The sequence below is a fragment of the Micromonospora sp. NPDC047620 genome (genome assembly GCF_043205005.1).
Taxonomy (GTDB): domain Bacteria; phylum Actinomycetota; class Actinomycetes; order Mycobacteriales; family Micromonosporaceae; genus Micromonospora.
Window position 1 is genome coordinate 1 of the sequence record NZ_JBIDDG010000004.1, and the last position, 56,776, is coordinate 56,776.

At 74.0% G+C, this 56,776-nt stretch carries 51 protein-coding genes, 1 tRNA gene and 1 pseudogene (1 of these 53 cut by a window edge); 34 read left to right on the forward strand and 19 right to left on the reverse strand.

The genetic code is table 11. The annotated features are described in order from the left end of the window. Positions 1–213 precede the first annotated feature (213 nt). Positions 214–1,200: a 4-hydroxy-3-methylbut-2-enyl diphosphate reductase gene (locus ACGF5C_RS05620; RefSeq protein WP_393297005.1), complete on the forward strand. Its 987-nt coding sequence runs from the start codon at positions 214–216 to the stop codon at positions 1,198–1,200. 44 nt (positions 1,201–1,244) lie between these two features. Next, positions 1,245–1,688 (forward strand): hypothetical protein, encoded by a 444-nt coding sequence (locus ACGF5C_RS05625; protein ID WP_393297007.1) that lies wholly within the window; start codon positions 1,245–1,247, stop codon positions 1,686–1,688. A gap of 601 nt (positions 1,689–2,289) precedes the next feature. On the opposite strand, the gene ACGF5C_RS05630 is transcribed toward ACGF5C_RS05625, so the two are convergent. Further along, complete coding sequence (locus tag ACGF5C_RS05630; RefSeq protein WP_393297009.1) at positions 2,290–5,559, reverse strand: S8 family serine peptidase; 3,270 nt, start codon at positions 5,557–5,559, stop codon at positions 2,290–2,292. Between the two features lie 162 nt (positions 5,560–5,721). Beyond that, positions 5,722–6,894: a DNA recombination protein RmuC gene (locus ACGF5C_RS05635; protein ID WP_393297011.1), complete on the reverse strand. Its 1,173-nt coding sequence runs from the start codon at positions 6,892–6,894 to the stop codon at positions 5,722–5,724. A gap of 53 nt (positions 6,895–6,947) precedes the next feature. Between ACGF5C_RS05635 and ACGF5C_RS05640 the strand changes: the two genes are divergently transcribed. After that, positions 6,948–7,715 carry a hypothetical protein gene (locus ACGF5C_RS05640; protein ID WP_393297013.1) on the forward strand — a complete coding sequence of 256 codons (768 nt, stop codon included), beginning with the start codon at positions 6,948–6,950 and terminating at the stop codon, positions 7,713–7,715. Positions 7,716–7,791: 76 nt separating this feature from the next. On the opposite strand, the gene ppc is transcribed toward ACGF5C_RS05640, so the two are convergent. Further along, positions 7,792–10,578: a phosphoenolpyruvate carboxylase gene (gene ppc / locus ACGF5C_RS05645; RefSeq protein WP_393297015.1), complete on the reverse strand. Its 2,787-nt coding sequence runs from the start codon at positions 10,576–10,578 to the stop codon at positions 7,792–7,794. 104 nt (positions 10,579–10,682) lie between these two features. Next, complete coding sequence (locus ACGF5C_RS05650) at positions 10,683–11,702, reverse strand: hypothetical protein (protein WP_393297017.1); 1,020 nt, start codon at positions 11,700–11,702, stop codon at positions 10,683–10,685. Between the two features lie 83 nt (positions 11,703–11,785). On the opposite strand from ACGF5C_RS05650, the gene ACGF5C_RS05655 reads away from it, so the two are divergent. Together ACGF5C_RS05655 and ACGF5C_RS05660 are read left to right on the forward strand one after the other, a co-directional pair. After that, entirely contained in the window at positions 11,786–12,826 is a 1,041-nt protein-coding gene (locus tag ACGF5C_RS05655) for a S66 peptidase family protein (protein WP_393297019.1), read from the forward strand. Next, on the forward strand, positions 12,826–13,401 hold the full coding sequence (locus ACGF5C_RS05660; RefSeq protein ID WP_393297021.1) for a hypothetical protein: 576 nt from the start codon (positions 12,826–12,828) through the stop codon (positions 13,399–13,401). Before ACGF5C_RS05655 ends, ACGF5C_RS05660 begins: the two co-directional genes overlap by 1 nt. Before the next feature lie 27 nt (positions 13,402–13,428). Here ACGF5C_RS05660 and ACGF5C_RS05665 read toward each other — a convergent pair whose 3' ends face one another. Next, complete coding sequence (locus tag ACGF5C_RS05665) at positions 13,429–14,370, reverse strand: cyclase family protein (protein WP_393297023.1); 942 nt, start codon at positions 14,368–14,370, stop codon at positions 13,429–13,431. 267 nt (positions 14,371–14,637) lie between these two features. On the opposite strand from ACGF5C_RS05665, the gene mfd reads away from it, so the two are divergent. The 4 genes from mfd (at position 14,638) to ACGF5C_RS05685 (ending at position 21,835) form a co-directional block, all read left to right on the forward strand. Beyond that, on the forward strand, positions 14,638–18,312 hold the full coding sequence (gene mfd, locus ACGF5C_RS05670; protein WP_393297025.1) for a transcription-repair coupling factor: 3,675 nt from the start codon (positions 14,638–14,640) through the stop codon (positions 18,310–18,312). A gap of 146 nt (positions 18,313–18,458) precedes the next feature. Beyond that, positions 18,459–19,232, forward strand: coding sequence for a hypothetical protein (locus ACGF5C_RS05675; RefSeq protein WP_393297027.1), 774 nt, complete (start codon positions 18,459–18,461; stop codon positions 19,230–19,232). Positions 19,233–19,234: 2 nt separating this feature from the next. Continuing rightward, positions 19,235–20,206 (forward strand): nucleoside triphosphate pyrophosphohydrolase, encoded by a 972-nt coding sequence (locus ACGF5C_RS05680; RefSeq protein WP_393297029.1) that lies wholly within the window; start codon positions 19,235–19,237, stop codon positions 20,204–20,206. 9 nt (positions 20,207–20,215) lie between these two features. Beyond that, positions 20,216–21,835 (forward strand): DUF885 domain-containing protein, encoded by a 1,620-nt coding sequence (locus ACGF5C_RS05685; RefSeq protein ID WP_393297031.1) that lies wholly within the window; start codon positions 20,216–20,218, stop codon positions 21,833–21,835. A 23-nt stretch (positions 21,836–21,858) separates the two neighbouring features. On the opposite strand, the gene ACGF5C_RS05690 is transcribed toward ACGF5C_RS05685, so the two are convergent. Both ACGF5C_RS05690 and ACGF5C_RS05695 read right to left on the reverse strand, forming a co-directional pair. Then, entirely contained in the window at positions 21,859–22,791 is a 933-nt protein-coding gene (locus tag ACGF5C_RS05690) for an NAD(+) diphosphatase (RefSeq protein ID WP_393297033.1), read from the reverse strand. Further along, positions 22,788–23,480 (reverse strand): hypothetical protein, encoded by a 693-nt coding sequence (locus tag ACGF5C_RS05695; protein ID WP_393297035.1) that lies wholly within the window; start codon positions 23,478–23,480, stop codon positions 22,788–22,790. Before ACGF5C_RS05695 ends, ACGF5C_RS05690 begins: the two co-directional genes overlap by 4 nt. A 234-nt stretch (positions 23,481–23,714) precedes the next feature. Here ACGF5C_RS05695 and eno point away from each other — a divergent pair, with 234 nt between their 5' ends. The 4 genes from eno to ACGF5C_RS05715 are packed head-to-tail and all read left to right on the forward strand — an operon-like array spanning position 23,715 to position 26,797. Next, entirely contained in the window at positions 23,715–24,998 is a 1,284-nt protein-coding gene (gene eno, locus ACGF5C_RS05700; protein WP_393297037.1) for a phosphopyruvate hydratase, read from the forward strand. 32 nt (positions 24,999–25,030) lie between these two features. Next, positions 25,031–25,672: a septum formation initiator family protein gene (locus tag ACGF5C_RS05705; protein WP_350703371.1), complete on the forward strand. Its 642-nt coding sequence runs from the start codon at positions 25,031–25,033 to the stop codon at positions 25,670–25,672. A gap of 34 nt (positions 25,673–25,706) precedes the next feature. Beyond that, positions 25,707–26,264, forward strand: coding sequence for a DUF501 domain-containing protein (locus tag ACGF5C_RS05710; RefSeq protein WP_393297039.1), 558 nt, complete (start codon positions 25,707–25,709; stop codon positions 26,262–26,264). Positions 26,265–26,266: 2 nt separating this feature from the next. After that, positions 26,267–26,797: an amino-acid N-acetyltransferase gene (locus ACGF5C_RS05715; RefSeq protein WP_393297041.1), complete on the forward strand. Its 531-nt coding sequence runs from the start codon at positions 26,267–26,269 to the stop codon at positions 26,795–26,797. A gap of 10 nt (positions 26,798–26,807) precedes the next feature. On the opposite strand, the gene ACGF5C_RS05720 is transcribed toward ACGF5C_RS05715, so the two are convergent. Next, on the reverse strand, positions 26,808–27,710 hold the full coding sequence (locus tag ACGF5C_RS05720; RefSeq protein ID WP_393297043.1) for an alpha/beta hydrolase family esterase: 903 nt from the start codon (positions 27,708–27,710) through the stop codon (positions 26,808–26,810). A gap of 100 nt (positions 27,711–27,810) precedes the next feature. Between ACGF5C_RS05720 and ACGF5C_RS05725 the strand changes: the two genes are divergently transcribed. The 3 genes from ACGF5C_RS05725 (at position 27,811) to ACGF5C_RS05735 (ending at position 30,398) form a co-directional block, all read left to right on the forward strand. Continuing rightward, a complete protein-coding gene (locus tag ACGF5C_RS05725; RefSeq protein ID WP_393297045.1) occupies positions 27,811–28,809 on the forward strand; it encodes an ArsR/SmtB family transcription factor in 999 nt (332 codons plus the stop codon). A 22-nt stretch (positions 28,810–28,831) separates the two neighbouring features. Beyond that, complete coding sequence (locus ACGF5C_RS05730) at positions 28,832–29,761, forward strand: exopolyphosphatase (RefSeq protein WP_393297616.1); 930 nt, start codon at positions 28,832–28,834, stop codon at positions 29,759–29,761. A 103-nt stretch (positions 29,762–29,864) separates the two neighbouring features. Further along, positions 29,865–30,398 carry a hypothetical protein gene (locus ACGF5C_RS05735; protein WP_393297047.1) on the forward strand — a complete coding sequence of 178 codons (534 nt, stop codon included), beginning with the start codon at positions 29,865–29,867 and terminating at the stop codon, positions 30,396–30,398. A gap of 20 nt (positions 30,399–30,418) precedes the next feature. Here the strand turns inward: ACGF5C_RS05735 and ACGF5C_RS05740 are convergent, their stop codons facing one another. Together ACGF5C_RS05740 and ACGF5C_RS05745 are read right to left on the reverse strand one after the other, a co-directional pair. After that, positions 30,419–30,622 carry a DUF397 domain-containing protein gene (locus ACGF5C_RS05740; RefSeq protein ID WP_393258640.1) on the reverse strand — a complete coding sequence of 68 codons (204 nt, stop codon included), beginning with the start codon at positions 30,620–30,622 and terminating at the stop codon, positions 30,419–30,421. Further along, entirely contained in the window at positions 30,613–31,422 is an 810-nt protein-coding gene (locus ACGF5C_RS05745) for a Scr1 family TA system antitoxin-like transcriptional regulator (RefSeq protein WP_393297049.1), read from the reverse strand. The genes ACGF5C_RS05740 and ACGF5C_RS05745 overlap by 10 nt, the downstream gene beginning before the upstream one ends. A gap of 152 nt (positions 31,423–31,574) precedes the next feature. Here ACGF5C_RS05745 and ACGF5C_RS05750 point away from each other — a divergent pair, with 152 nt between their 5' ends. From ACGF5C_RS05750 to ACGF5C_RS05805, 12 genes are all read left to right on the forward strand, one after another. Continuing rightward, positions 31,575–31,874, forward strand: a complete 300-nt coding sequence (locus ACGF5C_RS05750; protein ID WP_393297051.1) for a hypothetical protein — start codon at positions 31,575–31,577, stop codon at positions 31,872–31,874. 58 nt (positions 31,875–31,932) lie between these two features. Next, positions 31,933–32,265, forward strand: coding sequence for a PadR family transcriptional regulator (locus tag ACGF5C_RS05755; protein ID WP_350686966.1), 333 nt, complete (start codon positions 31,933–31,935; stop codon positions 32,263–32,265). Further along, a complete protein-coding gene (locus tag ACGF5C_RS05760) occupies positions 32,262–33,299 on the forward strand; it encodes an HAAS signaling domain-containing protein (RefSeq protein WP_393297053.1) in 1,038 nt (345 codons plus the stop codon). The genes ACGF5C_RS05755 and ACGF5C_RS05760 overlap by 4 nt, the downstream gene beginning before the upstream one ends. A 119-nt stretch (positions 33,300–33,418) precedes the next feature. Next, positions 33,419–33,898 (forward strand): hypothetical protein, encoded by a 480-nt coding sequence (locus ACGF5C_RS05765; protein ID WP_393297055.1) that lies wholly within the window; start codon positions 33,419–33,421, stop codon positions 33,896–33,898. Positions 33,899–34,106: 208 nt separating this feature from the next. Next, positions 34,107–34,793: a dienelactone hydrolase family protein gene (locus ACGF5C_RS05770; RefSeq protein ID WP_393297057.1), complete on the forward strand. Its 687-nt coding sequence runs from the start codon at positions 34,107–34,109 to the stop codon at positions 34,791–34,793. Positions 34,794–34,812: 19 nt separating this feature from the next. Beyond that, a complete protein-coding gene (locus ACGF5C_RS05775) occupies positions 34,813–35,526 on the forward strand; it encodes a uracil-DNA glycosylase (RefSeq protein WP_393297619.1) in 714 nt (237 codons plus the stop codon). Positions 35,527–35,606: 80 nt separating this feature from the next. Beyond that, the gene (locus ACGF5C_RS05780; RefSeq protein ID WP_393297059.1) at positions 35,607–36,350 is read left to right on the forward strand and encodes a DUF4129 domain-containing protein; all 744 of its coding nucleotides are present in this window, start codon (positions 35,607–35,609) and stop codon (positions 36,348–36,350) included. Positions 36,351–36,393: 43 nt separating this feature from the next. Then, positions 36,394–36,978 carry a hypothetical protein gene (locus ACGF5C_RS05785; protein WP_393297061.1) on the forward strand — a complete coding sequence of 195 codons (585 nt, stop codon included), beginning with the start codon at positions 36,394–36,396 and terminating at the stop codon, positions 36,976–36,978. After that, on the forward strand, positions 36,975–37,982 hold the full coding sequence (locus tag ACGF5C_RS05790) for a MoxR family ATPase (protein WP_350703340.1): 1,008 nt from the start codon (positions 36,975–36,977) through the stop codon (positions 37,980–37,982). The genes ACGF5C_RS05785 and ACGF5C_RS05790 overlap by 4 nt, the downstream gene beginning before the upstream one ends. Before the next feature lie 14 nt (positions 37,983–37,996). Then, positions 37,997–39,397: a DUF58 domain-containing protein gene (locus ACGF5C_RS05795; RefSeq protein ID WP_393297622.1), complete on the forward strand. Its 1,401-nt coding sequence runs from the start codon at positions 37,997–37,999 to the stop codon at positions 39,395–39,397. Next, positions 39,394–39,954, forward strand: a complete 561-nt coding sequence (locus tag ACGF5C_RS05800) for a hypothetical protein (RefSeq protein WP_393297063.1) — start codon at positions 39,394–39,396, stop codon at positions 39,952–39,954. The genes ACGF5C_RS05795 and ACGF5C_RS05800 overlap by 4 nt, the downstream gene beginning before the upstream one ends. 102 nt (positions 39,955–40,056) lie before the next feature. Next, positions 40,057–41,388 carry an NAD(P)/FAD-dependent oxidoreductase gene (locus ACGF5C_RS05805; RefSeq protein WP_393297065.1) on the forward strand — a complete coding sequence of 444 codons (1,332 nt, stop codon included), beginning with the start codon at positions 40,057–40,059 and terminating at the stop codon, positions 41,386–41,388. 90 nt (positions 41,389–41,478) lie between these two features. On the opposite strand, the gene ACGF5C_RS05810 is transcribed toward ACGF5C_RS05805, so the two are convergent. Beyond that, positions 41,479–43,317 carry a hypothetical protein gene (locus tag ACGF5C_RS05810; protein ID WP_393297067.1) on the reverse strand — a complete coding sequence of 613 codons (1,839 nt, stop codon included), beginning with the start codon at positions 43,315–43,317 and terminating at the stop codon, positions 41,479–41,481. A gap of 102 nt (positions 43,318–43,419) precedes the next feature. Here ACGF5C_RS05810 and ACGF5C_RS05815 point away from each other — a divergent pair. From ACGF5C_RS05815 to ACGF5C_RS05830, 4 genes are all read left to right on the forward strand, one after another. Continuing rightward, positions 43,420–43,500 (forward strand) — tRNA-Leu (locus tag ACGF5C_RS05815). 111 nt (positions 43,501–43,611) lie between these two features. Then, positions 43,612–44,427, forward strand: coding sequence for a Bax inhibitor-1/YccA family protein (locus ACGF5C_RS05820; RefSeq protein ID WP_357692296.1), 816 nt, complete (start codon positions 43,612–43,614; stop codon positions 44,425–44,427). 150 nt (positions 44,428–44,577) lie between these two features. Then, entirely contained in the window at positions 44,578–45,336 is a 759-nt protein-coding gene (locus ACGF5C_RS05825) for a Bax inhibitor-1/YccA family protein (RefSeq protein WP_393297069.1), read from the forward strand. A gap of 56 nt (positions 45,337–45,392) precedes the next feature. Next, the gene (locus tag ACGF5C_RS05830; protein ID WP_393297071.1) at positions 45,393–45,713 is read left to right on the forward strand and encodes a hypothetical protein; all 321 of its coding nucleotides are present in this window, start codon (positions 45,393–45,395) and stop codon (positions 45,711–45,713) included. Positions 45,714–45,821: 108 nt separating this feature from the next. Here the strand turns inward: ACGF5C_RS05830 and ACGF5C_RS05835 are convergent, their stop codons facing one another. The 3 genes and pseudogenes from ACGF5C_RS05835 to ACGF5C_RS05845 form a co-directional block, all read right to left on the reverse strand. After that, positions 45,822–47,084, reverse strand: coding sequence for an acetyl-CoA C-acetyltransferase (locus ACGF5C_RS05835; protein ID WP_393297073.1), 1,263 nt, complete (start codon positions 47,082–47,084; stop codon positions 45,822–45,824). A gap of 147 nt (positions 47,085–47,231) precedes the next feature. Further along, the gene (locus tag ACGF5C_RS05840; RefSeq protein WP_393297624.1) at positions 47,232–48,035 is read right to left on the reverse strand and encodes an SGNH/GDSL hydrolase family protein; all 804 of its coding nucleotides are present in this window, start codon (positions 48,033–48,035) and stop codon (positions 47,232–47,234) included. After that, positions 48,024–49,084: pseudogene (locus tag ACGF5C_RS05845) on the reverse strand (SGNH/GDSL hydrolase family protein); the annotation flags it as partial. The gene ACGF5C_RS05840 and the pseudogene ACGF5C_RS05845, both read right to left, overlap by 12 nt. A 148-nt stretch (positions 49,085–49,232) precedes the next feature. Between ACGF5C_RS05845 and ACGF5C_RS05850 the strand changes: the two are divergent. Then, on the forward strand, positions 49,233–49,589 hold the full coding sequence (locus ACGF5C_RS05850) for a YkvA family protein (RefSeq protein WP_393297075.1): 357 nt from the start codon (positions 49,233–49,235) through the stop codon (positions 49,587–49,589). Positions 49,590–49,667: 78 nt separating this feature from the next. Continuing rightward, positions 49,668–51,038: a cystathionine beta-synthase gene (locus ACGF5C_RS05855; RefSeq protein WP_393297077.1), complete on the forward strand. Its 1,371-nt coding sequence runs from the start codon at positions 49,668–49,670 to the stop codon at positions 51,036–51,038. 80 nt (positions 51,039–51,118) lie between these two features. On the opposite strand, the gene ACGF5C_RS05860 is transcribed toward ACGF5C_RS05855, so the two are convergent. From ACGF5C_RS05860 to ACGF5C_RS05880, 5 genes are all read right to left on the reverse strand, one after another. Further along, positions 51,119–51,628, reverse strand: coding sequence for a GNAT family N-acetyltransferase (locus tag ACGF5C_RS05860; RefSeq protein ID WP_357462535.1), 510 nt, complete (start codon positions 51,626–51,628; stop codon positions 51,119–51,121). Next, the gene (locus tag ACGF5C_RS05865; protein ID WP_393297079.1) at positions 51,625–52,554 is read right to left on the reverse strand and encodes a ribonuclease Z; all 930 of its coding nucleotides are present in this window, start codon (positions 52,552–52,554) and stop codon (positions 51,625–51,627) included. The genes ACGF5C_RS05860 and ACGF5C_RS05865 overlap by 4 nt, the downstream gene beginning before the upstream one ends. Before the next feature lie 337 nt (positions 52,555–52,891). Beyond that, complete coding sequence (locus ACGF5C_RS05870) at positions 52,892–54,076, reverse strand: osmoprotectant NAGGN system M42 family peptidase (RefSeq protein WP_393297081.1); 1,185 nt, start codon at positions 54,074–54,076, stop codon at positions 52,892–52,894. Continuing rightward, on the reverse strand, positions 54,073–55,884 hold the full coding sequence (gene ngg, locus ACGF5C_RS05875) for an N-acetylglutaminylglutamine synthetase (protein ID WP_393297084.1): 1,812 nt from the start codon (positions 55,882–55,884) through the stop codon (positions 54,073–54,075). Before ngg ends, ACGF5C_RS05870 begins: the two co-directional genes overlap by 4 nt. Before the next feature lie 2 nt (positions 55,885–55,886). Further along, positions 55,887–56,776, reverse strand: the 3' portion of a protein-coding gene (locus ACGF5C_RS05880; protein ID WP_393297086.1) for an N-acetylglutaminylglutamine amidotransferase. It continues 895 nt past the right edge of the window; only the last 890 of its 1,785 coding nucleotides appear in the window; its start codon lies beyond the right edge, outside the window; the stop codon is at positions 55,887–55,889.

Genomic DNA, 56,776 nt, shown 5'->3' on the forward strand with positions numbered 1-56,776 from the left:
ACACCTGACGATGCCCAAACGTCAACACACCCGGCGCGGCCACCAACACCCCCCAGCACAACCAAGATCAGTTGCACTGAACCCTAGAAACCGCCGGCGTGTCGTGGGCAATAACCTCATGATCAACGAGGTGGGTCGGGTGCGGGCGCGGGCTGCCCCTGTGGCGGCGGTCGCAGTCGATGTCGCCGTCCGAGCGGCACGTACGATGGGCGGGTGACTCAGGCTGAAGCGACGTCCCGGACCGGCAAGCGCGTGCTCCTGGCCAAGCCCCGCGGTTACTGCGCGGGGGTGGACCGCGCGGTGCAGACCGTGGAGGAGGCGCTCAAGCTCTACGGCGCCCCGATCTACGTACGCAAGCAGATCGTGCACAACAAGCACGTCGTGCAGACCCTGGAGGCCATGGGCGCGATCTTCGTCGAGGAGAACGAGGAGGTGCCGGAGGGCGCCACCGTCATCTTCTCCGCGCACGGGGTGGCGCCGGAGGTCTACGAGCAGGCCCGCACGCGCTCGCTCAAGGCGATCGACGCGACCTGCCCGCTGGTCACCAAGGTGCACCAGGAGGCGAAGCGGTTCGCCGCCGAGGACTACGACATCCTGCTGATCGGCCACGAGGGGCACGAGGAGGTCATCGGCACCTCCGGCGAGGCCCCGGAGCACATCCAGCTCGTGGACGGCCCGGAGGACGCCGACAAGATCACCGTCCGCGACCCGAACAAGGTCGTCTGGCTCTCCCAGACCACCCTCTCGGTCGACGAGACGCTGGAGACGGTGGCCCGGCTCAAGAAGCGGCTGCCGATGCTCCAGTCGCCCCCCAGCGACGACATCTGCTACGCCACCTCCAACCGTCAGCACGTGGTCAAGGAGATCGCGCCCGAGTGCGACGTGGTGATCGTCGTCGGCTCGCGCAACTCCTCCAACTCCGTACGCCTCGTCGAGGTCGCCCTGGACGCCGGCGCGCGGGCCGGTCACCTCGTCGACTTCGCGCACGAGATCGACGACGCCTGGCTGGAGGGGGCGCGCACGGTCGGGCTGACCTCGGGCGCCAGCGTTCCGGACGAGCTGGTGCAGGAGGTGCTCGCCCACCTCGCCGCACACGGGTTCACCGACGTGGACGAGGTGGTGACGGCCAACGAGCGGCTGACCTTCTCGCTGCCGCAGGAGCTCAAGCGGGACATGAAGGCCGCCGCGGCTCGCGGCTGACCCGGCAGGGAACGGCGCCGGGCTTCGCTGCGTCCGATACGGGTATGAGGACCTTTCGGCTCGCCGTCTCCGCGCTGGCCGTCTGCGTGGCGCTGAGCGCCTGCGGCGGTCAGGACGGTGGCGGCGGCATTCCCACCCCCAGCCCGACGGGAGCCCCAGTGACCACGCCGTCCAGCCCGGATCCGACCATTCCCGGCGCGCCGCCGACCAGCGACGACGCGAGCGGTCCCGTCCTGCCCCCGCCCACGAAGCGCCCGGGCCAGCCGACCTCGTCGCCGCCTGCGGGCGGCACCACGCTGACCGGGACGGTCACCCCCGGGGTCGAGCCCAACTGCCTGCTGCTCGGCAACTACCTGCTGATCGGCGGCCCGCGCGACGTGCTGAAGCCCGGCGCGAAGGTGACCGTCACCGGTCGGGTCCAGCCCGACCTGCTCACCACCTGCCAGCAGGGCACGCCCTTCCAGGTCGACACCGCCCGCCGCGGCTGAGCCGCCACCCGCGCGCACGCGGCGGGCCGGGTCCTCATCGCGGCGGGCGTCGTCGCGGGCGGGCAGCGGTGCCGCCGGGATTGCCGGCGGGCTTCGGCACGGGCGGGGTTGCCGGCGGGCTTGGCGTGGGCCGGGTTGCTGGCGGGCTTGGCGTGGGCCGGTCGTCGGCGGGCTCGGCGTGGGCCGGGTTGCCGGCGGGCTTGGCGTGGGCCGGTCGTCGGCGGGCTCGGCGTGGGGTGCCGGTGGTCGGCCACCTGCGCAGACCTGTGCCGCCGCGTGCCCTGTCGGGCTGCCCCACGGACAGGGGCAGGGCCGGCGGTGTCCGGCCCGTCGGTCCGCCGCCTCGAACCGTCTCATGGACGGGGCAGCTCGACAGCGTGGCGTGGACAATGCCCCGACGCCCGACGCCCGACGCCCGACGCCCGACGCCCGACGCCCGACGCCCGACGCCCGACGCCCGACGCCCGACCGCCCGACGCCCGACCGCCCGACGCACTTCCGCCTGCACGCCTGCCGACGCCGATTGGCCGTGGTCGGAGCCACGAACGGGCGGAGCCCGCCCCGGGTGGGGGCGGGCTCCGGTGTTTCGGTGCGGGACGGGTCAGCTCACGGTGCCGATGGAGACGGCGCCGCGGCCGACGACCGCGCCCTCGGTGGTCACCACGGACAGCTCACCGAAGAGCGCCCGGCCGGCGGCCGGGGTCGCCTGGGCGGTCACCGCACCGGTCAGGGTGGCGGTGGCGCCGTTGGCGAGGGTGAGCGGGGTGGCCGACGCCGAGAGGTTGCCCAGCGCCGCGGCGGAGAACGAGTCACGGTAGTCGTAGGCGGTGCTGCCACCGGCCCCGTCGACCGCGTAGCCGTCGACGACCACCCGGTAGGTGCCCGCCACGGGGTTGTTGATGGTCACGGCCTCCTCCGAGTCACCGTCGGCGGCCCGACCGACCTCCGTGGCGCCACGGAAGACGAAGAGGTCGAGGTCGGCCGCGGCGCTGGCCGGGTTGCCGATCCGGGCGGTGAAGCGGGTCGCCCCCGCCGGCACCTCCACGATGAACTCCTGCGTCGTGCCCTCGGCGATGGTCGGCCGCTCGGCGTGCACGCTGGACAGCGGCCCGCCCTGGCCGGCCACCGCGACCGGGCCGAAGGTGTTGGCCAGCGACCAGGTCACCGGGGTCGCCGCACCGGCGTCGACCGACGGCAGCTCGATCACGGCCGGCTCGACCGCGACACCCTGCACCCGGGCCGTGAGCTGGTACGGGTTGTTCAGCGACGGCGAGGTCCGGCGGGACTCCACCTCGATCTCCCAGACCCCGGCGATCGGGTTCTGGTAGTCGCGCTCCTGCGGCTTGCAGGCGTTGGCGTCGGAGAAGTTGGTGTAGCAGGCGAGGCTGGAGGTGCTCTCCACCGGGACGCCGTACGGGTTGAACGCGATGAAGCGCGTCTGCGAGCCGGTGGCGATGCCGGACAGGTTCACCTGGAGGGCACCGGTGCCCGGCGGCACCGTCACGAAGTACGAGGTGAAGCCGTTCCGGTCGACCGAGCCCTCGGCCGAGAAGGAGTAGTCGGGCTTCTGCACGTCGTTCGAGGCCACGACGACGGTGGAGACCTCGAAGTCGATGACCGAGGTGCGCGGGTCGTCGATCGTCATGATCGCGCCGTGCGCGCCGGAGGTGGCGGGCTTGGCGGTGACCGTGACGGTGACGGTCTCGTTCAGCGGGAGCGAGACGGTCTTCGGCGCCTTGAAGGTGCCGTCGTTGCCGCGCAGGCCCACCACGTGCTTCACGGTGCCGGCCGGCCCGCTGGTACGGGTGATTGCGACCTGGTAGGTCTTCGACTGGCCGACCCGGTGCCCGCCGTCGGCCGAGCCGCAACGGTTGTAGACGCCGGTGCCCCGGTTCGGGGTGCCGAGCTGCCCGGAGAGCACGGTGCAGACCGGGGCGTCGGAGGTGTAGGAGCGGGTCTCCACGCCCTTGCGCAGCAGCTTCCACGCGCCCGCCACGTCGAACATGCCGTAGCCCTGGGCGTACGTCGGGACGTTCTTGATCGGTTTGGCCGACGAGTAGACGGCCCGGCGCAGCGCGGCCGGGGTGACGCCCTTGTCGGTCGCCTTGGCGGCCGACAGCAGCAGAGCGGCGGCGCCGGCGGCCTGCGGGGAGGCCATCGAGGTGCCGTTCAGCATCGCGTAGCCCGGGGGCAGCGGGTAGCCGGCCTCGGGGACCGGGTTGCCGAGCTGCCAGGTCGGCGCGGTGGAGATGGCGGAGCCGGGCGCGGTGATGCTCGGCTTGACGCCGCCGTCCTCGCGCGGGCCACGGGAGGAGAAGTTGAACAGCGCGTTCTTCTGCTCCACCACCGAGCCGTAGTTGGCCAGCCAGGTGTCCTTGCTGATGCTCGCCGCGACGCTGACCACGTTGGCGGCCACCGAGGGGTCGCCGATGGTGTTCAGGCCCGGGCCGGAGTTGCCGGCCGAGATGAACATCTGCACGGCGTAGGTGGTGATCAGGTTGTTGTAGAGCTCGGCGCGGGCGTTGTTGCCGTCGTTCAGCGCCGGCAGGCCGCCGATCGACATGTTGATCACGTCGACCTTGCGGTTGATCACCAGGTCTGCCATGCCGGTGGTGAGGGCGGCGTACGTGCAGCCGCCACCCCACGAGCAGGCGCGGGCGGAGACGAGCTTGGCGCCGGGCGCGGCACCGTCGAAGGCGCCGTTGCCGAGCATGTCGTTGGCGGCGGTGATGCCGGCGACGTGGGTGCCGTGGGTGCTCTCGACGATGCCGATGTTGACGTAGTCGACCAGGCCGGGGCCGCCGACGGGAGCGGTGTCCACGTCCTCGCGGTACTCCACGACGAACGGCATCCGCTCGGCGACGGGGGTCGCCGGGTTGTCGGTGCCGAAGTGGCCGATGTCGAACTTCTCCTTGTACGGCCGCATCAGGGCGTCGTCGGTGAAGTCGTTGTTCTGGTTGGTGTCGACCCAGATGTTGTGGGTGGCCGGGTCGTAGAGGATGCCGAACGCGTCGGTCCGGTCCCCGTCGCGGTTGACGTCACCGGCCGGGTCGCTGTTCGTGGTCACCGACTCGGCGAACCGGTTGAACCGGTAGGTGCCCGCCGGGGCCTTCCAGGTCGCGCCGGCCGCGGTGAACGACGGGCCGGTCACCTCGGTGATCATGGCGCGCCAGGTGGCGTCCTCGAACGGGTCCGTCGCGGTGACCCAGTCGACGATCTTCCGCTCGCCGGTGGTGGTCTGCTGCAGCGCCGGGTGCCCGAGGTCCACACCGGAGTCCATGATGCCGATCGTGACGCCGCGGCCGTCCCACTCCGGGTGCTGCTGCACGAACGAGACCGCGCCGATCTCGTGCGTCGGCATGTACGGGTTGGCGGCCGGGGTGTCGGCGCCGGGGCCGGGCAGGGTCGCAGCCTGCTTCGCCGCCTTCTTGCCGGCGGGGGCCACCTCGGGCGTCGGGTCGGGAAGCTGGATGGTCTCGTCCAGGTCCACGGCGGAGACGCCGGGCAGCGTGGCCGCCTTCACCACCTTCGAGGTGGGGACCTTGGCCAGGACGTAGCCGATGCTGTCGTACCGCTCGGTGACCGCGGCGCCGAGCGCCTTGAGGCCGGCGGCGACGTCCTTCGCCTCGCCCTTCTCGGTGGCGACGATCAGCGTGACGGTCGGGGCCTTCTTCGCTTCCGCCTCGGCGAGCAGCTTGGCGTCGTGCGAGCCCAGGGCCTCGACGGGGGTGACCTGCGAGGTGTCGGGGGCGGCGGTGGGTGCGGTGCTCGCGTTCGCGGCTCCGCCCGCGCCGGTCACGGCGCTGGCCGCCACGACCGACGCGAAGAGCGCGGCGGAGGTACGCCGGCTCAGGTTTCGGGGTTTGCTCACGTTCTCTTTCCTCCAGAGAACAGGGCCCTCAGATGCAGGGCACGCGTGACCAAAATCCTTCGTGGTGTCGCAGGTCGGTGTCACTACCGGCGAGTTCGTTGTGACCACTTCGTGACGTGCGCGAATGCGCATTGTCATATCGAAGATGATAGGAAATGCCCGTCAGTCCAGTGTCGACCGACCGGTCGGCGCGTCGGCGGTGCCGAGCAGCTCCGGGGCCTGCGGCTGGCGGGGGGCCAGCTCGATCTGCGCCGGCGCGGCCAGCTCCTCGTCGGACACCCCCAGCTCGGCGAGCTTGCGGGCGCTGACCAGCACCCGAGCCTCCAGCGACCCCACCGCCCGGTTGTACGCGGTCACCGCCCCGCCCAGCGACGCGCCCAGCTTGCCGACGTGGTCGCCCAGCGTGGACAGCCGCCCGTACAGCTCGCGGGCCAGCGAGTGCACCGCCACCGCGTTGCGGGCCAGCGCCTCCTGCCGCCACGAGTAGGCGACGGTGCGCAGCAGCGCCACCAGGGTGGCCGGCGTCGCCAGCACCACGTTGCGGGCGAACGCGTGCTCCAGCAGCGTCGGGTCGCGCTGCAACGCGACGTCCAGGAACGGGTCGGCCGGCACGAAGAGCACCACGAACTCCGGCGTGCTGTCGAACGCGGCCCAGTAGGACTTGGCGGCCAGCGCGTCGACGTGTGCCCGCAGGTGCCGCGCGTGCGCGTCGAGGTGGGTGTCGCGGCCCCGCTCGTCGCGGGAATCCATCGCGGTCAGGTAGGCGTCGAAGGGCGCCTTGGCGTCCACCACCACCGACCGGCCCCCGTGCAGCCGGACCACCAGGTCGGGGCGGACCCCCTGGTGGTCGGTGGCGGCGGTGACCTGCTCGGAGAAGTCGCAGTGCTCCAGCATGCCGGCCGCCTCCACGATCCGGCGCAGCTGGTGCTCGCCCCAGCGGCCCCGCACCTGCGGCGCCCGCAGCGCCGCCACCAACTGCTTGGTCTCGGTGCGCAGCTCGCCGGAGACGGTGCTCATCGTGCGGACCTGTTCGCGCAGCTCGGCGTAGGCGTCGACCCGATCCCGCTCCAGCTCGGCCACCCGTTGCTCGTACCGGCGCAGCGTCTCGTGCAGCGGGGCCACCGCCCGGGCGACGGCCTCCTGGGACTGCGCGGTCGCCTCGTAGCTGAGCGCCCGCATGGACTGCTCCAGCCGGCCCTCGCCCTCGCGGGTGGCCCGCAGCGTGGCGTCCAGCCGGGCGATGTCGGTGGCCGAGCGGGCCCGGGCGGCATACCAGCCCACCGCGCCTCCGGCGGCGAGGCAGACGACCACCACGGCCAGCGTCGAGAAGTCCACCACCGGAGCTTGCCAGACGCGTACCGCTGGACCGTCCCGGGTACGTTCGTGCCATGGAAATTCTGCTGGTCGTGATCCTGGCGGCGCTGCTGGTGGGCGCGTTCGTCTGGTGGCGGCGGGAGCGCGCCGCCCGGGAGGCGCGGAGCCTGGCCGACGTGCGGGCTGACGCCCAGCGCTGGTACGAGCGCCTGGGCGGACAGGTGATGAACCTGCACGGCGACCACCCGGCGGTCCGCCAGGCGCTGGTCGACGCGGGCGAGCGCTACAACGCCGCCGGCAGCCAGCTAGAACAGGCCCAGACCGTCCAGCAGTACCGCCTGGCTCGGGAGACCGCGCTGGAGGGGCTGACGTACGCCCGGGCCGCCCGGGTGGCGCTCGGCATCGACCCCGGCCCCGAGCTGCCCCCGCTGGCCGCCGCGCAGGGCGCCGGCGAGCTGACCCGGGAGCGGCAGGTCGACGTGCAGGGGCAGACGTTCAAGGCGGGCCCGCAGCCGGGCCGGGACACGCCCTACTACTACCCGGGCGGGCGCTACCAGGGCCGGCCGGTGCCGGCGGGCTGGTACTCCACGCCGTGGTGGAAGACCGCGCTGGGCGCGGGGGCGGGCGTGGTCGGCGGCCTGTTGATCGCCGACGCGCTCTTCTCGCCGGCCTTCGCCGACCCGGGCTACGGCTATGCGGCCGGTTATGAGGAGGGCTTCGGTGACGGCGCCGACCACGCCGACCACGGCGGCGACTTCGGCGGCGGCGATTTCGGCGGTGGCGGCGACTTCGGTGGCGGTGACTTCGGCGGTGGTGACTTCGGTGGCGGTGGCGACTTCTGAGCTCCCGCCGGTCGTTCGTGTTAGGAAGGGCCCCTTGCTATACAAAATCCGTTAACAAGGTGCCCTTCCTTGCGCCTCAGCCGGTGTTGCGCATGCCGGCGGCGATGCCGTTGACCGTGGTCAGCAGGGCACGCTCCAGCGCGGTGCCGTCGCTCGGGGCCCGTCGGCCGCCCGGCGCGGTCGCCAACGCCCGGCCCGCCGCCCCGGACTCCCGGTACTGGCGCAGCAGGGCGACCTGGAGGTGGTGCAGCGGCTCCAGGTAGGTGTCGCGGACGGCCAGGGTGCGCTGGAGCACCGGGGAGCTCTCCAACAGGGCGGGCGAGGCGGTCACCGCCAGCACCTCCTGCTTGGTCAGCTCGTACTCCTGCTCGATCTTGTGGAAGATCGGGTGCAGCTTCTTCGGCACCAGCGTCTCGACGTACCGGCGGGCGATGCTCAGGTCGGTCTTGGTGAGCATCATCTCCACGTTGGACAGGAACGTGCGGAAGAAGTGCCAGTTGCGGTGCATCTCGGCCAGCACGTCCTCCAGCCCCGCCGCCCGCGCCGCGGCCAGCCCGGAGCCGACCCCGAACCAGCCGGGCACGATCTGCCGGGTCTGGGTCCAGCCGAACACCCACGGGATGGCGCGCAGGCCGCCGAGCCCGGCCCCGGTGTTGGGTCGCTTCGCCGGACGGGAGCCGATGTTCAGCGCCCCGAGCAGCTCGGTCGGCGTGGACGCCCAGAAGTACGCGGGCAGGTCCGGGTCCTCGACCAGCGACCGGTACGACCGGAAGGCCGAGTCGGAGACCAGCTCCATCGTCGCGTCCCAGCGTTCCAGCATCTCGGCGGGCTGCCGGGGTGCGGTGTGCAGCAGCGTGGCCTGGAGCACCGCGGCCAGGGTCAGCTCCAGGTTCTCCCGGGCCAGCGACGGGAGCGAGTACTTGTCGGAGATGACCTCGCCCTGTTCGGTCACCTTGATCGCGCCGTCCAGCGTGCCGTACGGCTGGGCCAGGATCGCCTCGTGTGTCGGCCCGCCGCCGCGCCCGACCGTGCCGCCGCGGCCGTGGAAGAGGCGCAGGTGCACACCGTGCCGGGCGGCCACGTCGCGCAGCGCGCGCTGGGCCCGGTGGATGGACCACTGGCTGGTGGTGATGCCGGCCTCCTTGTTGGAGTCGGAGTAGCCCAGCATCACCTCCTGCACGTCGCCCCGCGCGGCGACCAGCGCCCGGTAGGCCGGCAGGGACAGCAGCTCGTCGAGCAGCTCACCGCCCGAGTTCAGCTCGCTCGGCGTCTCCAGCAGCGGCACGAACCCGATCCGGGACCGGCCGCTGTGCACGTCGACCAGGCCGGCCTCGCGGGCCAGCACCACCGCGGCGAGCACGTCGTCCACCCCGAGGGTCATCGAGATGATGTACGACTCGATGACCTCCGCGCCGAACCGGTCCTGCGCCTCGCGGATGGTGCCGAAGACGTCGAACGTCTTGCGCGTCGCCTCGGTCAGCGGCGTGTCTAGCGTGGACAGGGGCCGGCGGCCGGCCAGCTCGTCGGCGAGCAGTTTCGTCCGCTCGAGGCGGGTCAGCGAGGGGTAGTCGGAGACCTCGCCGACGGCCGCGTAGAGCTGGGCCAGCACCGCGTGGTGGGCCTCGGCGTGCTCCCGCACGTCCATGGTCGCCAGGTGCAGCCCGAACGCGGAGACCGTGCGGATGGTGGAGGCGAGCCGGCCCACGGCGGTGAGCTGGCCGGAGTTGCGGGCCAGCGAGGCGCGCAGCAGCTCCAGGTCGGCGATCAGCTCGGCCGAGCCGCGGTAGTCCCGGCCGGGCACGTGTGCGGTGCCCTGCCGCAGCCGCTGCCGGGTGTTGGCCAGCTTCGCCTTCACGCAGCGGGCCTTGAGCCGGTAGGGCTCCTCGGCGTTGACCCGGCGGAACCGGGGCGCCACCTCGGGCAGCGCGTCCAGGTCGGCGGCGAGGCTGGCGGAGAGGTCCAGCGACACCCCGCGCAACCGCCGGGACACCGACACCTCGTTGATCAGGTGGTCCATCGCCTTCTCGGTGGCCTCGATGCCGTGCTCGTGCTGGATGGTCAGCACCTCGCGGGTCACGGTCGGGGTGACGAACGGGTTGCCGTCGCGGTCGCCGCCGATCCAGGTGCCGAAGGTCAGCGGCCGGGCGGTCGGTGAGGTCTCCACGCCGAGGGTACGCAGCGTGTCGGCGAGGTCGTCGAGCACCTGCGGCGCCGCCTCGGCGTAGAGGTCGCGCAGGTAGTAGATGGCGTTGCGGGCCTCGTCGGTCGGGTCGGGCCGGTCCAGCCGCAGCTCGTCGGTCTGCCACATCAGGTCGAGCAGCTCGGCGAGGCGGCGGTTGGCCGGGCCCTCGTCGCTGGCGCCGTAGAGGATCGCGTTGGCGGTCTCGGTGTCCAGCTCGTCGGCGATCGCGCGGAGCTTGGACAGGATCGACCGGCGGGCCGCCTCGGTCGGGTGGGCGGTGAAGACCGGGCGTACCGCCAGCCGCCGGGCCGCCGCGGCGATCTCCTCGGCCGGCACCCCGCGCTCGGCGATCATATTGGCCGCCTGGTCCAGCCAACCGCCCTGGATGGCCCGGCGGCGGCGCAGGTCCCGGGCCCGGTGCACCTGCTCGGTGATGTTGGCCAGGTGGAAGTAGGTGGAGAAGGCGCGGGCCAGCTTGGTGCCGGTGGTGACGTCGAGGCCGGCGAGACGCTGGGCGGCGCTCGGGGCGTCGGAGCGGACCAGCGCGCGGATCTCCTCGACCAGGTCGAGCAGCGGCCGACCCTCCTGGCGGGCGAGGGTCTGCCCGAGCAGGGTGCCGAGGCGGCGGATGTCGGCTCGCAATGCGGCGTCGGGGCCGTCGTGGTCGTGCTGGTCGCTCACGGGGCGCTCCTTACGTGAGTACGAAGGACAGCGCTGTCCGATCCCCTGGATCGTATCCACGACGACCCCGTCGTCAGGAGGGGGTCCCGGTTTCGTCCCATTCCTCAGTCCGCTGGGGACGCGGGGCGCCCGGCCCGGCGGGGCGCCGCCCGCCGGCCCCGGACCAGGCTGGCGGTGAGCAGCCCGGCCGCGCCGAGGACGCACCACAGGGCGAGCCCGGTCACGGCCCAGCCGGTCGACCGGCGGTCGAAGTAGACGACGGACTTCAGCAGGTCGGTGGCCAGCCCCGGCACGTTCCACCGGTGCATGCCGCGCAGCCAGGTGGGGAGGAACTCGGGGGCGTAGATGCCGCCGGAACCCGGGTTGCCGAGCACCACCAGCAGCAGGATCACCAGCCCGGTGCCGAGCAGTCCCAGCCAGCCCTGCACGGCGGAGGCGACCATCGCCGCCGCGAACACCGCCAGCGCCCCGGTGGCGGCGACGCCCACCAGGTCGTGGTCCCAGACGTCGAGGACCGGGCCGACCACGACCGCGCCGAGGGCCCCGAGCGCCAGGCTGTACGCCGCGAGCGCGGCGATCCGCAGCCCGGCGCGGCGCGGTCCGCGCGGCGCGGTGCCGTTGCCGAGGCCGAGGACGGTGGAGGCGAGGTACCCGCCGAGGACGTACCCGACGGCCAGGTAGAACGGGACCAGCCCGCGGGGGTCCGTCCCGGCCACCGGCACCTTGTCGGTCACCCGCAGCGGGAGTTCGGCCTGCCGCGCGGCGGTGGAGAGCACCTGCACGACGACGTCGGCCGCGGCGGGCGCGGCGGCGCTGGCGGTGGTCAGGGCCAGCCCGCCCTCCGCCGTGGCGGCGAGCACCCCGTACACCTCGCGGGTGGTCAGGCCGTCGTCGGCGGCGCCCGGGTCGTCGTACTCGACGGGTTTGATCTTGTCGGTCTGGTTGCGCACGGCGTCGAGGAGGGCCTGCGCCTTCTGGTCGCCGCGCACCACCCCGACGGGCACGTCGCGCGGGGTCGGCTGGTGCAGCGCGCCGACGTAGGCGGCGATGAACGCGGTGGCGAGCGCGAGGGTGCCGAGCAGCAGCCCCATGGTCCGCAGCCGGTTGCGCGCCCCCTCGTCCACGCCGCCAGCCTAGGGCGGCTTTCGGGGCTTTCGTCGTGGTTATCCCGGCGGAAACCGTTCGACTGACTCGATAGCGTCCGATCATGACGTCGCCGAACTATCCCCCGAAACCCCGCCCCGGCGACCGGGTCGCGGTCGTCTCGCCCTCCGCCGGCCTGCCCGCGATCTTCCCCCACGTGTACGAGCTGGGGCTGCGCCGGCTGCGCGAGGAGTTCGGCCTGGAGCCGGTGGAGTACCCGACGACCCGGGTGATGGGCGCCGACCCGCGCGACCGGGCGCGGGACCTGACCGCCGCCTTCGCCGACCCGACGGTCACCGCCGTGCTCGCCACGATCGGCGGGGACGACCTGGTCACGGTCACCCCGCACCTGGACGACGCGGTGCTGCGGGCCAACCCGAAGCCGTACTTCGGGTACTCCGACAACACGAACGTGCTCAACCACCTGCACCGGCTGGGGATCGTGGCGTACCACGGCGGGTCGGTGCTGGTGCACCTCGGCCGCTCCGGCCGGCCGCACCCGCTGACGTTCGACTCGCTGCGCGCCGCCCTCTTCACCTCCGGCTGGTATGACCTGACGCCCGCCCCGGAGTGGGGCGACCAGCCCGGCGACTGGCAGGACCGGGCGTTGCTGGCGGTCGAGCCGGTGATGTTCCCGGGCACCGGCTGGACGTGGCAGGGGCCCCGGCGGGTGGTGGAGGGACGCACCTGGGGCGGCAACCTGGAGATCCTGCACTGGCTGCTCGCCGCCGACCGGGTCGCCCCGGTCGCCGAGCTGGCCGGCTTTGTCTTCCTGGTGGAGACCTCCGAGGAACTGCCCTCGGCCACCGAGGTTTACCGGATCCTGCGCAACTTCGGCGAGCGCGGGCTGCTGGCCACCTTCCCGGCGGCCCTGGTCGGGCGGGCCAAGGCGTGGGACTTCGGCCGGCCGCTGTCGCCGGCCGAGAAGGCGACCTACGCCGAGGAGCAGCGGGCGGCGGTGACCCGGGCGTTCGCTGAGTACGCCCCGGATGCGGTACTGGTCTTCGACGTCGATTTCGGCCACACCGACCCGCAGTTGATCGTCCCGTACGGCGGCGAGATCCGGGTGGACGCGGTCGAGCGGCGGATCTCGGTGCGGTACTGATGAGCGACTCGCGGGCGTACCCGATCCTGCGTACGCCGGACGTGGACCGGGCGCTGCACGCCGTCGGTCACCTGCTGAGCATCGCCGACCTGCGGAACACCGAGGTGGAGCTGTGGGCGCGTACCGGGCGGCACTCAGGCCTGCCGCGCTACCTCGATGCCTACGGCCACTGGCTGGGGGCTGCCGGGGATGACCGGATGTGGGTGGCCCCGGCCAGGGAGAAGGAGACCGGGCCGCAGGACCCGGCCGACCCGTTGGTCGACGTCGATGTGCGGGTGCACGGGCTCGGCCTGGTGGAGGGGCGACTGGCGGAGACCGTCGGGCCGGACCAGGCGTACGTGCAGTGGTTGCTCAACGGCTGGCCGGCGGTGCGTTGCCTCGACCTGGGGTGGCAGGTCAAACACGCGCACGTCCAGTTGGTCTTCAACGCCTCCGACGTCTGCGCGACCGAGCCGGCCGACGGGCATACGGTTTTCGTGCACGTCGGCGGTCGTGAGGGGGAGGCGGAGCGCGCCGAGTGGCTGGCCCGCCGGGCCGGGCTCACCGTGATCGGCCCCGGTCAGTACGGCTTCTGACGCCCGCTCGCGTGGGCCGGGCCGAGGTCAGGCGCCGAGGACGGCGAAGGCGCGGACGGGGAAGGTGCCCATCCCGGCGACCATCGGCGGGGCCGCCGTGAACCGGAAGCCCTCCGGGGGCAGCGCGTCGAGGCCGGTCAGGTGCTCCACGATCGGGACGCCGGCGGCCAGCAGCGTGCTGTGCGCCGGGCGCTCGCCGGCGGCGGCCGGGCTCATGTCGTCGATGTTGATCGAGTCGATGCCGACCAGGGCGGCGCCCGCCTCGACCAGGGCCCGGGCGCCGTCCCCGGTGAGGTGGGGGGCCTCCGGCGCGGCGTACCGGTCGGTGCCGAAGTGCGCGTCCCAGCCGGTGTGCAGCAGCACCGCCCGCCCGGCGACGTCGTACGGGGCCAGCATCAGCCGGTCGATCGCGCGGGTGCCGGCCGGCACCCGGACCACGGTGCCGGGCAGGTCGGCGAGGCGGTCCAGCGGCGTGCCGGCGAGGTCGGCGCCCTCGGCGAAGCGGTGCGCGGGAGTGTCCAGGTACGTGCCGGTGTTGGCGATCATGTCGATCCGCCCCACCTGGAACTCGGTGCCCGGTGCGTAGTTCGCCCGGGACGCCTCGCGGGTCAGCCACTCGCTGATCCGCGGGGCCGGCCAGCCCGGCAGGGTGGTCATCCCGTCGGTGACCACGTGGCTCAGCTCGACCAGCCGCCGCCCGTCCCCGCCGCCCGGGCCGGCTGCACTGGCCGGACCGTCCGGGCCGGTCAGGCCCCGGCCGCCCTTGTGCGGCTCCTGGACGACCGTCTTGTCGCTGATCCGCACCTCGGCCACCATCAGCAGCCCGAGGTGCCGGACGAACAGCGCCGCCAGCTCGTCGTCGCCGATCTCCCGGCCGGGGATGTCGAGCCGGAACCCGTCGGTCCGCAGCCCGCCGCCGTTGGCGAAGGTGACCTCCGCGTCGAACTGTGCCCGCCACTGCCCGCTCATGATCGAAGCCGACCACGCCGGCGCCGCCCCGGTCAAGATCCGGTCCCGATCGACGCTGCCCCGGTCCCGCCCGGTCCCGCCCGGCCGGGCCGGCCGGCCGGGATCCGGAGGTTCCGCGCCGGGCGCCGCCGTCGGCTCTGGGCGAGATTGTCCCCGCCGCGAGATAGGCTGGCGGGCGTGCACCCCCCGTCCCGACGGACGCGGGGCTTCTGTCGTGCTGCGGCGCTGCCGCGTGCCGAGCCGGCGACCCCACGGGAAGTGATTGACATGCTCACCGGTCTGTTCTCCGCCGCCCTGGCCGACCCCGGGCTGGCCCGGGCGCGTGACCTGGCACGCTCCGGTGCCGCGCAGGTAGACGGCCTCGACATCACCGCGCCGCCCGCGCTGCGCCCGTTCGCGGTCGCCGCAGTCGCGGCGGACCCGGTCGGCGACGGGGCCGGCGGCGGTGCCCGAGGCGGCGGGGCGGGTGGCGGCGCGGGCCGCCCCGTGCTCGCCGTGACCGCGACCACGCGGGAGGCCGACGACCTGGCGTCGGCGCTGGGCACCCTCCTCCCGCCCGAGCAGGTGGCGGTCTTCCCGTCCTGGGAGACGCTGCCGCACGAGCGCCTGTCGCCCCGCTCCGACACGGTCGGTCGGCGGCTGGCCGTGCTGCGCCGGCTCGCGCACCCGGGGTCGGCCGACGCGCACGGCCGCACCGGCCCGCTGCGGGTGGTCGTGGCGCCCGTCCGGTCGCTGCTCCAGCCGCAGCTCAAGGGGCTCGGCGACCTGGAACCCGTGCAGCTCGCCGCCGGCCAGGAGGCCGACCTGGAGGACGTCGCCCGCCGGCTGACCGACATGGCGTACGCGCGGGTCGACCTGGTCACCAAGCGGGGCGAGTTCGCCGTACGCGGTGGCATCCTCGACATCTTCCCGCCCACCGACGAGCACCCGTCCCGGGTCGAGTTCTGGGGCGACGAGGTGGAGGAGATCCGCACCTTCGCCGTCGCCGACCAGCGGACCATCGAGCAGGTGCCGCAGCTGTGGGCGCCGCCCTGCCGGGAGCTGCTGCTCACGCCGTCGGTGCGGAAGCGGGCCGCGGCGCTGGCCGAGGAGCACCCGGAGCTGGCCGAGATCCTCGACAAGCTGGCCGAGGGCATCCCCGTCGAGGGGATGGAGTCCCTCGCCCCGGCGCTGATCGGCGCCGACTCGATGGAGCTGCTGCTGGACTGCATGCCGGCCGGCACCCACGTGCTGCTGTGCGACCCGGAGCGGATCCGCACCCGGGCGCACGACCTGGTGCGTACCTCCGACGAGTTCCTCCAGGCGAGCTGGGCGGCGGCTGCCGTCGGCGGGCAGGCCCCGGTCGACCTCGGTGCCGCCGCCTTCCGGACCCTGGCGGACGTCCGCGCCGCCGCCGCGCGGCTGGGCCGGCCCTGGTGGACGCTGTCGCCGTTCGGCCTGGCCGAGGCGGAGGGCGCCCCGGCGCGGGAGCCCTGGGAGGACGAGCCGGGCGAGGTGGACGTCACCCCCGACGACGCGATCGCGGTGACCCTGGCCGCGCAGCCGGCCCCGCTCTACCACGGCGAGACCGCCCGGGTCGTCGACGACCTGAAGCGTTGGGCCGGCGAGGGCTGGTCGATCGCGCTGGTCTTCGAGGGGCACGGCCCCGCCCAGCGGGCGGTCGAGGTGCTCCGCGACGCCGGCCTCGGCGCGCGGCTGACCGAGGAGATCCCGGCCGCCCCCGCCCCCGGCGAGCTGCTGGTCAGCTGCGGCAGCCTGGCCAGCGGCTTCGTCGACGAGGCGTCCCGGTTCGTGCTGCTCACCGGCAACGACGTCACCGGCGGGCGGGGCACCTCCACGCGGGACATGCGCAGGATGCCGAGCCGGCGGCGCAACACCATCGACCCGCTGGAGCTGAAGGCCGGCGACCACGTCGTGCACGAGCAGCACGGCATCGGCCGCTACGTCGAGCTGGTGCAGCGCACCGTCAACGGCGCGTCCCGGGAATACCTGGTCATCGAGTACGCCCCGAGCAAGCGCGGCCAGCCCGGCGACCGGCTCTTCGTCCCCACCGACCAGCTCGACCAGCTCTCCCGCTACGTGGGCGGCGAGCAGCCCAGCCTGCACAAGATGGGCGGCTCGGACTGGCAGAAGTCCAAGGCCCGGGCCCGCAAGGCGGTCAAGGAGATCGCCGCGCAGCTCATCCAGCTCTACGCGGCCCGCAAGGCGTCCAAGGGGCACAACTTCGGCCCGGACACGCCGTGGCAGCGGGAGCTGGAGGACGCCTTCCCGTGGCAGGAGACGCCGGACCAGCTCGCGGCGATCGAAGAGGTCAAGCGGGACATGGAGCAGACCGTCCCGATGGACCGGCTGATCTGCGGCGACGTCGGCTACGGCAAGACGGAGATCGCCGTCCGGGCGGCGTTCAAGGCGGTGCAGGACGGCAAGCAGGTGGCGGTGCTGGTGCCCACCACCCTGCTCGTGCAGCAGCACTACAACACGTTCGCCGAGCGGATGAGCCAGTTCCCGGTGACGATCAGGCAGCTCTCCCGCTTCCAGACGCCCAAGGAGGCCGAGCAGGCCCTGGCGATGGCCGCCGAGGGCACCGCCGACATCGTCATCGGCACCCACCGGCTGCTCCAGGCGGCCACCCGGTTCAAGTCGCTCGGCCTGGTCATCGTCGACGAGGAGCAGCGCTTCGGCGTCGAGCACAAGGAGCACCTGAAGACGATGCGCGCCTCGGTCGACGTGCTGAGCATGTCGGCCACCCCGATCCCGCGCACCCTGGAGATGGCGATCACCGGCATCCGGGAGATGTCCACCATCGCCACCCCGCCCGAGGAGCGGCACCCGGTGCTGACCTTCGTCGGGGCGTACGACGAGCGGCAGGTGGCCGCCTCCATCCACCGCGAGCTGCTCCGCGACGGGCAGGTCTTCTACCTGCACAACCGGGTCGAGTCGATCGAGAAGGCGGCCCGGAAGCTCCGCGAGCTGGTGCCCGAGGCCCGGGTGGCGGTGGCGCACGGCCAGATGGGCGAGGAGGCGCTCGAGAAGGTGATGGTCGGCTTCTGGGAGAAGGAGTTCGACGTCCTGGTCTGCACCACGATCGTGGAGTCCGGCATCGACATCCCGAACGCCAACACCCTGATCGTGGAGCGCGCCGACCTGCTCGGCCTGGCCCAGCTGCACCAGATCCGCGGCCGGGTCGGCCGGGGCCGGGAGCGGGCGTACGCGTACTTCCTCTACCCGCCGGAGAAGCCGTTGACCGAGCACGCCCACGAGCGGCTGGCCACCATCGCCCAGCACACCGAGCTGGGCGCCGGCATGTACGTGGCGATGAAGGACCTGGAGATCCGGGGCGCCGGCAACCTGCTCGGCGGTGAGCAGTCCGGGCACATCGAGGGCGTCGGCTTCGACCTGTACGTGCGGATGGTCGGCGAGGCGGTGCAGGCGTTCAAGGGGGAGCGCCCGGAGGAGGAGACCGAGGTCAAGGTCGACCTGCCGGTCGACGCGCACCTGCCACACGACTACGTCGGCGTGGAGCGGCTGCGCCTGGAGATGTACCGCAAGCTCGCCGAGGCGCGCGACGAGGAGCGGCTGCGCGAGGTGGTCGCCGAGATGACCGACCGGTACGGCGAGCCGCCCGCCCCGGTGCAGAACCTGGTCGCGGTGGCGCGGTTCCGGCTGCTGGCCCGCCGCTACGGCCTCACCGACGTCTCCATGCAGGGCAAGCACATCCGGTTCGGCCCGCTGCCGCTGCCCGACTCGAAGCAGCTGCGGCTCAAGCGCTACCACCCGGACTCGGTCTACAAGTCCGCGCTCGACCAGGTCAGCGTGCCCCGGCCGAGCACCCGGCGGATCGGCGGCGAGCCGCTGCGCGACCAGGCCCTCCTGGAGTGGTGCGCCCAGCTCCTCTCCGACGTGCTGGGCGAGCCGGCGCTCGTGGCCACGCCGGCCAGCTGACCCCGCTCGTCGATCATGATGTTGTCGCCTCGACACCGCCGATATGGAGGGCGGCAACCTCATGATTACGGACGGTGGCCCGGGTCGGGCCGTGAGCAGGGTGGGGGGCGTCACAAGCGCCGGTTCGGCATGAGAGAGTGGCGAACATGCGTGCTCGCCGTCTGATCGCCGCCGCCAGCGTCGCGGCCCTCGGTCTCGTCTCCCTCGCCGCCTGCGGTAGGTCCGCGCCGGACGTCGCCGCGTACGTCGGTGACACCACCTACTCGATGAGCCGGGTGGACGAGATCTACGACGACGCCCAGCGGATGTTCGGCGACGCGGTCCGCGAGCAGGCCAGCCGGGCCGGCGCCACCCCGTCGCCGGATCAGCTGCGTTCGCCGGTGACCCGGCAGGACGTCGTCAACCTGCTGGTCAGCATCGACCTGGGCAAGCGGGTCGTGGCTGCGAAGAACATCAGCGTGCCCGACCAGGTCAGCCCCGAGGAGCTCCAGCAGCCGCTGCGGATGCCGGCCGGCGCCGAGTACGCGAAGCTGTGGGGCGAGTGGATCGACATCTCCGAGGCGCTCGGGCAGCAGCTACCGCCGGGCGAGCTGAGCGACGAGTCGGTGATGGCCGTCTACCGGGCCCTGGAGAAGACCGGCCAGATCGACTCCGGCCTGACGGTTGCCCAGGTCCGGCAGCTCTTCGGCGACGGTGGCTTCGTCCGCAGCGGCGCCGCGGTCAGCGCGGCCCTCCAGGAGGAGGCCGAGCGCGCCGACCTCTCGGTCAACCCGCGGTTCCAGCCGCTGGGCGTGCCGTCGCTGGTCGGCAACGGCCAGGCCCTGATCGTCTACTCGCTCCCGTACATCGACGAGGACGGCCCGGTCACCGATGTCTCGACTCCGGAACCGGTCCCGTCGAGCGGCCCGGCCGACAGCTGAGCATGCCGGCGCGGATCGTCCTGCTCGTCACCTCGCCCCGGCTGCCGGCCGGGCTGCTGACCGCCGCCGCCTGGGACGTCGTACGCCGGCATCCGGTGCTCGCGGGGGCGGAGAGCGAGCTGACCACGGCGGTCCGCGCGGCGGGCGCCGAGGTGACCGTGGTCGACGGTCCGGCGACGCAGGCGCTGCTGGACGCGGCGGCGGCGCACGGCACCGTGGTGTGGCTGGCCGGCCCGGCCGGCGACGAGTCGCTGGCCCGGGAGCTGGGCCTGCGGCTGGCCCGCGAGCCGGGACTGGCCGAGCTGGAGCTGATGTACGGCTCGTGGGACCCGCCGGGGGCCCGGCTGCTCGACGCGGTGGCGGTGCTGGACCGGCTGGTCTCGCCGGGCGGCGACCCGTGGAAGCGGGCGCAGACTCACCGCAGCCTCGCGGGCTTCCTGCTGGAGGAGTGCTACGAGGCGTACGACGCGATCAGCGCCGAGGACACCGACGCGCTGCGCGAGGAGCTGGGCGACGTGCTGCTCCAGGTGGTGCTGCACGCCCGGCTCGCCGAGGAGCTGCCCGAGGAGCGGCGGTGGACCGTCGACGACGTGGCCGGGGGCCTGGTCGACAAGATGGTCCGGCGCAACCCGCACGTCTTCGCGGAGGGCGAGGCGGGCACGCTGGAGGAGATCGAGGCGAACTGGGAGCGGATCAAGCGGGCCGAGAAGGCGCGTGACTCGGTGCTGGACGGCATCGCGCTGAGCCAGCCCGCGCTCGCCCTGGCCGCCAAGATCCTCGACCGTGCCGGCCGGGTCGGGCTCGCCGTGCCGCCCCCGCTGGCGGAGTCCCAGGTGGACCCGGAGGCGCGGCTCGGCGCGGGCCTGCTCGCCACGGTGGCAGCGGCCCGCGAGGCCGGCCTGGACGCGGAGGCGGCCCTGCGCCGAGCCGCCCTCGCCTACGCGGACGCGGTCAGGACGGCCGAACGCCGGTAGGGTCGGCGGGTGGAATCCTTTGTGCCGCTCGCCGAGCGGATCGTCGACGCGTTGCTGGAGAGCCGGCCGGGGCTCGCGACCTCCACCGGGGACCACCGGTACGACGACCGGCTGCCGGACCTGTCCGCGACGGCCGCCGCCGCCGACCAGGCGATGCTGAGGGAGGCCGCCGACGCGCTCTCCGAACTCGACCCGGACGCGCTGGGCGTCGAGGAGCGGGTCGACCACGCCCTGCTCACGTCGTTCGTCGACCGGGAGCTGTTCGAGTGGACCGAGATCCGGGCGCACGAGTGGGACCCGCTGGTGCACAATCCGGGGCCGCTGCTGCACGCGCTGGCCGCCCGCCCGTACGCCCCGGTCGAGGAGCGGCTGACCAGCCTGGCCGGCCGGCTCGCGGCGGTGCCGGACGCGCTGGCGACCGCCCGCGCCACGCTGCGCGACATGCCGCGCGTCCACGCCGAGACGGCGGTCGGGCAGTTCACCGGCACGGCGGCGCTGATCCGTGACGAGGTGCCGGCCCTGCTCGCGCAGGCGCCCGCCCTGCACGACCGGGTCGAGCCGGCCGCCATCTCGGCGATCGCCGCGCTGGAGGAGTTCGTCGCGTGGCTGCGCGTGGGCCTGGAATCCGACGCCGGCCCCGGGCGCGACCCGCGCCTGGGCCGCCGCCGCTGGGAGGCGCGGCTCTGGCACACCCTCGACACCGAGCTGGGCGCCGCCGAGATCCAGCGCCGGGCCTGGGCCAACCTGGACCGGGTCACCGAGGAGATCTGCGCGGCGGCCGTCGAGCTGGTCGGCGGCCCAGCCGACGACGAGACCGTGCGCCGCGCGCTGGACATGCTGGCCGCCGAGCACCCCGACGACCACACCATCGTGGCGCTCGCCTCGGTCACCCTGGACGAGGCGACCGACTTCGTCCGCGCCCACGACCTGGTCACCCTGGTCGACGACCCCTGCGTGATCCAGGAGATGCCCGAGTTCGCCCGGGGCGTCGCGGTCGCCTACTGCGACTCGCCCGGCCCGCTGGAGACGGCGGCCGTGCCGACGTTCTACTGCATCGCGCCCACCCCGGCGGACTGGCCCGCCCACCGGGTCGAGTCGTTCTACCGGGAGTACAACGACCACATGATCCGCAACCTGACGGTGCACGAGGCGATGCCGGGGCACTTCCTCCAGCTCGCCCACGCCCGCCGGCACGTCGGCCCCACCCGGGTCCGGGCGCTGACCGAGTCGGGGCCGTTCATCGAGGGCTGGGCGGTCTACGCGGAGGAGCTGATGGCCGGCCTCGGCTTCGGCGGCCTGCCGGTCCGGTTGCAGCAGCTCAAGATGCAGCTGCGGATGACCATCAACGCGCTGCTGGACCAGCTCGTGCACTGCGAGGGGCTGCCGGAGGCCGAGGCGATGGCCCTGATGACGGGGCGGGGCTTCCAGGAGGAGGGCGAGGCGGCCGGCAAGTGGCGGCGCGCGCTGCTCACCTCGACGCAGCTCTCGACGTACTTCGTCGGCTACAGCGAGGTGGCCGACATCGCCGCGGCCCGCCCGGCCGGCGTGTCGGTGCGCGACTGGCACGACGCGATGCTCGCCCACGACTGCCCGCCCCCGCGCCACCTGCGCACCCTGCTCGGCGTGTGAGCGCGCCCGGCCGCCGCGCGGGTTCAGCGCCGCGCGGCGGTCGCCGTCGCGTCGATCAGCCACCGCGAGATGGAGTACGCGGGCGGCAGCTCCGCCGGCAGCCGGTCGAGCGGGAACCAGCGCGCCTCGGTCAGCTCCCGCCCGTCCACCACCGGCTCGGCGGTGGGGTCGGCGGCGGTGGCGGTGAAGCCGGCGAGCAGCACGCTCGGGCCGGACAGCGCCCACGGCTGGCTGCCGAAGTAGGCCAGCTCGGCCAGCTCAAGCCCGGCCTCCTCGCCGACCTCGCGATGGGCCGCCGCCTCCAGCGTCTCGCCGGCCTCGACGAACCCGGCCACGAGCGCCCACAGCCCGGTCGGCCCGGACGCGTGCCGCACCAGCAGCAGCTCGTCGGGGCGGCCGGCCGGCCCGGGGCGGGTGATCGCCACCAGCACGGCGGCGGAGAACCGCATCGGCACGTAAAGGTCACAGTCGGGGCAGCGCCGGGCCGATTCCCCGGGCACGTCGGCCAGTTCGGCCCGGCAGGCCCCGCACCACCGGTGCGTACGCCGCCAGTCGACCACCGTCAGCGCGCGCCCGGCCAGTGTGGCGAGCGGCTCGGGCGCCTCGGCGGCGAGGGACCCCCAGCCGCGCCAGCGGCCGGGCAGCTCCTCCTGCCCGGTGGGCTCGGCCGCCCAGGCGGGGACGCCGTCCAGGGTGCCCAGCGGCACCCACGCGGTGCCGGCCGGCAGGTCGGCGACCCGCAGGACGGCGCCGTCGGCGCCGGTCAGCAGTTTGCGCCCGGCCACCGGCAGGGCCAGGTCGGTCGGCGCGGGCGCGACGGAGCGGTCGGCCCCGGGGACGAACCCGCCCGGTCGTCCGCGACCCGACGCCGCGTGCCCACCGGCCGCACCGGACGGGACGGCGGCCGTGCCGGCCGCGTTCAGGGCGGCGGCGTCCGGGCCGGCCGGGCCGGTCACGAGGTGGTCGTCCGGCGGTCCACCACGCCGGCGCCGGACGGCAGGTCGAACGCGGTGGCGTCGACCGTCTCGCGGTAGCGGTGCAGGGCCAGCTCGACCGGCTTGCCGTCGACCTTGCCGGTGAAGCTGCCCAGCGCCCCCTCGGTGGTCACGCAGGCGACGAAGTCGCCGCTCGACCGCTCCACGTCGACGCAGGTGGCGTGGCGACCGGCGAGGGTGGTGTCGCTCTGCGTGATCACCGCGTCCGGATCGAGCGCGGCGGCGGTCAGCAGCCCCACCACGATCGGCGGCGTGACCAGGCCCTGCTGCTTGGCCTCGGTGAACACGGCCACCGAGGGCTTCGCGTTGGGCGCGGGCGGGGCCTCCAGGGTGCAGGTCGCCCGGCCGGCGGCGGTCTCGCAGCGGGCGGTCGCCTCCGGGGTGACGGTGAGCTTGCCGCCCGGCCAGGTGTAGGCGGAGCGGGCCGGCTCCTGGGCCTGGACGATGGTGGCGGTCTGCCCGCCGGGAAGTTGGTAGTCGGCCGAGTACGTCAGCTCCAGCGCCCCGTCCAGCCGGGCGGCCATGTCGTTGACCAGGTCGGCCCGCCCGATCGCCCGGCCGGCGTCGTCCAGGGTCTGACAGCCGGTCACCGTGAGCGACGCGATGACCGACACGGCGAGCATGCGGAGAGTGGTCGAGGCGGCGGGCATGGCGAACAGCGTGGCCGATCGGGTCAACCGCGCGCAAACCCGTTGCCGGTTGAGGACCGAGAATTCGGGAATGTCTGCGTAAAGCGCCGCCGGAGGGCCGGTTCCGGATCCGGTCCCCGTGCGCCCGGACCGCCCGCGTCCGACGGCCGCCCGATACGCTGCGTTCAACACCTGCCTCAGCCGCACCGTCGCGGCCCGAACCGGACCGGAACCACACAAACGAGGAGCGACTCAGTGGCAACCATCGAGGGAATCGTCGCGCGGGAGATTCTGGACTCGCGGGGCAACCCGACCGTCGAGGTCGAGGTCGGGCTCGACGACGGCACGATCGCCCGTGCGGCGGTGCCCTCCGGCGCCTCCACCGGCGCCTTCGAAGCGATCGAGCTGCGCGACGGTGACGCCGACCGCTACCAGGGCAAGGGCGTCGAGAAGGCGGTCTCGAACATCGAGGACAAGATCGTCGACGAGCTCATCGGCTACGAGGCCAGCGAGCAGCGGCTGATCGACCAGAAGATGCTCGACATCGACGGCACCGACAGCAAGTCCGAGCTGGGCGCGAACGCCATCCTCGGCGTCTCCCTGGCCGTGGCCAAGGCGGCGGCCGGCAGCTCGGAGCTGAGCCTCTTCCGCTACCTGGGCGGCCCGAACGCGCACCTGCTGCCGGTGCCGATGATGAACATCCTCAACGGCGGCGCGCACGCGGACTCCAACGTCGACATCCAGGAGTTCATGATCGCGCCGATCGGCGCGCCCAGCTTCCGCGAGGCGCTGCGCTCCGGCGCGGAGGTCTACCACGCGCTGAAGTCGGTGCTGAAGAAGAAGGACCTGTCCACCGGCCTCGGCGACGAGGGCGGCTTCGCGCCGAACCTGCCCACCAACTCCGCCGCGCTGGACCTGATCGCCGAGGCGGTCGAGAAGGCCGGCTACCGGCTCGGCACCGACATCGTCTTCGCGCTCGACGTGGCCGCCACCGAGTTCTTCGACAACGGCACCTACACCTTCGAGGGCGCCGCGAAGACCGCCGAGGAGATGAGCAACTACTACACCAAGCTCATCGGCGACTACCCGATCGTGTCGATCGAGGACCCGCTGTCCGAGGACGACTGGACCGGGTGGCAGACCCTCACTGCCTCCGTCGGCGACCGCATCCAGATCGTGGGCGACGACCTGTTCGTCACCAACCCGCAGCGGATCGCCCGCGGCATCGCCGAGAACGCCGCCAACGCGGTCCTGGTCAAGGTCAACCAGATCGGTTCGCTGACCGAGACCCTGGACGCGGTGGACCTCGCCCACCGGGCCGGCTTCAAGTGCATGATGAGCCACCGCTCCGGCGAGACCGAGGACACCACCATCGCCGACCTGGCGGTGGCCACCGGCTGCGGCCAGATCAAGACCGGCGCCCCGGCCCGCTCGGACCGGGTCGCGAAGTACAACCAGCTCCTGCGGATCGAGGAGGAGCTGGCCGACGCGGCGCGGTACGCCGGGGCGGGCGCGTTCCCGCGCTACCGTTCGGCCTGAGACGCGCGAAGCCTCGGGGGAGGGGTGTGACGATGCAGCAGCGCCGCACACCGGGTGGTCAGCGTCCCGCCCGCCGGCCGGGTCACTCCGGCCGGCCGGGCGGGGCCCGGGGCGCCCGGGCCTCGGTCCGCGACGGCGGCGTCCGCGCCGAGCCGCGTGCCACCGCCGGTCGCGCACCGGGGACGGCCCGGGGCGCCGAGGGCGTACGCTCCGCGAACCGGCCCGCCGGGGCCCGTCGTACGGCGGCCGGCGGCACGGTCAAGCGGCTCACCGCACCCCACTCCCGGGGCCTCACCGGGCGGGCCACCGTGCTCTTCGCGGTGCTGATCGCGCTCGCCCTGGCCTACACCTACCCGGTCCGGGTCTACCTCGACCAGCAGGCCGACATCGAGCGGATGGAGGCCGCCCAGGCGGCCCAGCGCGAGGTGATCGAGGGCCTCTCCGCCGAGGCGGCCAAGTGGCAGGACAAGGCGTACATCGAGACGAAGGCCCGGGAGCGGTTCTTCATGGTCCGCCCCGACGAGACGCTGCTGGTCGTGCTCTCCGACCCCGAGGGCGCCGCCCGGGACGCCGGCGGGCCCGCCCAGCCGGCGAAGCCCGCCACGCCCGACCCCTGGTATGACACCCTCTGGTCCAGCGTACGGGCCGCCAACGGCGACCAGCCCGACAAGTGAGCAGCACCCGAGCACCGAACGAGAGATGGGCACCGTGACTGTTGTACCACCGCAGGAGCCGGCGGCGGACTCCGTACCCCCGCCGAAGCGCGAGCCGGCCACGGAGGCCGACCTGGCCGCGGTGGCCGCGCAGCTCGGACGCCCGCCCCGGGGCACCCGGGCGGTCGCCCACCGTTGCCCCTGCGGCCTGCCCGACGTGGTGGAGACGACGCCGCGCCTCGCCGACGGCACGCCCTTCCCGACGCTGTTCTACCTGACCTGCCCCCGCGCCACGGCGGCGTGCAGCCGGCTGGAGTCGGCCGGGCTGATGAAGGAGATGGCCGACCGGCTGGCCGCCGACCCGGAGCTGGCCGCGCGCTACCGCGCCGCGCACGAGGACTACCTGGCCCGCCGGGAGGCGATCGGCGAGGTCCCGGAGATCGCCGGCATCTCCGCCGGCGGCATGCCCGGCCGGGTGAAGTGCCTGCACGTGCACCTCGGGCACGCGCTGGGGGCGGGGCCGGGGGTCAACCCGTTCGGCGACGAGACGCTGGCGCTGGTGGAGAAGTGGTGGGCGGCCGGCCCCTGCGTGGACGTGCCGGCGGCCGAGTGACCATGGCGGGCGGGGGCGTGGCGGGGGCCGACGAGATCGTGGTGCGGCGGGCCCGCACCTCGGACGTGCGCGGCATCCGGCGACTGGTCGACACCTACACCGACGACCGGCGGCTGCTCAGCAAGGCCACCGTCACCCTCTACGAGGACGTGCAGGAGTTCCGGGTCGCGGTCCGGGCGGACGACGGCGCGGTGGTCGGCTGCGGCGCGCTGCACGTGATGTGGGAGGACCTGGCCGAGATCCGGACGGTGGCGGTCGACCCGTCCTGCCGGGGCCGGAAGCTCGGCCACCGGATCGTCGCGGAGCTGATCGACGCCGCCCGCGAGCTGGGCGTGGCCCGGATCTTCGTGCTCACCTTCGAGACCCGGTTCTTCGGCTCGTTCGGGTTCACCGAGATCGACGGCGCGCCGGTGCCGCAGCCCGTCTACGAGCAGTTGCTGCGCTCCTACGACGAGGGCGTCGCCGAGTTCCTGGACCTGGAACGGGTCAAGCCGAACACCCTCGGCAACACCCGGATGCTGCTGCGCCTCTGAACCGCCGCTCTCAGGCCCGGCGCGGGTGGGCGGCGAAGAAGGCCCAGATCAGCTCGGTGGCGACGAGGCCCGCGTCGGGGTCGGCGAGTTGGCCGGCCGGCGCGCCGGGCCACGAGTGCCCCATGTCCAGCAGCGTGTAGACGGTGACGTCGCTGCCGTCGGCGCACCGCGCGTCGGTGCGGGTGACGCCCGCCGCCCCCGCCGGTGGCCGACCCGATGCCGGTTTGCAGCCGAGCCGCCGCTGCCAGGTCCGGACGCCCTCGGTGAAGGCGTCGGCGTAGCGGTCCTGCCCGCCGATGAACGTGATCACCGACACCGGATGCTCGGGCATGTAGTCCTCGGGGGTCGTCCGGTGGCCGATGTAGCCACCGCTGACCACGCCGATCGCCGCGAAGACCCCGTCGACCTCGACGGCGGCCCGGAAACTCATGTCGCCGCCGTTGGAGATTCCGGTCAGGTAGATCCGGTCCGGATCGGCCCGCCACGTCTGGACGAGGTGCGCGGTGAGGGCCTTGAGGAACCCGACGTCGTCGGCCGTCCCGCAGCAGATCAGCGCGTTGAAGCCGGCGCCCCGACCGTCCGGGTACGCGACCAGGAAGTTCTCCCGGTCGGCCACCGCGTCCAGCCCGGTCGTCTCGCGCACCCCTGCGCCGCTGCCCGGATAGAAGTGCAGGGCGACCACCAGCGCGGTGGGGCGGGCCGGGTCGTAGCCGGGTGGGGCGTGCAGCAGGTAGCTCCGCTCGACCCCGTCGTGCGGCAGGGTCAGTCGGTGGTCACCGGCGGCGGGGCGCTCGACGGTCCCCGAAGGCGACGGGACCGGGGTCGCCCCGAGCCGCTCCCGATCCCCGCCGCCGCACGCCGTCGCGACGGTGATGAGCACCAGCCCCGTCAGCACTGCCATCGTCCGTCGCACGCCCCGCACTCCCCCTCCGTGACCCGGCGTCCACACTGGATTTCGCGCCGGGGACGGGTCAACCCTTTCGGTCCTGGCCGAAGGCAGGCAGTCTGCTGCCATGCTCCGCCTCCGCCTGAAACCGGCGGACCTGTGTCGGGTCCGGTTCGCCGACCGCCTGCATCCCGTCGGCACGGCCCTGCTGGCCTGTCAGGCGCTGCACGACCCCCGCACCGCCCGGATGACGCCGGGCCCCGCGGCGGACGCGGCGGCGGCGACGGGCCGGGTCCGGGCCGCCGCCGCCGTGCTGCGGCACTTGCTGCCCGCCCGCGGGCGGCTTCCGGACTTCCTCACTCCGTTCGACGGCCTGGAGTCGGTGGCCGCCGGTCTGGAGGCGATCCGGGCCACCCCCGCCCGGCGCATCCGGGCCGAGGTCTCCGCCGCGTACGCCGACCTGGCCGGGTCGCCGTTGCGCCGGCGGTTCGCCGAGGCCGACCGGGAGACGATGAGCCTGTTCGGCCGGGCGCTGGGCACCTGGCATGACGAGGTGCTCCGGCCACACTGGGCCGACCTGGCGGACGCGCACCGCCACCAGGTGGCGGGGGCGACCGGCCACCTCGCCACGCACGGGCTGGACGGCCTGCTGAACGCGCTGCACCCGGCGATCCGGTGGGAGGCGCCGACGCTGACCGTGCGGACGTGGTGGAACGGGACGGTGGCCGGCACCGGCCACGGCCTCATCCTGCTGCCCTCGCCGCTGGCCGGCCCGCACCCCCGGGTGCTGGTGGAACCGGACCGGCCGGTGCTGGTCGTGTATCCCGCGCCGCTGCCCCGCCGGGTCGAGGCGAGCGCCGCCGACCCACTCGGTCGCCTGCTCGGGGGCACCCGGGCGGCGGTGCTGCGCGGGCTCGCCGGACCGGGCCGACACACCACCACCACACTTGGCCGGGCGGTCGGGATCAGCCTCTCCTCGGCCTCGGAGCACGCGGCGGCGCTGCGGGCGGCCGGCCTGGTCACCAGCGTCCGGGAGGGCGGGGCGGTGCTGCACGGGCTGACACCGCTCGGCGCCGAACTGCTGGGCCGCGACGACAACCGGCCATCCACCCGGGGGCTGACGTAGGGTTGCTGCCGTGACGACGCGCGTGGCCGCCATCGACTGCGGGACCAACTCGATCCGACTGCTGGTCGCCGACCTGCCCGATCCCTCGGCGGGCCAGGACGCGCCGCTGGTCGACCTGAGCCGGCGGATGGAGATCGTCCGCCTCGGCCAGGGCGTCGACAAGACGGGCCGGCTGGCCCCGGAGGCCATCGAACGCACCCGCGTCGCGCTGGCCTCCTACGCGGCCGAGATCGAGAAGTTCGGCGCGGAGCGGGTCCGGATGTGCGCCACGTCGGCGTCCCGGGACGCCTCCAACGCCGCCGACTTCCGCGAGATGGTCGAGCGGACCCTCGGGGTCGCGCCCGAGGTGGTGACGGGTGACGAGGAGGCGCGGCTCTCCTTCACCGGCGCGGTACGCGGGCTGCCCGCCGGCACCGAGGAACCGTTCCTGGTCATCGACATCGGCGGTGGCTCGACCGAGTTCGTCGTGGGCACCCGCGCCGGCGGCGTCGAGGCGGCCATCTCGATGGACATCGGCTGCGTCCGGATGACCGAGCGGCACCTGCACGGCGACCCGCCGGGCCTGGACGAGGTCGCCGCCGCGCAGGCCGACATCGCCGTCGCAGTCGACCGGGCGCTGGCGGCCGTGCCGGGCCGGCAGGCCGCCACCCTGGTCGGGCTCGCCGGGTCGGTCACCACCGTGGTCGCCATCGCCCAGGGCCTCCAGGAGTACGACCCGGGCCGCATCCACCACGCCCGGGTGTCGTACGACGCGGTCGCCGACGTGACGGCCGACCTGCTCGGCAAGAGCCGGGAGCAGCGGCTCGCCATCCCGGTGATGCACCCGGGCCGGGCGGACGTGATCGGCGCGGGCGCCCTGGTGCTGCGGGTGATCATGGAGCGGGCCGGGATGGACTCGGTGGTCGCCTCCGAGCACGACATCCTCGACGGCATCGCCTGGAGCCTCGCGTAGCCGGCCGGGCAGCGACGCCGGCTGCGCGAGGTGGGAAACCGATGCGCGCCCGGTGTCGCCTTTGCGGCATGACAACCGGGAAACGAAGGATTTGAATAGCGGCATGAGCAGAGTGCCCAAGGTGCTGATCGCGGCGGCCGGCGTGACGGGCGTCGTGGCGTACGGGCTTCCGCAGCCGTGGTCGCTGGTGGCGGCCGTGGCGGACCTGCTGCTGGTCGGGCTGGCCGGCGGGCTCCAGCTCCGGGCCGGTCGCAACCGGGACGTGCTCCTGCGCCACCGGATCGAACCGTCCGAGCCCCTGGGATACCCGCAGCCCGACGGTCCGGCGACGTCCCGGTCCAAGCGGCGACCGCGGTGGCCCAGTTCCACGGTCAGGGAGGCCGCGCCTCCCACCAGCCGGATACACCGCCAGCCCAAGACGCGGCCGAACACCTTCCTCACCTCGGCGCCGGACCCGGTGCCCCCGCCCCCCGCTCCGCCCGAGTTAGCGCCCGACGTGCTTCACAGGCTGGTGAACCTGGAGACCCTGGTACGCACGACGAACGAGCGCGGGCAGCGGGCCCAGTGGTGGTTCTTTCTCGCCGGGGTCGCGGTGTCCATCCCGGCCGGTGTCGTGGTCAACCTGCTGACGGGCTAGCGGGACCCGAAACGGTGCCGTCAGCTTCGGAGACCCGTGCCGTCCACGACGCCGGTGACGAAGCGGGACCAGGCGGTCGGTCCGAAGGAGAGCACGGGGCCCGAGCGGTCCTTGCTGTCGCGGACCAGCACCACGCCGGGCAGGTTGTCGGCGACCTCCACGCACGAGGCGCCGCCGTTGTCGCTGCGCGTGGACTTGCGCCACCGGGCGCCGGTCAGCTCCATGTCTTTGCCACTTCCTGCATCAGGGCCAGCGACTGCCGCCGGGACAGCGCCTCTGAGCGGACACTTTCCCACCTGCGGTGCAGGCTGGCAATCTCCTCGGCGCGGTCCAGCACCTGGGCGCGCAGCGGGCTGTCGAGATGCGCCACCCAACCACCGTCGGCGTAGCCGGCCAGGATGAACGGCCCGGCAAGGCCCGGGTAGACGCCCACCTCGGTAGGAACCACATGTAGGTGGACGTGTGGACGGGCCGCCAACGCGATCAGATGTTCAAGCTGTTCGCGCATCACCCCGAGCTGGTCGACCACCGGCCGTCGCAGGATGCCCTCGTCGATCACCGCGACCAGTTGCGGTGGCTGGGCGCGGTCGAGGATCTGCTGCCGCTGGAGTCGGGCGGTCACCCGCTGCTCGATCTGGTCCGGGCAGTGAAGCCCGCCGCCAGCGAGGATCGCGCGGGCGTAGCCCTCGGTCTGGAGGAGGCCGGGCAGGACGGAGATCTCGAACCACCACAGCGTGGCCGCCTCCTGCTCGACGGCCACCCAGGGCCGGAACCAGGCCGGCGCGGTCTCCACGCTGACCAGCGGCAGGATCCGCCCGAGCAGGCCGCCGCTGTCCAGCGCCTCGTCCGCGCGCCGGACGAAGTCGAGCGAGGGCGTACGGCGGCCGATCTCCACCATCCCGACGAGCGAGCCGGAGTAGTTGATCCGCCGGGCCAGCTCCTCCTGGCTCAGCCCGCGCTCAGTGCGCAGCCGCCGCAGCTCTCCGGCCAGGAGATCCAGCGTCGACAGTTGGGGTCTCGTCATCACACCTCGCTCACCGGGCTTCACACGTCGGGCCGGGCGGGCCACCACCGGCCGGTGCCCGTCGCGTGACTTCCGACCGTAGTCGGGTGGTCACGATGATGGGGGTGACCCGGGGCCCACAGTGCCCTCACAACCCGACGAGGGGCGATGACGTGACGATCCGACGCCTCCACCCGATGTGGTGCGTGCCCGAGAGCGGCTGCGGGACCAGCGCGCTGCACCTGTCCCGCCTGCGGCCGGTCGCGCCGCGCGGCGACGAGGTGATCCAGGTGCGTGCCGCGCTCTGGCAGATGGACGTCGGGCGGCTGGCTCCGGCCGGCGTCCTGCTGGAGTTGTCGGCCGGCGACGATCCGGAGCGCTGGCCGATCGACCTGGCGCAGGCTCGCGCGCTGGTGCACGTACTCCGGGATCTGCTGCGGATCGCGGAGGAGGCGGCGCACCGCGCGACCTGACCCGCCGCGCGGCGCGCTCCTTTGACACTATTTCGCAATGCGCAGTAGTGTGCGAAGCGTGGACACCACACAGCTCCTGAAGGGCGTGCTGGATCTCGCGGTTCTCGCCGTCCTGCGCGAGGAGGACGGCTACGGTTACGACATCCTGCGCCGGCTCCGCGAGGCCGGGCTGGAAGAGGTCGGCGACGCCTCGGTCTACGGCACGCTGCGCCGGCTCTACGCCGCCGGCCTGCTGACCACCTACGTCGTGCCGAGCGAGTCCGGCCCGCACCGCAAGTACTACTCCCTCAACGCCGCCGGCCGGGACCAGCTCACCCGCTACGGCAAGCTCTGGCGCTCGTTCGCCACCACCATGGACGCACTGCTCGACGATCGGGGGATGGCGGCATGACCGTCACGGAGCAGGAGATCGCGGACTACGTCGCACGGGTGCGGGCCGCACTGGCCGACCTGCCGCCGGCACACCGCGACGAGTTGACCGAGGACCTGCCGGAACACCTCGCCGAGGTCGCCGTCGAGGCCGGCGGCAGCCTGGTCGAGCGGCTCGGCGCGCCCGAGGCGTACGCGGCCGAGCTGCGCGCCGCCGCCGGGGTCGGCGCCGTGGCCGGCGGACGCCGCCTCGACCGCCGCCTGGGCGCCGTCGTGGACCGGCTCCGCGCGCGGGCGCGGCGTTGGGACGTCCAACTCGGACCGCCCCTGGGGTACGCCACCGCGAGCGAGTTCCTCCGGCTGCTCCGGCCGGCCTGGTGGGTGCTGCGCGGCTACCTGGCCGCCATGCTCGTCACGGTGGCCACCACCGGTGACTCGTTCGGCGTGCTGCCCGAGCTGAACGGCAGCGCGCTGGCCGGCCTGGTGCTGCTCGCCGGCAGTGTGCTCGCCTCGATCTGGCTCGGCCACCACACGCCGGGCCTGAGCCGGCCCAAGCGGCGGCTGCTGCACGCCGGCACCGCCGTGCTGGTGCTCTTCGGGTTGGTCGGCCTGGCGGACATGAACAGCCGCGTCGGCTCGGGGGACTTCGGCTACGAGCAGATCTCGGTCGACGACCGGTACTCCCACGTCCGGGACGTCTACGTCTACGACAGGGAGGGCCGGCTGGTGGAGAACGCCCGGCTCTTCGACCAGAACGGCGACCCGATCCGCCTCGGCTACCCGCACTGCCCGGACGGGCGGGACCCGAACGGGGTCGGCAACCCGCTGCTGCGCCCGTACCCGTACTGCCCCGACCAGGCGCCGTTCGCGCCGTTCCCGCCGGCGGCCACCCCGCCCGCGCCCGGCCTGCCCCCGTTGGCGCCCACCGCGTCGGCCGACCCGTCCGGCCCGGTCCCGACGGGCAGCCCGACGGCCGGACCGACCGCGGTCCCGACCGCGGAGGCCCCGCCCGCGACGGAGGCCCCGGCCGCCACCCCGGCGCCGAGCCGGACGTGAGCCGGATCGCGTCCGGGAAAGCTGGGAAATAGCTGAACGGATGAGGTCGACGGGGCGGCGGCCGTCGTACCCGATCGCTACGGTGTCGTCTGCTCATCCACCCCCCGGAAGGACAACCCGTGTCAGAGCAGGTCGCACCGCCCCCCGCGCCGGACGCCGCGCAGCCCCCGTCGGCCTTCCCGGCGCCCCCGGCGGAGCCGGAGACGAAGAAGTCCGGCTCCAAGAAGGTGCTCGGCATCGTGGGCGCGATCGTCGCGTTCCTGGTCATCGCGGGGCTCAAGTTCGGCGTCGGCTCGGCGATCGGCAACTTCCTCAACAAGGACGAGACCGCCGACGCCAAGGTCGGTGACTGCATCGCCGAGCTGCCCGAGGTGACCGGCACCAAGGAGGAGGAGGTCGACGGCGCGAAGGTCGTCGAGTGCACCTCCACCGACGCCGTGTACAACGTGGTCGGTCGGGTCGACGGGCAGACCGAGGCGCAGGCCCGCTCCGGCGAGGCGTGCGAGCAGTACATCAAGGAAGACCAGGACGGTTACGTCTTCTACAGCATCGAGCCGGGCAAGAAGGGCTACCTGCTCTGCCTGACCAAGAAGGCCTGACCCGGCCCCACAGCACCACGGCACCGCCGACGGCGGCGCGGACGACGGTCCGCGCCGCCGTCGGCGTCTCCGCGTACGGCCGGCGAACGGGAGGTGAATGCCACTGTTCTGGCGTCTTCCCCGGGGTGCGCACGGCGTGGCAGGCTACCGGCACGTAGGACCACTGGGCGACCAGCCAACGATGACTGACCGCTAGGAGGACGGGCCGATGGGCGAAATGGTGAGCTTCACCAGCAACGGGGGTACGCGCGAGGGGTATCTCGCGATACCGTCCGGCGGTGCGGCCAGCCCAGCGGTCATCGTCATCCAGGACTGGTGGGGGCTCGTGCCCCACATCACCTCCGTCGCGGACCGGTTCGCCGAGGCCGGGTTCGTGGCCCTCGCCCCGGACTTCCGCCACGGCGGCCCGGCCAGCAAGCCCGACGAGCCGCGCCAGATGCTGAACAGCCCGCAGATGGACGAGGCGGCGGCGGACATCGCCGCCGCGGCGGACTACCTCGCCGGGCGTTCCGAGGTCACCGGCAAGGTCGGCTGCGCGGGCTTCTGCGCCGGCGCGAGCCTGGCCCTGTGGGCGGCCAGCCGCAGCGAACGGATCGTCGCCACCGCCGCCTTCTACCCCCGGCTGCCCTGGGACGGGATGCGCTCCGAGTGGGCCGACTACGCGGGCAAGGCCGCCCTCATCCACTGCTCCGAAGCCGACGGCACCTCCGCCGCCGACGGCGTGCAGACCGTCCGCCGCGCCGTCGAGACCGCCGGCGGCACGTGCCAGACCTACGACTACCCCGGCACCGCGCACGCCTTCTTCAACGAGGACCGGCCGGAGAACTTCGACCAGCGCGCCGCCGCCACCGCCTGGGCGCGCACCCTCGAACTCTTCCGGGCCAAGCTTGGCTGAGCCGCGTACGCCCGACGAGGTGGTCGCCCGCGCCGCGCGGGCGACGGACCTCGCCGACCTCGACGCCGCCGTCAGCGACTGCTTCGCCTGCCCCCGCCTGGTCGAGTGGCGCGAGGAGGTGGCCCGCACGCGCCGGGCGGCCTTCCGCGACCAGGAGTACTGGGGCCGGCCGGTGCCCGGCTTCGGCGCCCCCGACGCGCGCATCGCCATCCTCGGCCTGGCGCCCGCCGCGCACGGCGGGAACCGCACCGGCCGGATCTTCACCGGCGACCGCTCCGGCGACGTGCTCTTCGCCGCACTGCACCGCGCCGGGCTGGCCAACCAGCCGACGAGCGTCGCCGCCGACGACGGTTTGTCCCTGCGGGACACCCGCATCTTCGCCGCCGTGCGCTGCGCGCCGCCGGACAACAAGCCCACCCCGGGCGAGCGGGACACCTGCGCACCGTGGCTGCACCGCGAGGTCGCGCTGATCCGGCCCACCCTGCGCGTCGTGGTCGCGCTGGGCGCCTTCGCCTGGTCCTCGTGGTGGCCGGTGCTGCGTCAGGTGTACGCCCAGCGCCCGCCCGCCCCGCGACCGGCGTTCGGTCATGGGGCACACTGGTCCGGCACGGCCGCACCGGAGCTGCTGGGCTGCTACCACGTCAGCCAGCAGAACACCTTCACCGGACGGCTGACACCAGGGATGCTGGACGACGTGTTCGCCCGGGCGAAGCAGTTGGCCGGGGTGGACTGAGGCACGCGGGGGCGGTGGCGATGACGGACGGAACGCGTCGGCCCGCGACGCACCCCCCGGCGGCCCGGAGGTAACCCCGGATGGATCTGAGCGTGCTGCGCAGGTGGTGGCCGGTCGCCGCGGTCGGCGTCCTGCTCGCCGTCGCCGCGTTGGCGTCCGCCCACTCGTCGATCGGCGCCAGCCGGATCCCGCCCGCCGCCGACAACCTCCCCTACGTGCCGGAATACCCGACCGCCGAGCCGGCCGCGTCGATCCCCGTCGAGCCCCGGGACGCCGGCGAGGCCACCCAGGCGAGCATCCCGCCGTGGCTCGGCACGGTCGCCCTCGTGCTGCTGGGTTCGGCCCTGCTCGCCGCGTTCGGCTACCTCGCCTGGACGCTGGTCCGGGGCGCGATGCGCCGCACCACCCGGGCGCTGCCGCAGCAGCGGAACCGGCGTACGGCCGAGGGCACCGCCCGCGAGGTGGCCGCCGCCCTCGACGCCGGCCTGGTGGAGCTGGACGACGCGGACGCCGACCCGCGCGCCGCGGTCATCGCCTGCTGGGTACGCCTCGAAGAGGCCGCGGCCGGCGCCGGTGTGCCCCGGCTGGCCGGGGACACCCCCACCGACCTGGTCACCCGCCTGCTGCGGGGCGACCCGTCGGCGGGGGTGCCGGCGATCGTCAGCGCCGACGTGCTGGCCGAGTTCGCGCACGTCTACCGCGAGGCCCGGTACGCCACCCGGCCCGTCGACGAGCGCACCCGCGACCAGGCCCGTGCGGCGCTGCGCCGGCTCCGCGCCGAGCTGACCGCCGTGGTCGCCGGCGACGCCGGGGTGCCGACGTGACCGGGTCGTGGCGGGCGCGCGCCCGGCGTGATGAGGTGGCGCGGTGAGCAGCACCAGCATCGACGACCTGCTGAGCTTCGAGGAGGAGCGGCCGGGGCACGCCGGCCGGTCCCGGGGCGGGCGGGCCGGCCGGGTGTTCCGCGCCCTGGCCGGCATCGCGGCGGTCGTGGTGGTGCTGGTCGCCGGCCTGCGCGTGGTGGGCCTCCGGGTCTCCCTGCCGGTCCTGGTCGCCGGGGTGGTCGCGCTGTTCGTGGTGCGCCGGGTCGTTGCCGCCCTCGCCCCCCCGCCCCCGCCCCGGGCCGGTGCCCGGGCCCCGGCCGGCGACGACGACGGCACGTGGAACTGGGTTGCCCGGGACGCGCTGCGCACCGCGATCAACGGCTGGGAGCGCCCGCTGGACTGGTGCGAAAGCAGCCGGGAGCGGTTCGCCGAGCGGGTCCTGCCGCGGCTCGGCGAACTGGCCGACGAGCGGCTGCGTCAGCGTCACGGCCTGACCCGCGAGTCGGACCCGGCCCGCGCCCGCGCCCTGCTGGGCGACCGGGTCTGGACCTTCCTCAGCACGCCCTCCCGCCGCCCCCCGTCGCCGCGCGACCTCGCGGCGATCGTCGCCGAACTGGAGAAGATATGAACGACGTGGACCGCAGCATGCCCGCCGCGGAGGTCGGCCACCTCGCCCGGTCGGTGCTGGAGGCGGTCGGTCAGGTCGTGGTCGGCAAGCGGGACGCGCTGGAGTTGGTCCTCGCCGGCATCCTGGCCGGCGGGCACGTGCTGCTGGAGGACCTGCCGGGCCTGGGCAAGACGCTGACGGCCCGCTCCTTCGCGCAGGCGCTCGGGCTGGACTTCCGCCGGCTCCAGTTCACTCCCGACCTGCTGCCGGCCGACGTCACCGGATCGTTCCTCTACGACCAGCGCAGCGGCGACTTCGCGTTCCGGGCCGGCCCGGTCTTCACCAACCTGCTCCTCGCCGACGAGATCAACCGGACCCCGCCGAAGACCCAGTCGGCCCTGCTGGAGGCGATGCAGGAGAAGCAGGTCTCGGTCGAGGGCGTCACCTACCGGCTGGACGAGCCGTTCCACGTGCTGGCCACCGCCAACCCCATCGAGTACGAGGGCACCTACCCGCTGCCCGAGGCGCAGCTCGACCGGTTCCTCCTCCGGGTCTCCTTCGGCTACCCCGAGCACGAGGAGGAGTGGGAGGTGCTGCGCCGGCGGATGGCCCGCCGCCGCGAGGAGGCGGACATCAAGCCCGTGGTCGACGCGGCCACCCTGCGCGCCATGCAGGCCGCGCTGGAGGACGTGGTGGTCGAGGACTCCGTCGGTCGCTACATCGTCGCGCTGACCGCCGCCACCCGGGAGCACCCGTCGGTGCTGGTGGGCGCCTCGCCGCGCGGCTCGCTGGCGCTGCTGTTGCTGGCCCGGGTGCGGGCCGTGATGGCCGGCCGCGACTACGTGGTGCCGGAGGACGTCAAGGAGGTCGCGGCGCCCGCGCTGGCGCACCGGATCACGCTGCGTCCGGAGATGTGGCTGCGCCGCGTCGACCCGTCCTTCGTGGTCGGCGAGGTGCTGGAGGCGACCCCGGCGCCGGCCAGTGGGGCGCTGCCCAGCTACGCCGCCGGCCGGCCCGGGCACTGATGGTCGCGCCCGCCGTGCCGCCCCGCACCGAGCCGCCGGAGCAGGGGCCGCAGCCCGCGACCGGCTGGGTGCCCACCTGGGCGCTCGGCCGGGCGGTGCTGCTCACCGGCCTGCTGCTGATCGCGGGGGTGCTGCTCGGCCGGGTCGACCTGATCGTGCTGGCGGCCCCGTTCGCGATCGGCACCGCGTACGCGTTGCGCCGCCGGCCGGCCGCCCTGCCGCAGGTCTGGATCTCCGCCGACGAGGGGCACCTGGTCGAGGGCGGCGAGCTGACCGGCACGGTCAGCGTCGGCAACCCGGACGTGCTCGACTACGACGTGGCGGTGGTCCGCAGCCGGGTCTCGCCGTGGCTGCGGGTGGAGCGGGCCACGATCGCCGGGACGGTGGCCGCGCCCGGGGCCCCCTCGGCCGTCGTCCCGTCCGTCGCCGACCGGCCCTTCGTGACCGCCGTCCCGACCGACGCGGCCGTCGACCTGGAGCTGGCCGGCACGGCGTTGCGCTGGGGCCGGCACCCGGTCGGCCCGGCCGGCGCCCGGGTCGCCGCCGCGCAGGGCCTGCTGGTCTCCCGCGCGGTGGTCACCGAGCCGGCCCGGGTCCGGGTCTACCCGAGGACCGAGCCGTTCGACGCGGTCGAGGCGATGCCCCGGGCCGCCGGCCTGGTCGGGGCGCACCACTCGCGCCGGCCCGGCGAGGGCGGGGAACTGGCCGGCGTGCGGGTCTTCGCCCCCGGCGACCGGCTGCGCCGGATCGACTGGCGCGTGTCGCTGCGCGCCCGGCAACTGCACGTCGCGGCCACCCTCTCCGACCGGGACGCCGAGGTGGTGGTGCTGCTCGACGTGCTCGCCGAGGCGGGCCGCTCCGGCGGCGTGTCCGGTGCCGCCTCCGTGCTGGACACCACGGTCCGGGCCGCCGCCGCTATCGCCGAGCACTACCTGCACCGCGGCGACCGGGTGTCGATGCTGGAGTACGGCCCGGCCGCCCGCCGGCTGCGCCCGGCCACCGGCCGCCGGCAGTACCTGACCGTCCTGGAGTGGCTGCTCGACGTGCGCGCCGAGTCCTCCCCGCACGAGCCGTTCGACCAGGTCTTCGGGCCGCAGTTGCTCTCCGCGGACGCGCTGGTGGTGGTCCTCACCCCGCTGCTGGACGAGCGGTCGGCGCAGATGCTGGCCCGGCTGGCCCGCTCGGGGCGGTTCGTCGTCGCGGTGGACACCCTGCCGGCCGACCTCGCCCCGCCGAAGGACCGGGGCTGGGCCGAGGTGGCGTACCGGCTGTGGCGGCTGGACCGGGACACCATGATCGGGCAGTTGCGGGAGCACGGCGTGCCGGTGGTGCGCTGGGCCGGCGCGGGCAGCCTCGACCAGGTGCTGCGGGACGTGGCGCGGCTGGCCACCGCCCCGAGGGTGGGGGCGCGATGAACCCGGTCATCGAGCGGGTCCGGGCGGTGCGGTACGCCGCCGCCCGGGTCAGCCTGACGCCGCTGCTGGTCCGCGTCGGCATCTTCCTCACCACGCTGGTCGGGCTGGTGGTGGCGTACCCGTCGCAGGTGCTCCTCGGTCGGCCGCTGCTCGCCCTGGTCGTGGTGGCGCTGCTGCCGGCGCTCGGGCCGCGCCGGGTCTGGCCGACCTTCGCCGCGCTGGTCACGGTCGGCGGTTGGCTGGTCGCCACCGACGGGTACGGCCGACCGATCGCGCTCTGGCGGCTGCTCGCCGTGGCGGCCGTGCTCTACCTCACGCACACCCTCTGCGCGCTGGCCGCCGTCCTGCCGTACGACGCGGTGGTCGACCCGGACGTGATCGTGCGTTGGCTCGCGCGGGCCGGCGCGGTGCTGCTGGGGACCTTCGTGCTCGGCGTGCTCCTCGTGGAGGTCGGCGGCCTCGGCGACGGCGCCGGAACCCAACTCGCGACCGCGGCCGGGCTACTGGCGGCGATAGCGTTGACAGCGTTGCTGGGGTGGCTGCTGCGCCGTCGTTAACCTGCCGGTAACGGCAGTTGCGCAGGTCACAAGGGTTGTGCTCCGTCACAGAAGAGGAGCGCGATCGGGATTAGCCGGGCTACGCCGGGAAAGATAGATGACGTGAATCCGAAGCGGATCCTTGTGGTGGGTGCCGGGCACGTCGGTCTCTACGCGGCCCTGCGCCTGTCGAAGAAGCTCAGCTCCCGTGAGGCTGAAGTCATCGTGGTGGACCCTCAGCCCCACATGACCTACCAGCCCTTCCTGCCCGAGGCGGCGGCCGGCAACATCTCGCCCCGGCACTCCGTGGTGCCGCTGCGACGCGAGTTGCGGCGGTGCAAGGTGGTGGCGGGCACCGTGACGCGGATCGATCACGACCGCAAGACCGCCGTGGTGCAGCCGATCAGCGGCCCGACCCGGGAGATCCCGTACGACCACGTCGTCGTCGCCCCCGGCTCGGTCTCGCGGACGCTGCCGATCCCCGGCCTGCACGAGCACGGCATCGGCTTCAAGACCATCGGTGAGGCCATCTACCTGCGCAACCACGTGCTGGACCGGCTCGACGTGGCCGCCGTCACGCCGGACCCGGAGGTCCGCCGGTCCGCGCTGACCTTCACCTTCGTCGGCGGCGGCTATGCCGGCATCGAGGCGCTCGCCGAGATGGAGGACATGGCCCGGGACGCGCTGAGGTACTACCCGGAGCTCAAGCCGGAGGACATGCGCTGGGTGCTGGTCGAGGCGACCCAGCGGGTGCTGCCGGAGGTCGACCGGGACATGGGCGCCTACACGGTCCAGCAGCTGCTCAAGCGGAACATGGACATCCGGCTGGACACCCGCCTGGAGTCCTGCGTCGACGGGGTGGTGAAGCTCTCCGACGGCGACAGCTTCCGCTCCGACACCATCGTCTGGACGGCCGGTGTCAAGCCGTCCCCGATGCTGGACGCGACGGACTTCCCCCGCGACGAGCGGCGCCGGGTCACCTGCCTGCCGACCCTCCAGATCGTCGACGGCGACCGGGCGGTCGAGGGTGCCTGGAGCGCCGGTGACTGCGCGGCGGTGCCGGACCTGACCAAGGAGCCGGGCAACTACTGCTCGCCGAGCGCCCAGCACGCGGTCCGCCAGGCCGCCCGGATGGCCGACAACATCGCCAACGTGGTGCGCGGCCGGAAGCCGGTGGAGTACAAGCACAAGCACGCCGGCAGCGTGGCCAGCCTCGGCCTGCACAAGGGCGTCGCCCAGGTGTACGGGATCAAGATGACCGGCTGGCCGGCCTGGTTCATGCACCGGACGTACCACATGAGCCGGATCCCGTCGTTCAACCGGAAGGTCCGGGTCGTGGTCGACTGGTCCCTGGCGTTCTTCCTCAAGCGTGAGGTGGTCGCCCTGGGCCAGCTGCACGACCCGCGCGAGGAGTTCGCCGAGGCGTCCCAGCCCGCCGGTGCCAGCCGGTCCTGACCGAGCGAGACAGCAGGCCTCGCGCGGAGGGGCCTGCTGTCCGTGTGGGGCGGGTTCACGCCGCGCCGCGAGCGGGCGGGCGTACGCCCGTCAGACCCGCCAGATCCAGGCGTCGGCGATCCGGGTCGACGGCCCGTAGAGCTGCTCCAGCGTGCCGCGCAGGCTGTCGGCGTGCGGGGTGTCGACGGCCAGCGCGACGCAGGAGGCACCCCAGAAGTCGGCGTCCTTCGCGGCCTGCCGCCGCTGCTGGTCCCCGATCACCGGCTGCCCGCCGCGTCTGGCGACCTCGGTCAGCAGGGCGGACGTGGGCAGCTTGTAGGTGCCCATCGCCGCCGTGCCGTCCCGGCCGTACGGGCCGATGAAGAAGCCCTCCGGCATGCCGAACGCGGCGTCGGCGGCGGTGGCCCAGCGCATCGGCCACGGCTCCTGCGGCGTGGCGAGCGGCACCGGCACCAGCACCCCGCCCGGCTCGACGCACTGCCGCCAGTGGCCGGCCGTGACGAACTCCGGCACCGGCGGGCGCTCGGCGGTGGGCAGCGGGGCGGGCAGCAGCGGCAGCAGCGCCACGCCGACCGCCGCCGGGACCAGCCGCCGGGCCCGGCCCGCGCCGCGCAGCGCCCGGTCGGCCGCGAGCACCAGCAGCGTGGCGATCAGCGGGAGCGTCGCGAGGGCGAACCGCATCGGCAGCGCGCCGTCCACCACGGGCAACCCGGAGAGCAGTGCGTACGGCCCCGGCACGGCGGTGCGCTCGCCGTCGAGCACCACCCGGGGGCCGAGCGACAGCGCCCCCATCGCCAACGCCCCGACCACGCACGCGACGGCCAGCGGGCGGCGACCCAGCCAGACCGCGCAGGCGGCGGTGACCAGCAGCAGGGGCCACCCGAGGAAGGTGTTGTACTCGGCCGGGCCGGTGGTCAGCCGGGCGGCCTCGTCGCTGCCGAGCACCGACAGCGGCGACACCGTCCACCAGCTGCGCAGGTCCGCCGAGAAGTAGTGCGGGCTGAACATGCCGTCGGCGACGCCCTGCGGGCCGGCGAACTGGAACCACAGCGGCCAGGCCAGCACGAGCAGGGCCAGCCCGGTGGCGAGCATCATCCCGCCGGCGAAGCCGGGCAGGGCGCGGCGGGCCAGGCCGCGGTCCGTCGCCGCGTACGTGACCGCCATCACCAGCAGCGTGATCGCGCAGAGGAAGAGCACCTCCTCGCCGATGAAGACCTGCGCCGTGACCGCCGCCGCCAGCCCGACGGCGGAGCTGACCATCCGCCGGCGGTCCGGCCCGTCGGCGGTTTCCCCGCCGGCGGGGTCGGCGGCGCGCAGCAGCCGGACCACCAGCCAGACGATCACCGGGACCAGCCACTGGGCGGTCATGTGCAGGTGGCTGTTGGTCTGCGAGACCATGCCCGGGCCGAAGCCGCAGAGGGCGGCGCCCAGCGCGGCGGCGACCCGGTGGGCGCCCAGCGTCCGGGTGAAGAGCAGATACCAGGCGACGGCGGTGCCGGCCAGGTTCGCCAGCGCCAGCAGCGCGAAGGTGATCGGCGCCCCGAGCAGCAGGGTGACCGGGGCGAGGAGGATCCCCAACGCGATGACCGTGGTGTTGGTCATCAGGTTCACCCCGTCCGGCGCGTTGAGCCGGTCGGTGAGCAGGTCGAAGTCGCCGAGCAGCGCCCGCGCGTCGGCGGCGAGGAACCACTCGTAGAGGGCCTGGTCCGCCGGGTTCAGCGCGAGGACCCGGGTCGCCGGGTCGGGCCAGAGCCCGTGGGTGAGCCAGCCGGCCAGCGCGACGAAGAGGAGCCCGACCGTGACGCCCGCCCGGTGCCGGGAGACCGTGGTCAGCAGGCGGGCCGGCGAGAGCCGGCGCGGCAGCCGGTCGGCGGCGAGGACGGCCTGGTCAGGGGCGGCGTCGGGGGCCGTGGGGGCTGCGCTGCTCACGGCCTCGACCCTAGTGCGACCCGGGCGTCGGGGTACGCCGGGTCGCCGCCGACCCGCTACCGTGACACTGCACCAGGCGTGTCGGCGCGCCCGGTGTCACCCGCCCGGGTGGTGGAACGGCAGACACGGCCGCCTTAAAAGCGGCTGCCGCAAGGCGTGCGGGTTCGACCCCCGCCCCGGGCACCCGACCACTCTCAGCATCCGCTCAGCTTGGCGATCACCACGGGGCTGCCCTGGGCGTTTACTCTTGAGGGGCACGTTCACGTGCAACGACCCCCTGAGGGAGGCCTGACAGTGAAGACTTCGAACCCGGTGCTCGCCCGGCTCGGCCAGGCGGCCGAGCGGGAGCGTTCCGCCGGGTACGCCCCGACCGGGCCCTATGGACAGCCCGGCTACCCCCAGCAGTACCCGACGGAGGCCGGCTACCCGGCGGCTCCGCCGGCCGTCAACACGATGTCGATCGACGACGTGGTGGTCAAGACCGTCACCCTCCTCGGCATCCTCGGCGTCTCCGCCGCGGCCGCCTGGGTGCTGGTGCCGGACGCCCTGCTCGGTGCCGCCTGGATCGGCGCGGCGGTGGTCGGCCTGGTGCTCGGCCTGATCATCTCGTTCTCCCGGATGGCGAACCCGGCGCTGGTGGTCGCGTACGCCGTCGTCGAGGGCGTCTTCGTCGGCATGGTGAGCAAGTTCTTCGACTCGCTCTACGACGGCATCGTGCTCCAGGCGGTGACCGCCACCTTCGGCGTCTTCTTCGTGATGGCGATGCTCTACAAGGCGAAGGTCATCCGGGCGACCCCGAAGTTCGTCAAGGGCATGATCGCCGTGATGGCGGGCCTCTTCGCCGTCATGCTGATCAACCTCGTGCTCGCGCTCTTCGACATCAACACCGGTCTGCGCGACGGCAGCCCGCTGGCGATCGGCTTCAGCCTGGTCTGCATCGTGGTCGCCTCGCTGAGCTTCGTGCTCAGCTTCAAGGAGGTCGAGGACGGCGTCCGGATGGGCCTGCCGCAGCGCTACTCCTGGGTCGCCGCCTTCGGCATCCTGGTGAGCCTGGTCTGGCTCTACATCGAGATCCTGCGCCTGCTGAGCTACTTCCAGGGCGACGACTGACCGTCGCCCGCGACCGACCGGCGCCCGTCCCCGCTGCCGCGGGGGCGGGCGCCGTCGTTTCGCATTCGCGCCGGTCCCGGCGTTTCCCGCCGCCGCCCGGCCGCCGGGGGCAGAGTGACTGCGTGGGGGTACGCCGACCAGGGAGGCGACGTGCGCAGCAGCAACCCGGTGCTCACCCGGTTCGACGAGACCGCCCGGGTGCAGAGCCGGGTGCTGGGCGCCGGCGACCCGGAGGCGATGACCGTCGACGACGTGGTGGCCCGTACGGTCGGGCTGCTGCTGCTCACCGGGGCCACCGGCGCCGCGGCCTGGCTGCTCGTGCCGCCGGCGGCGTGGCTCCCCGCCGCGCTGGCCGGCACCGCGCTGGCCGGGATCGCGCTGGTCGTGGTCATCTCCTGGCGCGGCATCACCAACCCGGTGCCGATGGTCGGCTACGCCCTGCTCCAGGGGCTGCTGCTCGGGGTGGCCAGCAGGGCCTTCGAGCTGGTCCACCCGGGCATCGTCATCCAGGCGGTCACGGGCACCTTCGGGGTCTTCCTCGGCATGGCGCTGCTCTACCGGGCCCGCCTCGTCCGGGCCACGCCGCGGCTGGCCCGGCTGGTCGTCGGCACGCTGTTCGGGATCGTCGTGCTCAGCGTGGTCAACCTGCTGGCGTACCTGGTCTCCGGCCGGCAGGGGCTGGAGGTCTACGGACTGACCGGCGAGGTCGGCTGGTTGCCGTACGCCTTCTCGGTGGTGGCGATCGTCGCCGGCGCGTTCAGCTTCGTCCTCGACTTCGACCTGGTCGAGCGCTCGGTACGCGACGGCCTGCCCCGCCGCTACGCCTGGCTCTGCGCGTTCGGCCTGCTCACCGGCCTGGTCTTCCTCTACTGGCAGTTGCTGCGCCTGCTCGGCTACCTGCGCCGCTGACCCGGCCGCCACCCCGCCCGGCCGCGCCCGGCGGGGTGGGTTCGTAGACTCGGGCGGTGAGCGCAGGGGAGCTGAGCCGGGCGGTGGACCTGCTGGTCCGTCAGGTCGGGCACTGGCAGCAGCCGCGCTGGTCGGCCACGGCCGCCGGCGGCAACGTGTCGCGTGCCGACCTGGTGCACCGGTTGGTGCAGGAGGTCGCCAACCTGGCCGCCGACGCCGCGGGCGAGCCCCGGCGGGTGGTGCCCCGGCTCGACAACGACCTCGCGCTGCCCGACCAGCTCCGGGTGGTGGCCGCCGACCTGGTGGCCGCGGCCCCGCCGCCCGAGGCGCTGGCGAGGGCCGCCGCCGAGGTGACGGCGACCCGCGACGCGCTCTAGTTCCGTTCCCGCCGGTCCCGCCCCGCGGGCGGGAGCGCCGGCCGCCCGCCCTGGTCTTCGACCGGCTGCCTTGGTCTTCGGCCGCCCTGCTCTCCGCCGGCCTGTGGGTCAGCTCAGCCGCTCGACGACCATGGCCATGCCCTGGCCGCCGCCGACGCACATGGTCTCCAGGCCGATGGTCCTGTCGTGCCAGTCCAGGGCGTTGAGCAGGGTGCCGGTGATCCGCGCGCCGGTCATGCCGAACGGGTGCCCGACGGCGATCGCGCCGCCCATCACGTTCAGCTTCTCCAGCGGGATGTCGAGCTGGCGGTACGAGGGGATCACCTGGGCGGCGAACGCCTCGTTGATCTCCACCAGGTCGACGTCGTCGATGGTCATGCCGGCCCGCCTGAGCGCCTGCCGGGTGGCCTCGACCGGGCCGAGGCCCATGATCTCCGGCGACAGGGCGGTCACGCCGGTGGAGACGATCCGGGCCAGCGGGGTGATCCCGAGGTCCTTCGCCTTCTGGGCGCTCATGACCACCACGGCGGCCGCGCCGTCGTTGAGCGGGCAGCAGTTGCCGGCGGTGATCCGGCCGTCCGGGCGGAACACCGGCTTCAGGCCGGAGACCGCCTCCAGGGTGACCCCGGGCCGGGGGCCGTCGTCGGTGCTGACCACCGTGCCGTCCGGCGTGGTGACCGGGGTGATCTCCCGGGCCCAGAAGCCGTCGGCGATGGCCTTCTCGGCGAGGTTCTGGCTGCGTACGCCGAACTCGTCCATGTCGGCGCGGGTCACGTCGTGGACCTGGGCCAGGTTCTCGGCGGTCTGCCCCATGGCCAGGTAGATGTCCGGCAGTTCGCCCGCCTCGCGCGGGTCGGTCCAGACCGGGGCGCCGCCCAGGGCGCGGGCCTTCGACCGCTCCGCCGCCGCGGCGAAGCGCGGGTTCTCCCAGCCGCCGCCGACCAGCGCCTGCGCCTCGGGCGGGAGGCCGTCGGAGTTGCCGCGGGCGTACCGGGAGACCGTCTCCACGCCGGCGGAGATGAAGACGTCGCCCTCGCCGGCCCGGATCGCGTGCATCGCCATCCGGGTGGTCTGCAGCGAGGACGCGCAGTAGCGGGTGAGGGTCGCGCCGGGCAGGGTGTCCAGGCCCATCAGGGTGGCGACCACCCGGGCCATGTTGAAGCCCTGCTCGCCGCCGGGCAGGCCGCAGCCCAGGTAGAGGTCGTCGATCTCGGTCGGGTCGAGCTGGGGGACCTTGTCCAGGGCGGCCCGCACGATGGTCGCGGCGAGGTCGTCCGGGCGGACGTCGCGCAGGGACCCCTTGTGCGCCCGGCCGATGGGGGAGCGGGCGGTGGCGACGATGACGGCGTCGCGGGACGACTCAGTCGGCATGGAGTCAACGTTAACCCGTCGGTAACTTCGCGCGGAAGCTGGCGGCAGACCGGGAAATGTCACGTCCGGCGGGGCGCGACGCCCGGCGGGACGCGACCGCGGCGGCCGGCGGGTCAGCGGCGGGACGAGACCGCGGCGGCCGGTGGGTCAGCGGCGGGACGCGACCGCGGCGGCCGCCGCGACGGCGGGCAGCAGGGCGTGTGCCCAGACCCGGTAGCCGTCGGCGGAGGGGTGGTAGCCGTCGTGGCACAGGGTGCCCGCGTCGGCGCGGAACACCGGACCCGTCTCGGTGGCCAGGTCGACCACCGTGCCCCCGGCGTCGAGCACCGCCGCCGTCTGCGCGCGGGCGACCCGCCGCCCGGACCAGCCGACCAGGTGCCGCAGCGGCGGCGCGATCGCGCGTACGGCGCCGAGGTCGGGGCAGGTGCCGACGACCACCTCCACCCGGGCCTCGCGGAGCCGGTGCACGGCCGCCGCGAGGTAGGCGGCGGCCTCCGCCGGCCGACGCAGGGTGGTGGCGTCGTTGGCGCCGATCAGGATCACCGCCACGTCGGGGCGCTCGCCGAGCAGCGCCCGGGCCACCTGGGTGGCGAGGTCGGTCGAGCGGGAGCCGGAGACGCCGACGCTCGACAGGTGCACCTGCCGGCCGTTCGGGCCCTCGGCGAGCAGGTTGGCGAGCTGGCCGCCGATGGTGTCGTCGAGGCGTTCGACCCCGACGCCGAGGGCGGACGAGTCGCCGAGCAGCACCAGCCGCAGCGGTGCAGCGCCGGCCCGCCCGACCGTGGCGCGCAGCGCCAGCCCGAGCTCCGGCTGGGCGTACTGGCGGTGCCGGGCGACGAAGGCCTGGCCGGCGAGGACGGCGGCGCCGCCGACCGTGCCGGCGATCAGGGAGAGCGCCGCGGCCCGACCCAGTCGACCGGCGAGCCCCGAGGGGATGAAGCGCTCGCTCATGCCAGTCCCTCCAGAGTGGGTGAGTCGGCGGCGGGGCCGGGTTGCGGCACCGCGCCGACACCGAAGAAGGCCCGTCGGCGCAGCTGCGCCCACCGACCGGCGGGGCCGCGGTCCCGCCCCCGCACCTGGGTGCCGCTGACCTCGGTGCCCGCGTGCCGAGCGGCCTCCTGGGCGGCCGCGGGGAGCGAGCGTACGCCCTCGCCCCGGGCCGGGGTAGTGCGCCGCTCCTGCCCGGCGCCCAGCGCGGACAGCACGGTCGGCAGCAGCGCGGCGGCGGCCACGGCGTAGCCCTCCGCCGAGGGGTGGAACCGGTCCCAGGCGAACATCCGGGTCGGCTCGGCGGTGAACCGGGGGCCGAGCAGGTCACCGAGGGAGACCGTCCAGCCGCCGGCCTCGACCACGGCCACCGTCTGGGCGGCAGCGAGCTGCCGGCTCCAGCGCCGGGCCAGCCAGCGCAGCGGCGGCTGGATCGGGCGGATCGCGCCCAGGTCGGGGCAGGTGCCGACGACCACCTCGCAGCCGGCGGCGCGCAGCGTGCGGACCGCCTCGACCAGGTAGCGCACCGCCAGGCCGGGCGGCGTGCGGTTGGTCACGTCGTTGCCGCCGATCAGGATCACCGCGACGTCGGGCCGGCACTCCAGCGCCGCCTCCACCTGGTGCTTCAGCACGGCCGAGATGGCGCCGACCACCGCGAACCGGTGCAGCCGGACGGGCCGTTGCAGGCGGCGGGACAGGCCGGTGGCGAGCAGGGCGCCCGGCGTCTCCCGGCGGCGGTGCACGCCGTAGCCGGCGGCCGACGAGTCGCCCAGCACGACCATGGTGACCGGCGGGCCGGGCAGCTTCGCGCCGTAGACCCCGTCGCAGCGGGGCGGCGGCGCCTCGGCCATCGGGATCGTGCGGCGGGCCTGCCGGGCCTGCCCGAGGAGCACGCCGCCGGTCGCCACCGCGGCGGCCGCCGTGGCGCCCGTGCCGATCGCCGCCAGGCGGGCGATCTGCCGAGCGCGCTGCCAGCGCGAACCAACCGGGACAGCGGAACCAACGACCCCCATGCAGCGACATTATCGCGCCGGGACGACACGCCGCCGTCGTCGTGTCGGCTCGCGGGTGGCTGGAAGACGACCGCCCTGGGTACCTGTTCCGGTGACCGGGCGACAGTTGCGCCGGCACGTCACCCTGGCACGCGGAGAGGGGCCGAACATGGGGAAGACATTGAAGCGGAGCGCCGCGTTCAGCGCGCTGGCTAGGGCGCTCGCGGCGGGGTCGCGGCGCGGGCCGTCGCTCGGGGCGCGGCTCGCGGCGCTGCCCCGGATGATCCGGGCGACCACCCGGGGGGAGTACGACGGCGGCCTGCGGCTGGCCCTGATGACCGCCGCGACGGCGTACATCGTCTCGCCGATCGACCTGCTGCCGGAGATCCCGCTGGCGATCTTCGGGCTGGCCGACGACGCGGTCATGGTGACCTGGCTGGCCGGCAGCGTGCTCGCCGAGACCGAGCGGTTCCTGGAGTGGGAGGCCCGCCGCAGGTCCGTGATCCCCGGGCACGTGGTGTCCTGAACCGACGTACCCTGGGGCGTCGAGAAAACGTCTGCCCGGCCGCCGCCGGCGGCGCCGGAGGAGAAGGGCAACAACGAGGTGCGGTACTACGACAACGTCGTCGAGCTGATCGGCAACACCCCGCTGGTACGGCTGCGCAACGTCACGGCCGGCATCCAGGCCACCGTGCTGGCGAAGGTGGAGTACCTCAACCCGGGCGGGTCGGTTAAGGACCGGATCGCGCTGCGGATGGTGGAGGACGCGGAGAAGGCGGGCATCCTCCAGCCCGGCGGCACGATCGTCGAGCCGACCAGCGGCAACACGGGCGTGGGCCTGGCCCTGGTGGCCCAGCTCAAGGGCTACAAGTGCGTCTTCGTCTGCCCCGACAAGGTCAGCCAGGACAAGCAGGACGTGCTGCGGGCGTACGGCGCGGACGTGGTGGTCTGCCCGACCGCCGTGGCGCCGGAGGACCCGCGCTCCTACTACAACGTCTCCGACCGGCTGGCCCGGGAGATCCCCGGCGCCTGGAAGCCCAACCAGTACAGCAACCCGGCCAACCCGCGCTCGCACTACGAGACCACCGGCCCGGAGCTGTGGGAGCAGACCGGGGGCGGCCTCACCCACTTCGTGGCGGGCGTCGGCACCGGCGGCACCATCTCCGGCATCGGCCGCTACCTGAAGGAGGCGTCGGAGGGCCGGGTCAAGGTCATCGGCGCCGACCCGGAGGGCTCGGTCTACTCGGGCGGCACCGGCCGGCCGTACCTGGTCGAGGGCGTCGGCGAGGACTTCTGGCCGGAGACGTACGACCGGGGCCTCGCCGACGAGATCATCGAGGTCTCCGACAAGGCGTCGTTCGAGATGACCCGGCGGCTGGCCCGCGAGGAGGGGCTGCTGGTCGGCGGCTCCTGCGGCATGGCCGTGGTGGCCGCCCTGGAGGTGGCCCGCAAGGCCGGCCCGGACGACGTGGTCGTGGTGCTGCTGCCAGACAGCGGCAAGGGCTACCTGTCGAAGATCTTCAACGACAACTGGATGGCCCGGTACGGCTTCCTGGACAACTCCGGCACGGAGCCGACGGTCGCCGACGCGCTGGCCAACAAGCCGGGCGGCCTGCCCGAGCTGGTGCACGTCCACCCGACCGAGACGGTCCGCGACGCGATCGACTACATGCGCGAGTACGGCGTCTCGCAGCTGCCGGTGCTCAAGGCCGAGCCCCCGGTGGTGACCGGCGAGGTGGCCGGCTCGATCGCCGAGAAGGACCTGCTCGACGCGCTGTTCACCGGTCAGGCGCACCTGCACGACACCATCGAGCGGCACATGGCCGATCCGCTGCCGATGATCGGCGGCGGGCAGCCGGTGAGCGAGGCGGTCGGCCTGCTGGAGAAGTCCGACGCCGCCCTGGTGCTGGTCGACGGCAAGCCGAAGGGCGTCCTCACCCGGCAGGACCTACTCGCCCACCTCGGCGCCCGCTGACCCGACGTATCCCGTGTAAGGAAGGGCCCCTTGTTAACGCTATGCGTTAACAAGGGGCCCTTCCTTACACGGTGGCGCGGTCAGAGCGGTCGGTCGTACCGGAGCTGGGGCACGACCACCGGGCCGAGGTGCTCGTCGCGTGCGGTGCCGGTGTGGACCCAGCCGCCGCGCTCGTAGAAGCGCCGGGCGTGCGCGTTCGACGCCAGCACCCACAGCACCGCCCGCGACCAGCCACGCGAGCGCATGGCGTCCAGCGCGTCGACCATGAGGGCCCGCCCGGTGCCCCGGCCGCGCTCGGCCGGGTCGAGGTGAAGGGCGTTGAGCAGGCCCGTCGCCGGGTCGCCCTCGTCGTCGGGGCCGAGGTAGCTGAAGCCGACCAGCCGGCCGTCGCGTTCGGCGACGGTCATCCGGTGGTCGTCGCGCTCCCACCCCCACCGCTCGGCCCAGTACCGCCCCATCGCCTCCGGCCCCGGCTCGGCCAGCGCCTCGGGCGGGACGAACGACGCGTACGCCGCGACCCGGGACCGCTGGTGCAGGGCGCCGACCGGCATCAGGTCGGCGGCGGTGGCGGGGCGGAGGGTGACCGTCACCCGGCCGAGGCTACCCGCCGGGGCGGGACCTGCACGGTGGTCAGGTCCTCGGCGATCACCAGGTCGCCGTCGAAGTGCGCGCGGGCCTCGTCGGCGAAGCGGCTCGTGTCCGCGTACCGCTGCGAGAAGTGGGTGAGCACGAGCCGGCGTACGCCCGACTCGGCCGCCACCCGCGCGGCCTGGCCCGCCGTGAGGTGGCCGACCTCGGCGGCGAGCGCGGCCTCCGAGTCGAGGAAGGTCGACTCGATGACCAGCAGGTCGGCGTGCTCGGCGAGGGCGTAGACCCCGTCGCAGAGCCCGGTGTCCATCACGAACGCGAACCGCTGCCCGGGCCGGGGCACGCTCACCTCCTCCCGGGTGACGCGGCGCCCGTCGAGGTCGAGGTGGCCGACCCGGATCAGCTCCCCGACGGCCGGCCCGGCGATGCCGTACGCGGCCAGCTTCTCCGGCAGCATCCGGCAGCCGTCCGGCTCGACGAGCCGGTAGCCGTACGTCTCGATCGGGTGCCGCAGCCGGCGGGCCTCCAGCGTGCCGACGCCCAGGGTGATCCGCTGCCCGTCGGCCTCGATCGGCTCGACGCGCAGCTCGGCGGTCTCGTGGAAGGAGCTGGCGTGCCGCAGCCGGGCGAAGTACTCCGCGCCGCCGGCCGGGAAGTGCACCGCCACCGGGTGCGGCACCCGGTCCAGCGAGAGCCGCTGGATGGTGCCGGGCAGGCCGAGGCAGTGGTCGCCGTGGAAGTGGGTGACGCAGATCCGGGTCAGGTCGGTGGCGGTGACCGTGGAGTGCAGGAGCTGCCGCTGGCTGCCCTCGCCCGGGTCGAAGAGGATCACCTCGTCGTCCCAGCGCAGCACGTACCCGTTGTGGTTGCGCTGCCGGGTCGGGGCCTGGCTGGCCGTCCCGAGCACCACCAGCTCGCGCATCGACACGGTTGACCTCCGGCTGCGTCGACCACCCGGCCCGGAAATGGGTCGACCCCCGGGGCTTCCGCGCTCGCGCGCGGGCCGACTGGACTGGGCCGGCACCCCGGGGGTCGGGTGGCTGTCGTGGATTCGCCGCACCGCTGCCACACGGTCTCGACGATGGTGCCTGTGCCCGCCTCGCGGCGGACGGGATAACTGTCGAGGACAGCGGCTAGCGGACAGCCACCTCACGAGTCCGATTGCTATACAAGTCTGGACCACCTCCTTTCCCGTGTACGGCCACGCTATCCAGCGACCGGGCCGCCGGCAACGGATTTCGATCACAGGCCCCCGAGGAATACGTCTAGGTGGTTTCCGCGATGCCGATGGGTCCCTCGCGGGGGCCCTCCTCGCTGGCCGGCTGCACGGCCAGCGACGGGAAGTCGGCCAGGTCGCCCTCCGGCTCGGCGTCCCACTCGGGGAAGACCAGGTCATTCTGGAGGTAGAGGCAGAGCAGCTGGGTGAGCTGGCGCAGCCCGTCGAGGTGGGTGCGCTCGTGCCCGTGGGTGGCGTCCACGCCGAAGCCGAGCAGCGCCACCCGGGCGTGCGCCCCGGCCTCCACCGCCGCCGCCACGTCCGAGCGGTAGTAGTCGAAGACGTCCCGGACCAGGCGCACCCCGTGCTCGGCGGCGATCGAGGCCAGGTTGCGGGTCAGGTGGTAGTCGAACGGCCCGACGCCGTCGCCCATCGCCAGGGTGGCCGCGTCCTCCCGGGACTGCTGGCCGGGGGCGACCACCGCCGCGTCCACGGAGACGATCTCCGCGACGTCCGGGTCCAGCCCGTGGCTGGCCCCGTGCCCGATCTCCTCCGTCACGGTGACCAGCAGGTGCGCGGTGACCGCCGGGCGTACGCCGGCGTCGACCATCGCCTTGAACGCGGTCAGCACCGCCGCCACGCCCGCCTTGTCGTCCAGGTGCCGGGACTTGACGTACCCGGCGGGGGTGACCGTCGGGTTCGGCAGGAACGCGACGAAGTCCCCGGCGTCGATGCCCAGCACGCGGAGGCCGGCGATGTCGTCGACCGGCTCGTCGACCCGCACCTCGACCTGCTCCCAGCCGATGCCCTGGGAGTCGACGGCCTCGTTGTAGCGGTGCCCGCTGGCCTTCAGGGGGAGCACCTGCCCGGTGATCACCCGGTCCAGGTCGTCGGTGAAGATCCGCACGTGCGCGCCCTCGGCGAACCGGGCGCTGTGCGTGCCGATCGGCTTCAGCTCCAGCCGGCCGTTCTCCTTCAGCCGCTTGACCATGCCGCCGATGGTGTCGGTGTGCACCACGATCGCCCGGTCGGCACCGGTGGAGCGGGGGCCGGGCAGGAAGGCGCTCAGCGCCCCGCGCCGGGTCAGCGTGGAGCCGATGCCGAGCGCGGAGAGCCGCTCGCCCACGTACTGCTGCACGTGGTCCGTACGCCCCGACGGGCTCGGGATCTCCAGCAGCTCCACCAGCACCTGGCGCAGGTAGTCCAGGTCGATCTCCAGGGGCCTCGGGCTCACGCGGCGCCTCCCGGACCGACCGGGGACCAGAGCCGCCGCGGCGCGCGGGTACCCGGGAAGAGCAGGTCGACGAAGCGCTCGGCGGTCGGCTGCGGCTCGTGGTTGGCCAGGCCGGGCCGCTCGTTGGCCTCGATGAAGACGTGCTCGGGCCCGTCCGGCGCTCCGACCAGCAGGTCCAGCCCGGTGACCGGGATGTCCAGCGCGCGGCTGGCCGTCACGCACGCCTCGGCGACCGCCGGGTGCAGCTCGGCGGTGACGTCGTGGATGGTGCCGCCGGTGTGCAGGTTGGCGGTCCTGCGTACGGCCAGCACCTGCCCCTCCGGCAGCACGTCGTGCAGCTCGTGGCCGGCCTCGGCCAGCACGTCCCGGGTCATGTCGTCGATCGGGATCGTGGACTCGCCGCCCGTGGCGGCGGCCCGGCGGCGGCTCTGCCGCCCGATCAGCTCGGCGATGTCGTGCACCCCGTCGCCGGTGATCGAGGCGGGTCGACGGACCGCGGCGGCCACCACCTCGTGGTCGATGACGACCACCCGCAGGTCCTCGCCGGCGCGCATCTCCTCGATCAGCACGTCCGGGCAGAACCGGGCGGCCAGCTCGACGGCGGCGGCCAGCGCCTCGGGGGTGCGTACGCCCACCGTGATGCCGTTGCCCTGCTCGCCCCGCGCCGGCTTGACCACCACCCGGCCAACCTCGGCGAGGAAGGCGGCGTCGCCGTCGTCGCCCGTGGCGGTCCGCCCGCGCGGCACCGACAGGCCCGCCTCGGCGAGGATCCGGCGGGTCACCCGCTTGTCGTCGCAGCGGCTCATCGCCACCGCCGAGGTCAGCTCCGACAGCGACTCGCGGGTCAGGACGGTGCGCCCGCCGCTGGTCAGCCGCAGCTCGCCCCAGGCCGGGTCGGTCACCTCCACCCGGATGCCGCGGCGCATCGCCTCGTCGGCGACGATCGTCGCGTAGGGGTTGAGCTGGTCGTACCCGTCCGGCGTGGCGGGCAGGAAGAGCCGCTCGTTGATCGGGTTCTTCCGCTTCACGCAGAGCGTCGACGTCCGGTAGAAGCCGAGCCGCTCGTAGAGCCGGATCGCCCCGGCGTTCTCCGCGAGCACGGACAGGTCCACGTACGCCCGGCCGCGCGCGACCAGCCGGGCGGCCAGCGCGGTGATCAGGGCCTGGCCGGTGCCGGGCGGCGCGGTGTTGAAGTCGACGGTGAGGCACCACAGGCTGGCCCCGTTGTCCGGGTCGTCGAAGACCGCGACGTGGTCCACGCCGGTGATGGTGCCGACGACCTCGCCGGTGGCGTCCTCGGCGACCAGGTGCAGGAAGCGGTCGGTGCGGGCGTTGGCCACGAGCACGTCGACCGGGGCGGTGACCATGCCGTTGCGGGCGTAGATCCGGTTCACCGCGTCCGCGTCGGCGGCGTCGGCCAGTGAGCGGATCGCCAGCCCCGGGACGTCGTCGTCGGCCGGCCGGTCGCCGCCGAGCGGCAGCCGGTAGGTCAGCGACGGGTCGATGAACAGCTCGTCGGGCAGCCGGGACACCAGCACGTGCGGGTCGCGCAGGTAGATGCAGATGTCCCGGGAGCCGGCGGCCTCGGAACGCAGCACGGCGGCGACGGCGGCCTGGTCGGCGAAGGTCTGCCCGAAGACGAGCCGGCCCCAGCCGCAGTCCAGCACCACGTCGGTGTCGCCCTCGCGGGCGGGCGTCTCCGGTGTGCCCGGGGCCATCGGGTCGCCGCCAGGCCCGACCCGCTCCCGTCGCCGGCCGCCACGGAACCGGTCGGACCGGGCCGTGCCGGTCGCCAGGGTGTCGGTCACGGTCAGTCGATTCCGTGGCTCTGGAGCCACATTTCCAGGAGTCCGAGTTGCCACAGCTTGTTTCCGTTCAGCGGGGTCAGTTCGGCGTTCGGGTCGGCGAGCAGCGCGTCGACGTAGTCGGCGCGGAACAGGTCGCGGCGGCGGGCCTCGGGCGCGGAGAGCGCGTCGCGTACCCGGTCGAGGAGCTTGCCCTCCAGGTGGGTGAGGCCGGGGACCGGGAAGTATCCCTTCGGCCGGTCGATGACCTCGTGCGGCAGCACCCGGCGGCCGATCTCCTTGAGCACCCCCTTGCCGCCCTGCGCCAGCTTGAGTTCCGGCGGGCAGCTCGCGGCCAGCTCGACGAACTCGTGGTCGAGGAACGGCACCCGGGCCTCCAGCCCGTGCGCCATGGTCATGTTGTCCACCCGCTTGACCGGGTCGTCGGTCAGCATGACCTGGGTGTCGATCCGCAGCCCGGCGTCGACCGCGGTCTGGGCGCCGGCCCGGCCGAGGTGCGCGGCCACGAACTCCCGGGCCGGATCGCCGTCGGTTAGCCAGGCCGGGTTCAGCACCCGGGCCAGCCCGGCCGCGTCCCGGTCGAAGAACGCCCGGGCGTACGTGTCCAGCGCCTCGTCCCGGCCGACCTTCGCCAGCGGCGGGTACCAGTGGTAGCCGCCGAGGACCTCGTCCGCGCCCTGGCCGGACTGGACCACCTTGACGTGTTGTGACACCACCTCGCTGAGCAGGTAGAACGCCACGCAGTCGTGGCTGACCATCGGCTCGGACATCGCGGCGACGGCCGCTTCCAGCGGTGGCACCAGGTCGGCGGCGGCCACCCGGATCTGGTGGTGGTCGGTGTCGAACGTCTTCGCGACGAGGTCGGAGTAGCGGAACTCGTCGCCCTCCCGGCCGC

What these genes read in the sequence shown, in the direction of transcription:
- ACGF5C_RS05625 (WP_393297007.1), top strand. Translation starts at nt 1,245, where the DNA reads ATGAGGACCTTTCGGCTCGCCGTCTCCGCGCTGGCCGTCTGCGTGGCG.
- ACGF5C_RS05640 (WP_393297013.1), top strand. Translation starts at nt 6,948, where the DNA reads ATGGAAATTCTGCTGGTCGTGATCCTGGCGGCGCTGCTGGTGGGCGCG.
- ACGF5C_RS05655 (WP_393297019.1), top strand. Translation starts at nt 11,786, where the DNA reads ATGACGTCGCCGAACTATCCCCCGAAACCCCGCCCCGGCGACCGGGTC.
- ACGF5C_RS05660 (WP_393297021.1), top strand. Translation starts at nt 12,826, where the DNA reads ATGAGCGACTCGCGGGCGTACCCGATCCTGCGTACGCCGGACGTGGAC.
- ACGF5C_RS05665 (WP_393297023.1), bottom strand. Translation starts at nt 14,370, where the DNA reads ATGAGCGGGCAGTGGCGGGCACAGTTCGACGCGGAGGTCACCTTCGCC.
- mfd (WP_393297025.1), top strand. Translation starts at nt 14,638, where the DNA reads ATGCTCACCGGTCTGTTCTCCGCCGCCCTGGCCGACCCCGGGCTGGCC.
- ACGF5C_RS05675 (WP_393297027.1), top strand. Translation starts at nt 18,459, where the DNA reads ATGCGTGCTCGCCGTCTGATCGCCGCCGCCAGCGTCGCGGCCCTCGGT.
- ACGF5C_RS05680 (WP_393297029.1), top strand. Translation starts at nt 19,235, where the DNA reads ATGCCGGCGCGGATCGTCCTGCTCGTCACCTCGCCCCGGCTGCCGGCC.
- ACGF5C_RS05695 (WP_393297035.1), bottom strand. Translation starts at nt 23,480, where the DNA reads ATGCCCGCCGCCTCGACCACTCTCCGCATGCTCGCCGTGTCGGTCATC.
- ACGF5C_RS05705 (WP_350703371.1), top strand. Translation starts at nt 25,031, where the DNA reads ATGCAGCAGCGCCGCACACCGGGTGGTCAGCGTCCCGCCCGCCGGCCG.
- ACGF5C_RS05715 (WP_393297041.1), top strand. Translation starts at nt 26,267, where the DNA reads ATGGCGGGCGGGGGCGTGGCGGGGGCCGACGAGATCGTGGTGCGGCGG.
- ACGF5C_RS05725 (WP_393297045.1), top strand. Translation starts at nt 27,811, where the DNA reads ATGCTCCGCCTCCGCCTGAAACCGGCGGACCTGTGTCGGGTCCGGTTC.
- ACGF5C_RS05735 (WP_393297047.1), top strand. Translation starts at nt 29,865, where the DNA reads ATGAGCAGAGTGCCCAAGGTGCTGATCGCGGCGGCCGGCGTGACGGGC.
- ACGF5C_RS05740 (WP_393258640.1), bottom strand. Translation starts at nt 30,622, where the DNA reads ATGGAGCTGACCGGCGCCCGGTGGCGCAAGTCCACGCGCAGCGACAAC.
- ACGF5C_RS05745 (WP_393297049.1), bottom strand. Translation starts at nt 31,422, where the DNA reads ATGACGAGACCCCAACTGTCGACGCTGGATCTCCTGGCCGGAGAGCTG.
- ACGF5C_RS05760 (WP_393297053.1), top strand. Translation starts at nt 32,262, where the DNA reads ATGACCGTCACGGAGCAGGAGATCGCGGACTACGTCGCACGGGTGCGG.
- ACGF5C_RS05770 (WP_393297057.1), top strand. Translation starts at nt 34,107, where the DNA reads ATGGGCGAAATGGTGAGCTTCACCAGCAACGGGGGTACGCGCGAGGGG.
- ACGF5C_RS05780 (WP_393297059.1), top strand. Translation starts at nt 35,607, where the DNA reads ATGGATCTGAGCGTGCTGCGCAGGTGGTGGCCGGTCGCCGCGGTCGGC.
- ACGF5C_RS05790 (WP_350703340.1), top strand. Translation starts at nt 36,975, where the DNA reads ATGAACGACGTGGACCGCAGCATGCCCGCCGCGGAGGTCGGCCACCTC.
- ACGF5C_RS05800 (WP_393297063.1), top strand. Translation starts at nt 39,394, where the DNA reads ATGAACCCGGTCATCGAGCGGGTCCGGGCGGTGCGGTACGCCGCCGCC.
- ACGF5C_RS05835 (WP_393297073.1), bottom strand. Translation starts at nt 47,084, where the DNA reads ATGCCGACTGAGTCGTCCCGCGACGCCGTCATCGTCGCCACCGCCCGC.
- ACGF5C_RS05840 (WP_393297624.1), bottom strand. Translation starts at nt 48,035, where the DNA reads ATGAGCGAGCGCTTCATCCCCTCGGGGCTCGCCGGTCGACTGGGTCGG.
- ACGF5C_RS05850 (WP_393297075.1), top strand. Translation starts at nt 49,233, where the DNA reads ATGGGGAAGACATTGAAGCGGAGCGCCGCGTTCAGCGCGCTGGCTAGG.